The following is a 57,671-nucleotide window of genomic DNA, read 5'->3' as shown; positions in this document are numbered from 1 at the left end:
GCTTTGAAAGCTTCAGCGGTTTCTGCCGCATCATCCAGCGTTCTGGCCTGTTCCAGCGCCTGATACTCACCACGCAGGCGGCGCTTTGCTCCCATCAGTTCAACGCTTTTACTGAAGAAAATCGCCCAGGTGATGACGGACGCCAACAGAAGGCCGATCATCACTGTTTTCACAACGACATCCGCGTGTTGATACATGCCCCAGACAGACAGATCCGTTCTCATCAGATTGCTCGTCCCCGGCGCGGCGCTCGCAGGAAGCGAGAGCGATGAAGCCGGAGTCGAAGCTAATGCCTCCGGCGTCAGCGTATCCGGCGCCACGGCAGCAGGGGCGGACTGAGTGACGGCCGAGTCCGAATTATCGCCGGAAATAGGCGCTGTCGCAGGGGCCGCGAGCGCATTTCCGCTCAGCCCTGCGCTAAACAGCAGAATAGCCAGTACGCCACGGGAAAATGCGCTGAACGCCCCACGTTTTTTTTGCCAGGCTGATGCCACTTGTTGAGTAATGTTACTGACAGCCATGTTCACGCTGTGCCTCCACCGTTTAATCCATCACTGAATGACGCAGAAATCCGTCTGAAATAATATCAGACCCTGAGTGAATTGATAGTCGTTCTCATTATTATTTACACGCCACAGGCTTTGCTCCCATCTTTTTACCTGCACCGCGTTGATACTTGAAAGACGTTCATCTTCACCTGGCTGGCAGCCCCTTGACACTGCGTAATGGCATTAACGCCTCCCCTTTTTCCCGCCAGACGGAAAAGCGCATCCACGCGCCGTTCAAGCCGTGATAACGTATAAAGCCTGGCAAAGATACCTCCCGCTAATCCATGGTCATACAGGCGTTTTGAATAACCCGGCAGGACCTGAACAGAGAAAAGGTGATATTGGTTATGACAAGCAAAAAAACGGCAACGGCGTTAGTCGCCGCTGGACGCAGCAAGAAATTCACGCAAGGTTCCGTAAACCCGATTATCCAACGCGCTTCCTCCCTGGTCTTCGACACCGTTCAGGATAAAAAACACGCCGCCATCAATCGGGCAAAAGGCGCGCTGTTTTATGGCCGCCGCGGTACGCTGACCCACTTCTCCTTACAGGAGGCGATGACCGAACTGGAGGGCGGCGCGGGGTGCGTACTCTATCCCTGCGGCGCGGCGGCGATCGCCAACGCCATTCTATCTTTCGTTTCGGCGGGCGATCATGTGCTGGTAACCGGCTCCGCCTACGAACCCACGCAAAGTTTCTGTAATACTGTTCTACAAAAGCTGAATGTCGGCACCACCTATTTCGATCCGCTGATTGGCGCGGGCATCAGTGAACTCGTTCAGGAAAATACCCGCGTCGTGTTTCTGGAATCCCCAGGCTCCATCACCATGGAAGTTCATGATGTTCCGGCGATTGTGCAAGCGGCGCGGCGCATTAATCCAGAAATCGTCATTATTATGGATAATACCTGGGCCGCAGGCATTCTGTTCAGGGCGCTGGAATTCGGCATAGATATTTCCGTGCAGTCCGGCACCAAATATATTGTAGGCCATTCCGATGCCATGTTGGGTACGGCCGTTGCCAACCAACGCTGTCTGGAACAACTGCGCGAGCACTCCTACCTGATGGGACAAATGGTAGACGCCGATACCGCCTACATTGCCAGCCGCGGCTTGCGTACGCTGGGCGTCCGCCTGAAACAGCATCAGGAAAGCAGCATTCGCATCGCCAAATGGCTGTCAGAGCGCCCCGACGTGGCGGTCGTTAATCATCCCGCCTTGCCAGAATGTAAAGGCCATGAGTTCTATGTCCGGGATTTCTCAGGGTGTAATGGCCTGTTCTCATTCGTGCTGAAAGATCGTCTGAGCAAAACAGAGTTGGCAAACTATCTGGACCATTTCGAGCACTTCAGCATGGCTTATTCATGGGGGGGATTTGAATCGCTGATCCTGGCCAATCAGCCTGATGAGTTGGCGTCCGTCCGTCCGGTTGCGGGTGTTGATTTTACCGGCACCCTAATTCGATTACATATCGGGCTCGAAGACGTTGACGATCTGATTGAGGATCTGGCCGCGGGTTTTAGCCGAATACAGGCAATATGACGCTCATCACGCCCCATCGCCCGATTTCCCTGCGGCAGGCAAGGCAAGCGTGTATGATAGAGCAGATAAACTTTGGCTGGAACTTTGCTATACCTAACTAAGCCAAAATTGAGCGTTTATCAGGAAGGATAGACGCGCGATCCCGGCTTTGAAATCAGCGTAGGTAAATCAGCGTAGGTTAAGTACGATTGTTTTTTTAAGGCTTAGTCACCTGGCAGGAAAGTAATATGAGCGTGGTTCACGAAATTATTCAGGCGCTATGGCAGCAGGATTTCAGCGCGCTGGCCGATCCCAAAGTCATATGGGTGATTTACGGTATTTTGTTCACCACCTTATTGCTGGAAAATGCTTTGCTGCCGGCCGCCTTTCTACCGGGTGACAGCCTGTTATTACTGACGGGCGCCATGATTGCCAAAGGCGTCATGAGTTTCTTCCCCACCATGATTCTGCTGACCGTGGCCGCCAGCCTCGGTTGTTGGTTCAGCTATCTGCAAGGGCGCTGGCTGGGCGATACCCGGCTGGTGAAAAGCTGGCTGTTACAGTTACCCGCCCACTATCACCAACGTGCCTACCATCTTTTTCATCGCCACGGACTGGTCGCTTTGCTGATCGGCCGTTTTCTGGCTTTTATCCGAACGCTGTTACCGACGATGGCCGGTATTTCTGGTCTGAACAACACCCGTTTTCAGATCTTCAACTGGCTAAGCGGCTTCCTTTGGGTCGGGGGGATCGTGACGCTGGGTTACGCCCTGAGCCAGATTCCGCTGGTAAAACGCCATGAAGATCAGGTGATGACCGCGCTGATCATTCTTCCTATGGTTCTGCTGCTGTGCGGATTGATCGGCATGGCCGTGGTGGTATGGCGTAAAAATAGCGTTTAGTCGCCACGGGAAACCACGCCTCCGGCAATCGACAACGCTTGCCGACCGAAATTATGAAGCGGGTATAAAACATGAAAATGTTTTTCTACTAGAATGAAGCGGCATACCCGTTCTAGTAAGCGGTTCGATATCGCATCGGATCGCGGTATAGATGGGCTGTCAACTCCCGTTAACCACCCGATATCATATTGATTAACGGATGAAAAAGGAGAATGATATGACGCAACCCAAAATTAAACTGGCTGACGGCAATATCATGCCGCAGTTGGGCCTCGGCGTCTGGCAGGCAAGCAATAAAGAAACGGTGGATGCCGTCACTGAAGCCTTAAATACAGGTTACCGCGCCATAGACACCGCGGCGATTTACAACAATGAAGAGAGTGTCGGCCGGGCATTGCAGAATTCGGACCTTCCGCGTGACGCATTATTCATTACGACCAAGCTCTGGAACAGCGATCAGAACGATCCGCAACAGGCGCTGGAAGCCAGCCTGCGAAAACTGCGGCTGGATTATGTGGATTTGTACCTGATTCATTGGCCGCTGCCGCAACAGAACACTTATGTGGAGGCCTGGCGAGGGTTGATTAAGTTACAGGAACAGGGGCTGACCAAAAGCATCGGGGTCAGCAACTTCCATGCTCACCATTTACAGCGTCTGAAAGATGAAACCGGTGTTCTGCCTGTGATTAACCAGATTGAATTGCACCCGCTGTTACAACAACGCACGCTGCATATCTGGAACGTAAACCATCACATTCAAACCGAATCCTGGAGCCCGCTGGCACAAGGCGGCGCAGGCGTCTTCGATCAGCCGATCATCCGCAAACTGGCGACCAAGTACGGCAAAACCCCGGCACAAGTGGTGATCCGCTGGCATTTGGATAACGGGCTGGTGGTGATCCCAAAGTCAGTCACGCCTTCACGTATCCGGGAAAATTTTGACGTGTTCGATTTCCGCCTGGATAAAGACGAGCTAAGCGAAATCGCAAAACTGGACAGCGATAAACGCCTCGGTTCCGATCCTGACGCGCCCGGCAACAATTAATTTTTTTCTTCGCCGGCAAACGGAGACCGTTTGCCGGTATGCCTCCTCCCAGATGGTTCAGTTTCAATCCGCCACCTGAAAGTCATACACATCGCTGCGACAATATATTTCACAATATTCCAGCAGATCGCCATGCGCGTTGTAAGAATGCTGCCGGCATAGCAAGACGGGTGAATCCACAGGAATATGCAAATGTTCGGCGATGTTCGCCGGACACGCCAGCGCCTTCAAACGATAGCGCTTTTTATCCGGGTAAATATTCCGGGCCGCCCAATATTGATAGAGCGAATGTTCAAGTTGCTCAGGCTCCGGCAATAACCCCAGCGGAATCCAGTTGTCTTCCAACGACACCGGCGCGCCGTTGATTAAACGAACGCGCCGTAACTTGGTGGTCAGCGTCTCTGGCGGCAAAGACATTTCCGCCGCTATCGACGCGGGCAACGCCTTTTTGCCCCGCTCAAGCCAGAGATTACCGGCTATCCCACCTTGCTGCATCACCAGGGAGGTAAAGCCGGCCTCATCGGAATCCAACGAATAATTCAGATGTTGACTGATCCGAGTTCCCACGCCTTGCTGACGAACAACCAGCCCTTTCTTTTCCAGCAGCGACATAGAACGGGATACGGTGACGCGCGATAAGCCAAGCTGCTGGGCTATCAACCTTTCAGCAGGTAAAAACTGCCCTGACAAGGTCTTACGCCGTCCGATTTCCGTTTCAAGCAGCGAAGCCAGCCGTATATAACGCGGCGCTGAAGATTGTTCGCTCAGTTGCTTTTGTATCCAAACAAGTAATTCCTGCATATTGCAGCCTTTTATCATTTTACGCCGCTTTCAGCATACGTAATTGTTAAGCATAAATAATGAATCGAACAACATTATCAGAAAAAACTTATTAGGATTGAGATTGGCACTCTTAAGGTATTAAATTGGACTTTCACCCAGGGCGTAATTTTCGTACACTTCTGCAAGAAGCGCCAACACCAGGGGTCATCAGAATGACCAAACAAAAAACACCTCACGACGCCATTTTCGGCTGTCTTTGTTCCCAGTCGGTGACGCGATGAGTGTGTATTCGTGAAGTCCGTGATGCGGCTGCCCCCAAACATATTGCCTGCTTTCTCCAGGCATGGGGTCACAGCCGCACCACTTTTCATCAAAATCCTCGATTTTCATCAAAACTCGCGTTTTCCAATGCCTTTTCCTGCGCGATATCCATGATTTCACGCCTCCACTCGCCGATATTGGAAGAACGAAATCGCTATCTATTGCATCGGCTGGTATTGACATAACTTTATGATACGCTGAGTGCCGATATGAATACGGGAAACGATAATCAAGCCGTTATCGGTTGCATGATGAATTTCCCCTTGCCGCCATTCATGGTAAACCAGGGATAAAAAGGAGCATGCCAGCATGGGCGCAACACAGCAAAAAGACGTGCATTCGCCAGAAAAACACACAGCATCCAACGACGTACCATCACAAAGCAAAACCTGGGAAGTAGAAAATACCGGGATTGATTTAGTGCCGGAATCAGCGCGTACCGGCAAGCCGCTGGCGCTATTCTGGATCTGGTGCGCGGCCAATATCGGGATTCTCGGCATTGTGTACGGCGCGATTATCGTGTCGTTCGGCCTCTCTTTTTTTCAGTCCATCCTTGCGGCCGTTGTCGGCACCGCCAGCTTCGCGCTGGTCGGTTGCACCTCCTTTGCCGGGCAAACCGGCCGGACCTCGACGCTAACGCTCTCCCGCACCATTTTCGGCTTCAAAGGCAACATCGCGCCAACGGCGATGAGCTGGTTTACCCTGATGGGCTGGGAGGCCGTGAATCTCATTACCGGCACGCTGACCTTGTCCGCGTTGTTTGAAGCCACAGGACTCAGCGCCAGTACCACGCTGACGGCGGTTTGTCTGCTCTTGTTCGGCGGGCTGACCATCGCCGTCAGTATTTTGGGACAGAATACGCTGATCTTTTTGCAAAGCTGGATCACCCGGATTTTCGGCACGATGACGCTGGTAGTGGTCATCTATATTCTGTTCAATACGCCGTGGCACACCGTGCTGTCGCTGCCGTCAGGCAACTGGCTGACCGGCTTCCTGCCCGCGGTTTCCGTCATTGCCGCCGGAACCGGCGTCGGCTGGACCATCGCCGGCGCCGACTACAGCCGTTATCAAAGCCCGTCGTCCAGCCGCCGCAGCGTATTTTCCGCCGTGGTCGGCGGCGCGGCGTTCCCGTTGATACTGCTGATGCTGGCGGGCATCCTGCTGTCGTCACAACTGCCCGGCCTCACGAGTTCCGCCAATCCGATTGCCCTGATCGGCACCGTGCTGCCCGCCTGGATGTCAGTGCCTTATCTGTTGACCGCAACGGCGGGGATTGTGACGATTGCCGTGCTCAGCCTCTATTCCGCCAGCCTTAACCTGCTGACCATCGGCGTAAAAGTACGCCAGTCTGTCGCCGTCGCGTTTGACGCCGTGCTGGTGGTCGGCGTCGCTATCTATGTGCTGTTTATTTCCGGTGATTTCCTGACGCCGTTTATCTCCTTTCTGATTTTCTGCGGCCTGTTTCTTGGTCCGTGGTGCGCGGTATTTATCCTTGATTATCTTTGGATTCGCCAGCGCCACGGTTATAACGCCGACGCGGTTTTTGGTCTGAATGGCAAAAATCTTGGCGTACGCTGGGTGCCGCTGTTCTGCTGGCTGCTGGGCGCGATTTCCGGTTTGATGGTCACCAAAACCGGCTTCATCGACGGGCCGCTGGCAATCGGTATTTTTGCCAACTCCAGCCTCGGCCTGTTTGTCTCTTTCGCGATTAGCCTGGTCACCTACTGGCTCTACCTGCTGGTTACCCCGAAGGCGAAACAGATATGACAGCCTTTGTACCTGAACGCCCCATTGTCGTTATCGGCGGCGCCTGCGGCGATATGCTGCTGGCGCTGCCGCGTCTCCCCGTCAGCGGGGAAGATGTCGAAGGCAAGGATTTGGGGCAGCAGATTGGGGGCTGCGCCTTTAACGTGGCCCGCGTGCTGTTCCGCCTCAATGTCCCGATCATCAACGGCATGCCCGTCGGCAACGGTTCCTGGGGCAAAGCCGTTGAAGCCGCCATGACGGAGATGAATCTGCCCGTGTTGTTACGCAATACGGAAATGGATAATGGCTGGTGCATTGCCATGACGGAACCGGATGGCGAGCGCACGTTCATCGGTATCACCGGATGCGAAGCGCATTGCAGCCGTGAACTGCTGCAACAGCTGACGCCACCGGAAAATGCGTTGCTCTATGTGAACGGCTACGAGCTGTTTGGCGAGGGGGGACAGGCATTACGCGAATGGATACTGGAACAGCCGCAGAAAAAGCTGGTGGATTTCGGGCCACGTCTTCCGTTCATTCCGCCAGAATTTATTACCGCTCTGTCCGGCACCGATACCATACTGACCTTGAACCGTGATGAGACAAAACAGCTATGCGGGGAAGGCGATCCGGTTTCACAAGCCTGGCTTTACGCGCAGCGCAGCGGGTTAATGCTGATCTGTAGAATGGATAAGGAAGGCGCCTGGATTTGCCCGCCAGACGGCGAACCGACGGCCATCGCCGCCTACCCGGTCAGCGTCGTGGATACCATTGGGGCTGGCGATGCGCACAGCGGCGGCCTGCTGGCAGGACTATCGGCAGGCTGGCCGCTGCCGGACGCCGTCGATCTGGCTAACCGGGTCGCTGCCTGCGTGATTGCCGGCCAGGGCGCGGCAGGCGCGCCGGACTGGGGGACATTGCGTCGCCACTTCCCGGATTCTCGGCTGCCGTAATCAGATCCATTCCGCGCAAGCTGGCATTTTTCAGGCGGGCCATCCTTGCCGCCACCGTTCAAGCCGTCGCCAGCGGCGTTGCAAACCGCGACGGCGATTTTTTACACCTGACGCCAGGATACGGCCATTTCAGGCAGACGGCTGCACGATCAACTGCCCGGCGGAGCCGCGGTCAGCCAATTCCAGCGTCTGGCTGTAATACAGGAACGGAAATGCCAGTGATGAAGGCTGGGTGAAATAAACCAGCAATTCAACATCTTCATCAACCCAGACGGTATCTTTCCAGCCGCTGTCCTCGTTCGCCACAGCCACGCCATTCACGCTGCGCACCAGAAACTTCACGCCTTGTATATGAAATGACTGCGGCACATCGGCATGGATCAGCCAACGTTCGCAACGGCCAAACTGTGTTTGCACATCCATTCGGGTCATATCCCATATGGCGCCATTAATGCCCGGCAGCCTGTCGCCCAGACGAAATTCGCGCGTACGGCTGATGCCGCCTTCAATGATGTTATCCGCCAGCAAGCGCATCGGCAGATTGTCGGTCACCAACGGCAGTAATCCCGTTGGTTTGAGCGTTAAAACCCGGGTTGAAATCAGAATGCCGGAAGGCTCAAACAAACCGCGCAGGCGATCCATGATCCCGGCGGATTCGCCCGCCGTCAGCGTCACCTCACCGCCCTGAGCCATGTCAATCAGGACTTCCCGCCGTTCTCCGGGCGCAAGCGAGATCTGATTCATCGCCATCGGCGCGGGCAGAAACCCCTGATCGCTGGCAATAACATGCATCGCACGCCCATCGCTCAAACGCATCACATAACGGCGGGCATTGGAGGCATTCAGCAACCTTAAACGAACCCAGCCGCGAGACACTTCCACAAACGGATTCTGCACGCCATTCACCAGCAGGGTATCGCCCATGAATCCCCCGTTTGCCGGCGGGTTGTAAATCGGCACGCCAAAATTATCCAGACGTTTGTCCTGAATAATCAACGGAAAATCATCAACGCCGTAGTGATTGGGAAGCGGGAGCGATTTGCTGATGCTGTCTTCAACCAGCCACATCCCCGCCAGCCCGTTATAGATATGCTGCGCCATGCGGTTCGGCGTATTGGCGTGATACCAGCAGGTCGCGGACGGCTGGCGAATCGGCAGAACCGGCGACCAGTCCGCGCCCGGCGAGATGATGCGGGCGGCCCCGCCCATCAGGGAGCCGGGAACCTGTAATCCGCCCACCGTCATCGCCACGGGTTCATTCAGCCGATTGCTGTAAATCAGCTTAACGTCATCCCCGTCATACACCCGTACCGTGGGGCCCAAATACCGGCCGTTGATTCCCCATACCGAGGTTTTTTGGACGCCGCTAAAGGCCCAGCGCGCGCGTTGCATCGTCAGAAACAAGGGTTGCCCCCGGCGCGATTCCAGCAACGGCGGAATCGGTAACGCACCGGGGATTTGATTTGCTTTCACCCCCAATGGCGTCATACCCGCACACAACGCAACCCCCGATGCCTGAATAAACTGACGCCGGCTGAGTGACATAATGACTCCGTAAATCTGTTAAACCGTTTGCAAAGTTTAGCTTCCGTTAACTTATCTGGAAGAAATAGCTATTGGACCTGTATAAGAATTATTTTTTTTCCGCCGCGTCGCGTGCCGCAACTTCCGCGTCCAATTGAGCCAGTTTAGCGGCCATCAGATCGTGGCAATGCGCAGCCAGTTCACGAACCTGCTCTTTGGTGTACGCACGGGTATCAATTGGCGGGAGCATTTCCACGATCACGTGGCCGTTGTTCCAACGATTCAACTTCACTTTGTGGCTGGTAGTCGAAATACAAATCGGCACAATCGGCACTTCCGCAGCGATCGCCGCATGAAACGCGCCGGTTTTAAACGGCAGCAGACCGCGTCCGCGGCTGCGCGTCCCTTCGGGGAACATCCAGATGGAAATGTTGTGCTCTTTAATGTGTTTCACCACCTGAGCGATGGTGCCATGCGCTTTGGTCCGATTTTCACGGTCAATCAGCAGGTTGCCCGTCAGCCAGTACAGCGGGCCAAAGAACGGTATCCACAACAGGTTTTTTTTTCCAACGGTGACCGTACGCGGTTGAACCGCATTTGAGGCGGTGACCATATCGTAATTATTCTGGTGATTCGCGATATAGATACAGTTACCGTAATGCGCGGCCTCTTCAGGGATGCGTAACTCAACCTTTAAACCGAAAACCACCGACAAGCGTCCGAACAGGCGGCCAAATGTCGAGACATGATTGGGATTTCTAGGGCTGAAAAGGCAGTAAATAGAGCCAAAAATACAGATTAGAAGTGAAAATATAATCACCACAATAAAACGAAGAAGGAATAACATAACAACCTCATTAGCCAACCCGACCGCCGCCGCTAGTATAGCGATTTCGCTACAAAAAACACGGTGATCCTTTTTGCAACAGATTGGCGTTCCGGTAATCAGATAATATTCGAAGGGATCGGCGATACCGGGCGAGGACGCCTTACGCATCCTTGTCCCAGTGCGGATAATTTATTCTTCGCCGGCGGCGTCGCCAGCCTGTTTCGGCGCATCCACATCAATACGATCGATGCGTTGCAGGCCGCGCAGCAGTGTCCCCTTACGACCCCGTTCAGACTGGTATTTCTGTAGCTCATTGGCACGCAGCACCAGCTTGCGCTTGCCGAAGTACAGCGTTACCGACGCCTGTGGCGGCAGCGGCAACAGCCAGGACAGGCGATCTTTGCCGCTGGCAAAATCCGCGGCAGAAATCGACACGATTTTGTTGCCTTTACCTTTCGACAACTGCGGCAAGTCGGAAACCGGGAACAGCAACATCCGGCCTGCGGCGGTAATCGCCATCAGCAGGTTGTCGTCTCCGTTGATTTCAATCGGCGTAAGCGCTTTCGCATTATCCGGCAGGGTAATGATCGCCTTGCCCGCGCGATTGCGCGCGACCAGATCGTTAAAGGTGCAGACGAACCCATATCCGGCATCCGAAGCCATCAACAACGGCTGATCGTCCGCCGCCATCAACACCTGCTCAATGGTCGCGCCCGGCGGCGGCGTCAGCTTGCCCGTCAACGGCTCGCCCTGACCACGGGCGGAAGGCAGCGTGAGCGGGTCCAGCGCATAGCTGCGGCCGGTGGAATCGATAAACACCACCGGCTGGTTGCTTTTCCCTTTGGCGGCGGCCCGGAAGCTATCGCCCGCTTTATAACTCAGCCCGGCAGGATCGATATCGTGCCCCTTGGCGCTACGCACCCAGCCCATTTCCGACAGCACAATCGTCACCGGTTCACAAGGCACGAAATCGTGCTCGCTCATGGCTTTCGCTTCGCCGCGCTCATGCAGCGGCGAGCGACGCTCGTCGCCATAGGCTTGCGCATCCGCCTGAATCTCTCTCTTCAACAGGTTGCTGAGTTTACGCTCCGACGCCAGCAACGCCTGAAGTTGATCGCGCTCTTTCGCCAAATCATCCTGCTCGCCCCGGATTTTTATCTCTTCCAGTTTGGCCAAATGGCGTAATTTCAACTCCAGAATCGCTTCGGCCTGCGTTTCACTCAGGCTGAACTGCCGCATCAGCACCGGTTTGGGTTCGTCTTCCGTACGGATGATATGAATCACTTCATCGATATTCAGAAACGCCACCAGCAAACCTTCGAGGATATGCAGACGCTTGAGCACTTTTTCCAGCCGGTAGTTGAGACGGCGGCGCACGGTGTCGCGCCGGAATACCAGCCATTCGCTCAGGATTTCGACCAGCCCTTTCACGCCGGGACGACCATCCAGACCGATCATATTCATATTGACGCGGTAGCTTTTTTCCAAATCGGTGGTGGCGAACAGGTGGTTCATCACCAGATCGAGATCGATTCGGTTGGAGCGCGGCACCAACACCAGACGGGTGGGGTTTTCGTGATCGGATTCATCACGTAAATCTTCAATCATCGGCAGTTTCTTGGCGCGCATCTGGCTGGCAATCTGCTCCAACACTTTGGCGCCAGAAACCTGGTGAGGCAGCGCCGTGATCACTACCTCGCCGTCTTCTTTCTTCCAGATGGCGCGCATGCGAACCGAACCGCGGCCATTCTGGTAGATCTTGCGCACGTCCTCACGCGGCGTAATGATTTCCGCTTCGGTGGGGAAATCCGGCCCCTGAACGTGCTGTAACAAATCTTCCAGCGACGCGTCCGGTTTTTCGATCAGCGCCACCGCTGCGGCGGCGACTTCACGGATATTGTGCGGCGGAATGTCTGTCGCCATACCGACCGCGATACCCGTCGTACCGTTCAGCAGGATGTTGGGCAGACGAGCAGGCAGCATCTTCGGTTCCTGCATCGTGCCATCAAAGTTCGGCACATAGTCGACCGTCCCCTGCCCCAGTTCCCCAAGCAGCACCTCCGCATATTTGGACAGCCGCGATTCGGTGTAACGCATGGCCGCGAACGACTTCGGATCGTCCGGCGCGCCCCAGTTTCCCTGCCCGTCCACCAACGGATAACGGTAGGAGAACGGCTGCGCCATTAATACCATCGCTTCATAGCAGGCGCTGTCGCCGTGCGGATGGTATTTACCCAGCACGTCGCCGACCGTACGCGCGGATTTTTTGAATTTGGCGCTGGCATTCAGGCCCAGCTCCGACATGGCATACACGATACGGCGCTGTACCGGTTTCAGACCATCGCCGATGAACGGCAGCGCCCTGTCCATGATGACGTACATGGAATAGTTCAGATACGCATTTTCAGTAAACGTATGCAGCGCAAGGCTTTCTGCGCCGTCATGAGTCATCTCACTCATTTATTTCACTTTCCTCACATCGCGGCGCGATTAAAACGCTTTCCGACACGCCCAACGGCGGTCTGTTTGGCGGGAATAGTACCTTATCTGATGATGTTCTGTCACAGAGAACCGGGAGCATAGGGTCGAAAGCGCGCCGGTCTTCATTTAATCGCGCCAATATTTTTATTCCCCCCACCATTATGGAAAAAATAATTAATATGCAGGCCAGATCACAGTTATTTATTTTAGTGCGTAATGTGATCGTGCGCTCAATTAATGGACATGAAACGTCATGTTTTAATTATGTCCCATCCGGCGGACACCATTTAGTATTGTCGTGATTCACTATCGCGACTAGATTAATCATTACAGAACCACCTTAAGAAACACAATAAAAAGAACAGAAAGGAAATAAGTTAAAAAAAACTAATCGAACCATAAGCATCAGAAATCTAACATTCATGACAGAAGGGTAATATGATGCAACCACTTACTTCTCGACAGAACCGGTTATTAAAATATCTGTTACAGCACCAGGAGTATGTAACGGTTAATAATATTGCACATTATCTGGATGTGTCGGAAAAGACGGTCTATCGTGATATGCAATTTATTGAAGCCTTCCTTTCTGTGTGGAATATTTATCCAGACAAAAAGGTCGGCGCGGGAATAATGTTAACCGCTGACGACGAGCGGCGTTTAACCCTGCTGGAACAGCAAATTGTGGTGGATGACGGCGATTCCGATGCGCTGACCAACAATGCCCGCCGGGTCAAAATCGCCTCGCAATTGTTAAGCGACACGCCTCGTGAAACGTCAATCAGTAAACTGTCAGAACGCTATTTTATCAGCGGCGCCTCCATCGTTAACGATCTCAAAATCATTGAAAGCTGGCTGCGCCCGCTGGGATTGACACTGGTTCGCAGCCAGAGCGGTACGCATATTGAAGGCAGCGAAAACCGCGTGCGGCAGGCCATGGCATGGTTAATCAATAGCGTCATGCATCACAAAGAACCCGGCCCGCTTAGCCATTCCCGCCTCGATCCCGGCAGCTATAAAGCGCTGATAAACTATTTCGGCGAAGGCGACGTCTCCTTTGTGCAATCACTGTTGCAGGAGATGGAGCGGCAGCTCTCCTATCCGCTCGGCGAACTCTATTACATTAATATTTTCACCCACACCTTAATAATGATGCACCGCATCGCGGTGGGAAAAGCGTTAATAATGAATGAAGAGACAACCCATCAACAGGTGGATAACCGGATCTTTTCCATTGCGAAAAAGATGGTCGACAAAATAGAACACCGCGTTGATAACCGTTTACCTTCCGATGAAGTCTGGTTTATTTATCAATATATTATTTCCTCCGGTATTGTCATGGAAGAACGTGCGGATAATCAGCCTGTTCGCCATCCATTTTCCAACGGAGAATCGCGCCAGATCACACGCGCGCTTATTCAGGCATTTTCCGATTTAATCAATATGGATTTAGGCACCGACAAACTGTTGCATGAAGGACTGCTTATTCACATCAAACCGTTGCTCAACCGATTAAAATATCAGATTCATATTCGTAATCCTTTATTAGAGGATATCAGGCAAGAATTTCAGGATATTTATCAAATGTCCCGTCAGGCAATGAATGAAGTCTGTGAGCAATTTCAATTAAAAACCATTGCCGATGATGAAATCGGCTACCTGACCATTCATTTCCAGGCCGCATTGGAGCGGCAAATCGCCCATAAGCGTATTCTGGTGGTCTGTTCCAGCGGCGTCGGCACCTCGCACCTGTTAAAGAGCCGTATTCTGAGAGCGTTTCCCGACTGGATTATTGTCGGCGTCGTCTCGGCCGGTAATATGGCGGCTTTTTGCCAGCAGGAAGATATTGAACTGATTATTTCCACCATTCATTTAGAAGAGCAGAAAATACCGATTGTTTATGTTTCGGCCTTTTTTAATGACGACGACATCAAACGGGTCACCGAAAAAGTCATCGCCAATAAATTGCATCAGGCCGCGCCTCAGTGTTCCTCAGCCGATCATTAATTTCCTTAAATTTACCGATGAGGTGTGATTAATGGATATCAACAAAATACTCAATCCCAACCGTGTGAAATTAAGCATGTCCGCAACCAATAAAGATGAGGCGATTAATGAATTAACCGAGCTGTTATATGCCGATGGCGCCATTACCAGCAAACAGGCGTTTATTCACGATGTGTGGTTACGCGAGGCCGAAGGCTCCACCGGGTTTGAAAACCATATTGCGATCCCGCATGGAAAATCCTCCGCCGTAAAACAAACCACGCTGGCTATCGGCCGCACCCGACAGGATATTCCCTGGGAAACGCTGGACGGCACTAAAGTCCGCTGCATTATTCTTTTTGCCGTGCGTCTGGAAGATCAGAACACGACACACATTCGCCTGCTGTCTCAGGTGGCCAGCGCGCTGGCCGACGATGAGGTGATCGCTCGACTGTTAAATGAAACCGATCCCCATAAGATTATTCGCCTGTTTAGTCAGTATGCCGAAACCGCCCCCGTAAACCCGACATAAGACGAGGCTCAAAATGAATATTGTTTGTGTTGCCGCCTGCACAGCGGGTATTGCGCATACCTATATCGCGCGCGAGAAATTAATCAAAGGCGCCAACGCCTTAAATTACGCAATTAAAGTGGAAACTCAGGGCACCATCGGTACAGAAAATGAATTAACGCCCGATGAAATTGCCGCGGCCGATGTCGTTATCCTGGCCGTCGATATCAAAATAAAAGGAGAGGAGCGATTCAAAGGTAAACCTATCGTCCGGGTAAAAACGGAAATTGTTATTAAATCTCCAGTCAAGTTTCTGGAAAAAGTCGCGAGTTCTTTAACGCGCGCCTGAATATTAATTTTCGGGGTAACGATGATGAACACCAGAACAAATACAGTTGGACAGGAAATAAAACGCCATCTCCTTACCGGTATTTCCTGGATGATTCCGCTAATTGTCGCCGCCGGTATTTGTATCGCGCTCGGTCAGGTGATTGGCGGCCCCAGCGTGGCGGAAAAAACCGGCAGCCTGGCATGGATGCTGAACCAGATTGGCGGCTGGGGCATGGGTCTGATCGTTCCCTTGATCAGCGCGGCCATTGCTTACTCGATCGCCGACCGCCCCGGTTTCGCGCCCGGCCTGATCGTCGGCTTTATCTGCGGCCAGATTCAGACCGGGTTTATCGGCGGTATCCTCGGCGGCTTTCTGGTCGGCTACACCGTACTGCTTCTGCGCCGCTATATTAAACTTCCCGTTTCCATGCAGGGCTTGATGCCCATCATGATCCTGCCGCTGCTCGGCACCATTATCGCGGGCTTGCTGATGATGACGTTTATCGGCCAGCCTATCGTCTGGCTACAAAAAGCGCTGATCCAACTGCTTGAATCCATGCAGGGCGGCTCGAAATTCCTGATGGGGGCGATTCTGGGGGCGATGGCGACATTTGACTTCGGCGGGCCGGTGAATAAAACCATGTCGCTGTTCGCCGACGGCATGCTGGTAGACGGTATTTACGGCCCGGAAGCCGTCAAATTTGTCGGTTCCATCATCCCACCCTTTGGCATCACGCTCTCTTTCCTGCTGACCCGCCACAAATACACCCGCGCGGAAAAAGAGGCGCTGAAAGCCGCATTCCCCATGGGAATCTGCATGATCACCGAAGGCGTGATCCCGATTGCCGCCCGCGACCTGATCCGGGTGGTAGCCAGTTGCGTCGTCGCCTCGGCCATCGCCGGCGGGCTGATTATGGTCTGGGGAGTGGAAGCGCCGGTGCCGCACGGCGGTATGTTTGTGGTTCCACTGTTTACCAGGCCGCTGATGTTCTGTCTGGCGTTGGGGATCGGTACGGTGATTTGCGGCGTGATGCTCTCGCTGCTCAAGAAACGCGTGACGCAGGCAGATGAAGAGTTTGACGATACCGACGATCACACCGTGCGTGATGAAGATATTAAGTTCACCCTCGAATGAAAGGAGCCGTTATGTATGCCCCGATGAAAGCCCTCATTGATGACGCGTATCAACGGCAGTATGCCGTGCTCGCCATTAACTGCTTCAACCTGGAGACGGCGCGAGCGGCGATCGCCGCCGCCGAACAACAACGCGCCCCGCTGATCCTCAATGTCTACCAGGGACACTGCCGGCATTTTCCGCCGCACCTCGCCGTGCCGCTGGTCAGCGCCCTGGCGCAGCAGGCCGCCGTTCCGGTTGCGTTGAGTCTGGATCATGGCAAAGCGTTCGATCTGATAGGCCAGTCATTCCGCGCCGGTTTTACCGGCCTGATGATCGATGCGTCCAGCCATCCGCTGGAGGAGAACATCCGTCAGACGCGGCAGGTGGTGCAAATGGCCGCCACCGCCGGGGTCTGCGTGGAAGGGGAACTCGGACATATCGCCGATGCGACGGTGTACGATCTTGACGACGCCGCCGTAAAGATGACGCAGGTGGAAGAGGTCACGCCCTTTATTCGTCAGACCGGCATCGATCTGCTCGCGGTATCGGTCGGCACCGCCCACGGGGTTTATCCGCCCGGCGTGACGCCCCGGATCGACTATGAGCGTCTCGATGCCCTGCATCGGGCGTCGCCGCTTCCGCTGGCGCTGCACGGCGGCAGCGGCACCAAAGCCGACGATATCCGCCGGGTAAGTCGTCACGGCGTGGCGAAAATCAATGTCGGCGCGGCAGTCTTTGAGGCGGGAAAAGCCACGTTACAGCAGGCGCTGCAACAGCATCCCGAGACTGAACTGGCGGATTTACTGGCCATGATGGAATCCGCCTGCCGGGAGGTGGTTTGCGACTATCTCAGTTGGTCCGGCGCAGCAAATCAAGCGTAACGGCCGATCGTCGCCCGTTTTCACCGCCCACCGTTTTATGTAAGACATATCAGTGAATCCTCACTGATACGGGGAAACGCTACCTATCGTCCACCATCAGGGGAGACAAAACATGTTGATTTCCATGCACGAAATGCTGAAACCCACCCGCGAACACCGTTTTGCCATCGGCGCGTTTAACGTCGCCGATAGCTGCTTTATCCGCGCCGTGGTGGAAGAGGCTGAATCAACCAACACACCCGCCATTATTTCCATACATCCCAGCGAGCTGGAATTTGTTACCGATACGTTCTTTGCCTATGTCCGCGAACGAACCCTGCGCAGCCCGGTGCCGTTTGTCATTCATCTCGACCACGGCGCTTCCATAGCGCACGTTCAGCGGGCGATTCAGTGCGGGTTTACCTCCGTCATGATTGACGGCTCGCTGCTGCCTTATGAAGAGAATGTGGCGCTGACGGCCGAAGTGGTCAAACTGGCGCACGCCGTCGGCGTTTCCGTTGAGGGGGAACTCGGCACCATTGGCGATACCGGCACCACGATAGAGGGCGGCGTCAGTAAAGTGATTTATACCGATCCTCAACAGGCGGAAGATTTCGTCGACCGGACAGGCGTTGATACGCTGGCGGTGGCAATCGGCACCGCGCACGGCATCTACCCGAAAGACCTGAAACCGGAGCTGCAAATGCATATCCTGCGTGACATCTCGCAACGGGTGTCTATCCCGCTGGTTCTGCACGGCGGCTCCGCCAACCCGGACGCCGAGATTGCCGAAGCCGTAACGCTCGGCGTGGGCAAGATCAACATCTCCAGCGATATGAAATACGCCTATTTTAAAAAAGCGCGTGAAATCCTCAGCCGTGAAACCTGGTGGGACCCCAATGCCATCTACCCGGAACCCATCAAGGCAGCCAAAAAGGTCATCCGCGATAAAATGGCGCTGTTCGGTTCGACGGGGAAAGCCAGTTTGTATTGATTCCACCGCCGGATAGCCCAAGACAGGGAGCTGCGGCTCCCTGAAACCTTGACGGAAACCCCTTACCCCGACTTGATTCTCCCTTCCGGGGCGATAAGGGGTTTCACCAGAAACACTGAAGAGTAATATTAATAATGCTAATTATTTTTAATAGTATATTTACAGCTTTCGTCCTGAAAAAATATTACCCATTACTGATATTGTTATTTTTTACCATTTCAACACATTGAATATTATTAATTTAATTATCAAAACTTGCTTGTTTTCTCTCACACCGCCTTGTTTTTTCAATCGCGACTATACTTCATTTTGCCTAATGATTTTACCTTGTATTGCAAGGCGTTGACAGATTGAAAATAACAGTTTCTAGAGGGGGTTGGTATGAGTATTCCGAATGATTTACAGGTGACAAAAAAAATATCTTGGGGAAGTATCATTGGCGGTGTAGTGACCGTGTTGGCCGTTTCATTATTACTTTCTACGCTCGGCACCGGTTTGGGGTTTGCGATTGTCGATCCGTTGTCTGACGAGCCAGTTAACGGGGTGGGAACTACCGTCCTGATCTGGTCCGCCTTGTCCATCATTGTCAGTCTGGCCGCAGGGGCATTTGTTGCCGGGCGGCTGGCGGCGGTTGATGGCTTGATTCATGGCTTTCTTGTCTGGGCAACGGCGCTGCTCGTGGCCGCTGTTTTAGGCAGCATGCTGCTTGGCGGCGCGTTGAAAGCCACCGGTAATGCGCTCGGATCACTGGCATCATTAACGGGCAGCGTCATTTCTGGTGCGGGTTCCACCCTCGGGGGCGGGATGCAAAGCCTGACCAATCTGGGCGGCAAGGCGTTTGATGGCCTTGATCTCAATACGACGCTACAGCCTGAACAAATGACCAATGAAGTGGCGGAGGCATTGCGCAACAGCGACATTGAGTCATTGCATCCAGACTATATGCAAAAACAGTTGGAAGGTGCGAAAACCGAGATCGGCGAAGCGATAAAAGCCATGGCGGTCAACCCGGATAACAGCGACGCGATTGTACAAAGTTTGCTCGGCAAACTGAAAAAGCGTGGTGAAGCCCTAGCACAAGACGTCGACCGTAATAGCTTGACCAAAGCGCTGTCAGAAAACACGTCCATGACCCAGGAAGAAGTGAATCAAACCGTTGATAATCTGATTGAAGCCAAGAATAAAACCGCCCGGTTGGTCAACCAGCGGCTGAATGATGTCGGAGCCCGCATTGAGCAAGCCAAACAGCAGTATACCGAACTGAAACAAAAAGCCCGCGAACAAGCGGCCGCCGCCGCGTCTGCCGCCGCACAAGCCGGGTTTTGGTCGTTCTTTGCCCTGCTGATCGGCGCCATTGTGAGCGTAATGGCCGGACTATGGGGCGTTAAAACCCATAGCAAATACCGCTCCATTGAGCATTAATGCGTCTATGTTGAAAAGCTAAATCTGTTCGAGATCGCCGCAGTAAACACAGGCTCCAGCAATGGAGCCTGTGTTTTTATGGTCATTCCCTTCGCTATTCACCCGCGCATTACCGGCCGATCACCTCTCGCCTAAAACCTTTTATTAAGAATTATTCATCATCATCACACGTTATTGCGGTCATAAATGATAATGCTTAACATTATGATAATACTTATCATTACCCTACCAGTTATAATGTTATTGCTCATTTTTCCGCCACCGCCATTGATTGCCAGCGCGTCTATCGACACCACTGGCAGGATAGCCCTATAGAAAAGAGTATCATCATGTTAATTAACAATAAGTTAAATAAAATTCTTCTCACCGGGATATTAACGGGCATTGCGTTAAACAACGCCGTCGCCGACACAGTCTCGGTTTCACCGGCCGGTAAGAGTGACAATGGCGCCGCCGATGCGAAAGATCAGGCGGCGTCGACCAGTAAAACCGAGCCAACAGGTGAAGTAATGACCGTTCTCTCGCCTAAAATCGAGAAAGAAGCGGGTTCGTCAGTGACTCTGACTGCTGAAGAAATGCAGAAAAACGGCGCTAATGATTTCGGCACCATTATGCGCTACCAACCGCTGATCGGCGCAACGGGGAGCAGCGGCGGCGCCAACACTGGTAAAAGCGGATATTCCGGGGATCGCGGCGGCTACACCGGCTATAACATCCGCGGGCTGGAAGCCAACCGTGTCTCCATCGACGTGGACGGCATCGCCCAACCCAACGCCACCGGGCGCAGTTATGCCGGTCGCGCTGGCTCCAACACCTTCGGCATCGGTCGAGACTATATCGATCCTTATCTGTATGGCTCGGTGGGTATCGAATCCGGCGCCACCGCCGTATCCAATAGCAACCACGCGCTGGGCGGCTCGGTTTCGTTTCGCCCCAAATCCGCCGACGATTACCTCTCCCCCGAAAAATCGAGCTACTTCGGCTACCAGAGCGGCTATGACTCATCCAATCGTAGCTGGCACAACGGCGTCACCGTTGCTGGCGGCGACGAAACGCTGCGCGGCCTGATCGCGGTCAGCCGCCGCGACGGTCAGGAAACGGAAAACAACAGCGGCACCCTTGATGCCTATCCCGCCAACTGGCACTCCAATGCTGTTCTGGCATCAGGGATCTGGCAGCCCAACAGCGAACACATGTTCACCGGTACGCTGGATTATTACCATAAAACCAACCACACCAACTTTGACTACTGGGGCTCCGGCAGCAGCACGATTTACGGCAAGGCGCAGCAGAGCAGCCAGACCCGCCGTTGGAGCGCCAGCCTGAAAGATCGCTGGACGCCGACCAACAATCCGCTGGTGGACTTAGTGGATACCCGGCTGTTTTATCAACAAACCGAGGCGCACGATAATACATCAGCACCAGCATCAGGCTCAGGTTTCCTCGCTGCCCCGGCTCACCTTATCTACTCTGATTACGATGTGAAAACTTACGGTATTGAAACCCAGATGGCCAAAAGCTGGCGCTTTCATGCATTCAGTTGGGGATTCAACGCCAGCGAGTCCAGGAGCGAGCGTCCATACCGGCAGGATCCCTTGCTGACATCATTTAACGATCTGTCAAAACCCGAGGCCGATAGCCGCAGCTACATGCTGGGCGGTTTTGTGCAGGATAAAATGACCTGGAATCTGAGCGGGCACGACTTTTCCGTGGTGCCGGCCGTGCGCGTGGCTTATCAGAACAGCAAGCCGACCAACTTATCCAATATGACCGGCGACGGCAGCGTTATCGACACCTCTGACGTCGAGACGCTCTATGGCAGTTTCAGCGATACTCAGGTGCTGCCGTCTCTGAGCTTCCTTTACGATATCACTCCGCAACTGACCACTTATCTGCAATACAAACGCGGCGCACAGTTCCCCAACGCCAGCCAGTTGTACGGTTCCTACAACTTGCCGTCAAACTGGATGGGTTCTTCACAATACGCGCTGATTGGCAATTCCGATTTGGATACCGAAACCAGCGACAACGTCGAATGGGGTCTTAAAGGCGAAGCGGTAAAGGGAGTTACGCTTAACACCGCCGTGTTCTACAACAGTTATAAAAATTTTATCGATTATACGCGTTATCAACGCACGGCTAACCCGGATAAATTCACCAACGTACCGAGCAATATCGGAACCATTTATCAGGCGGAGAACCGTGATAAAGCTTATATCTACGGCGGTGAAATTAGCGCCAAATTCGACTTCGGCACCTGGTTTGAACAAGCCGACGGTCTGAGCACCCGTCTGGCTTTCGGTTACGCGGAAGGGCAATCAAAATCACGCTATTCGGGCGACAAATACGTCGATCTCGACAGCGTCCCGCCGATGAGAGCGGTGGTGGGGGTGGCTTATGACGATCCAGATCTGCGTTACGGCGCCGCGCTGACCGCCACCTTTAATAAAGGCAAACAAGCCTCCTCAACCGGCCGGCAGAGTTACAACAACAGCGGCGGCGCGATTGCGGACTCCGCCACCCAGTATATGCGCGTTCCCGGTTATGGCCTGCTGGATTTGAGCGCCTACTACCGCGTCACCAAAAATGTGAAGCTGAGCGGCGGCATTTACAACATCACCGATCGCAAATACTGGGATTACCTGAGCAGCCGCAATCTGGAAAGCTCAACCAACCAGGATCTGTACGATCAGGCGCTGTCAGTCGCACCCGGCCGCACCTTCCAGCTTGGCGTCAATGTGGATTTTTAAGAATAAATAACATGGAAACGCTTTAAAAAGCTCGTTTGAACGAGTCAGGATAAGAGCGCGGCAGCGCGCGCTTATCCCATTTGTTACTGAAATGCCGACAGGCGAACTGGCGTCAGACCTCGATTTCCGCCCGGTCGCCCTTCTCTTGCAGCCAGTTGCGGCGATCTTCGGCACGCTTTTTCGCCAGCAGCATATCCATCATCGCCATGGTCTGATCGATATCGTCGTCATTAATGGTCAACTGCACCAGACGGCGGGTATTTGGATCAAGCGTGGTTTCACGTAACTGCAACGGGTTCATTTCACCCAGACCTTTAAAGCGCTGTACGTTGGGCTTGCCTTTTTTACGTCTGAGCTGCTCCAGAACGCCTGCTTTTTCCTCTTCATCCAGGGCGTAATAAACGTCTTTCCCCAGATCGATACGGTACAGCGGCGGCATCGCCACATAGACATGCCCGCCACGCACCAGCGCGCGAAAATGACGGACAAACAGGGCGCACAGCAGCGTGGCGATGTGTAAACCATCGGAGTCCGCATCCGCCAGAATGCAAATCTTGCCGTAACGAAGCTGGCTGAGATCGTCACTGTCGGGATCGATGCCGATCGCCACTGAAATATCGTGCACCTCCTGAGAGGCCAACACTTCATCGGAAGACACTTCCCAGGTATTCAGGATCTTACCTTTCAGCGGCATGATCGCCTGAAACTCACGCTCCCGCGCCTGTTTCGCCGATCCGCCCGCGGAATCCCCTTCCACCAGAAACAGTTCGGTGCGATTCAGATCCTGCGAGGTGCAATCCGCCAGCTTACCGGGCAACGCCGGGCCGCTGGTCAGTTTTTTACGCACCACCTTTTTGGCGGCCCGCATCCGGCGCTGAGCGCTGGCAATCGCCAACTCTGCCAGTTGTTCCGCTGCCTTTATGTTCTGATTCAGCCACAGACTGAAAGCATCTTTCACCACGCCGGAAACGAACGCGGCGCACTGGCGGGAAGACAGGCGTTCTTTGGTCTGCCCGGCGAACTGCGGTTCCTGCATTTTTACCGACAGCACATAAGCGCAGCGTTCCCAGATATCGTCTGCGCTCAGTTTGACGCCGCGCGGCAGAATATTACGGAATTCGCAAAACTCACGCATGGCATCCAGCAATCCCTGACGCAGTCCGTTAACGTGCGTTCCCCCCATCGGCGTGGGGATCAGGTTAACGTAGCTTTCGGTCAGCAGATCGCCGCCTTCCGGCAGCCACAGCAGCGCCCAGTCCACCGCTTCGGTATCCCCGACGATGGCGCCCAGAAACGGTTTTTCCGGCAGGGTAATCAGGCCGTCCACCGCTTCACACAGGTAATCGTTCAGACCATCCTGATAGCACCAGCGCTGTTCGGTATTGTTGACCTTGTCTTTAAAGATAATTTCTACGCCGGGGCACAACACCGCTTTGGCTTTCAGTAAGTGCGTCAACCGCGATACCGAAAAGCGCGCACTATCGAAAAATTTCTCATCCGGCCAGAAATGGACGCGCGTGCCGGTGTTACGACGACCGCAGGTTCCCGTTACGGTGAGATCCTGCACTTTATCGCCGTTTTCAAACGCCATGTCGTAGACCTGTCCGTCACGTCGTACCGTCACTTCCACCCGTGAAGACAAGGCGTTAACCACAGAAATGCCTACTCCGTGCAAACCGCCGGAAAACTGATAGTTTTTGTTGGAGAACTTACCGCCGGCATGTAACCGGCACAGGATCAACTCAACGGCCGGGACGCCTTCTTCCGGGTGGATATCCACCGGCATACCGCGACCGTCATCAATGACTTCCAGTGACTGATCATCGTGCAGAATCACATCGATACGGCGCGCGTGTCCCGCCAATGCCTCATCGACGCTGTTATCTATGACCTCTTGCCCCAGATGATTGGGACGCGAGGTATCGGTATACATCCCCGGACGACGGCGTACCGGTTCCAGTCCGCTGAGTACTTCAATCGCATCAGCGTTATAACTTGATTGAGTCATGGTTTGAATGAATTCTTTGTTTTAAACGAATTGTTTTAAATGAAATCAGCGGTGATCAGTCTGTCGTAAGACCCAGAAAATTCACTATGGGTGCAAAAAAGCGCTCAAATCCGACAAAGGCATGATTGCCCCCCGACTCCACTGTTTGGCGACAGGCCGTGTAAAAGGCGACCGCCTGGCGATAGTCCAGGACCTCATCGCCGATCTGAAGCAGCAGCCATAGCAAATCTGGCGCTTCCAGCGGCTCGACCTGCATAACCTTCAGCTCGTGAACGTGCCGTGACTCTAGCACATATTGCTCACCCGTGTAGGGGTTCTGATTAGCGCCCAAATAGTCGAGCAGCAGTTCATACGGTCTGACGGCCGGATTCACCACCACCGCGGGCAGGATAAAGCACTGGGACAACCAGGTTGCATAGTAGCCACCGAGAGAGGAGCCAACAATACCGAGCGGACGACCGCAGTGCTCCATCACCAGCGATTCCATCATCTCGGCCGCTTGCGCCGGGTAAGGCGGCAATTGAGGAACCAGCATGCGGATTTCAGGATGCTGGTCTGCCAGCCAGCTTTTCAGCGCGGTGGCTTTCGCCGAGTGAGAGGTGCTGTTGAAACCGTGAAGGTAGAGTAAGGTGGGCATCAATAACCTTCCGAATCCATATCCGGCAGGAAGTCGCTTCCCGACAGACGAAACACCTCGGTTTCCAGTCGGCCGTCCGGCATCAAGTCCAGATAACGCCAGCCCGGTGCGACATCATCAATCGTAAAATTGGTGCAGTGCGGTTTGAATTGCACACAGGTGGACGGCGTTGCCAGCAGACGACGACCATGCCAGTCGAGATCCATTTCCTGATGAATATGTCCGCACAGGATCGTGTTCACCCGCGGGTAGCGGGTCAGTACCGCCGCCAGATTATGCGCATTGCGCAAACTGTGCTGGTCAAGCCAGGTACAGCCGCAAGACGAGGGATGATGGTGGAGTAAAAGCAGGGTAAAGCGATCCGACTGATTTTTCAGGCAACGTTCCAGCCATTCCAGTTGATAATCGCTCAGTTCGCCATGCGGCACGCCGGATACCTGACTATCCAGCAGGACTATCTGCCATTTATCACCGACCAACACATGTTTGGACGGCGCAATGCCCTCCTCGGCCAGCGCATCCACCATCGCGGGCTGGAAATCATGATTGCCAGGCAGCCACACACAGGGGGCGGGTAATTGCCGAATGCCGCGGGAAAAGTGGTGATAGGCCGCCAGAGAATGATCCTGCGCCAAGTCGCCTGTCGCGACGATCAAATCAAACGCCTCCCGCCGGGCTTTTATCGCATCCAATACCGCGTGGTAACTACGATAGGTGTTAATACCGAGCAATGTTTCATGCTCGCCGGCAAAAAGGTGGGTATCTGTTATTTGTAAAATCCTGACTCTGGCCCCACTCGCCACAGGAAGTGTCAACAGGCTTTCCAAATGATGGTGTCCTTGGTTACTTCAATCTGTCTAACAAACCGGAATCGACATTGAACCATACGCCAAACAATATTTTAGCCAATCAGCAAGAAACTGATTAATTTGATGCTTTTCGTCACGTTGATGCAGCTTTTTATTCGGGTAATCATAGCGTGCTTTGAAACGGAAGATCTGCTGACTGGCACACACTTCCGCAACCCGCGCGTCATGATACAGTCTGACCGTCATCATCGGCAGGCTCCAGTAGCTTACCGCGGGCGCGGTCTGCTTAATTTCAACCAATGAGGTATAGCGGGTAGACTCAAGAATCGTTAAGCGATAGACGGCATGATCGACATGATAGACCGCGGTTTCACCGACTTCGTCAATTCGGGGCAGCAAACGCCGCAGTTGCATGAAATTGGTTTCGCATAGTCTCATCATCGCCGGGAAATCCGGGGTATAGCGCTTCATAAATTCAATCCACCCACGCGTTTCTCAGTTTCTCATGGTGCAACGCCAACCATTGCAAGGCAATGACAGAGGCTGCGTTATCAATAATCCCTTGCTCAACCCATTGATAGCTTTGTTCGCGGCTGACAACATGCACGCGAATATCTTCATTTTCTTCCGCCAGACCGTGAATGCCGGCCGCAGTCCGGGTATCCACTTCGCCTACCATAACAGCCAACCGTTCACTGGTGCCACCGGGACTGGCAAGATAATCGACTATCGGCTGGCAGCGCCCTACCGTTAACCCCGCTTCCTCCTGGGCTTCACGCCGGGCGACCTCTTCCAGACTCTCCCCCGGTTCAATCATGCCGGCCACCAGTTCAAACAGCCAGGGGGAAACGCTGGTATCATAGGCGGCGATACGGATCTGCTCGATCAATACCACTTCGTCTCGTACCGGATCATAAGGTAGCAGGACAACCGCATGACCGCGTTCAAAAACTTCGCGGCTGACTTCATCACTCATTTCTCCATTAAACAAACGGTGACGAAAACGATAGCGCACCAGTGAAAAAAAACCGTTGTAAAGCGTTTCGCGTGCAATAATTTCTACATCATCTTTCGTGAAAGTAACCGGACCAGAAACGGAAGCGCCCATGACTAAACTCCTATAACGAGTATTGATGGAATCCGGTATTGTATGATGGAAACCCCTGTCATTATACTCGTCGTTGTTTTTGATAGATTTGTTTTTGACAGATTTGTTTGTGGTAGATTTATGTACACTCAGCCCTTGTTCCAGCGGGGAATGATGATTACGGGCGTTCTGTGACGGTGACGTTTATCCTGTAAGGCAGAACAATTCCGTAGCGTTCAGGCCCGGATCGTCAATAACATCAGCCGGTTCGGTGCGCGTCCACTGAAAGATGGCACGTTCAGCTACCTTATCCTATTGGCTGATTCTGGTAGAATCGACAATTATTTGTCCATAGATAGCGCTAACATAGCGACATTGCTGCACAACAAGGAATGCAAATGAAGAAATTGCTCCCTCTTCTTATCGGCTTGAGTCTGGGCGGTTTTAGTATTACGGTCCAGGCGGAAAATTTGTTACAGGTTTATCAGCAAGCAAAAAACACCAACCCGGATTTACGCAGCAGTGCCGCCGTTCGCGATGCCGCGTTTGAAAAGATCAATGAGGCGCGCGGCCCATTATTGCCACAGTTGGGGCTGGGCGCGGATTATACCTATAACAATGGTTATCGTGATAACAGCGGCGTAAACAGCCATGAGAAAAGCGCATCATTGCAGTTGACTCAAACCCTGTTCGACATGTCTAAATGGCGTGCGCTGACGCTACAGGAAAAACAAGCGGGCATTGAAGATGTGACTTACCAAAGCGAACAGCAGACCCTGATTCTGAACACGGCGACCGCCTACTTCAATGTCCTGCGCGCCATTGATTCGCTATCCTACATCAACGCACAGAAACAGGCGATTTACCGCCAGTTGGATCAGACCACTCAGCGCTTCAACGTCGGTCTGGTCGCCATTACCGATGTACAGAACGCCCGCGCGCAATACGACAGCGTATTGGCCAATGAAGTGCTGGCGCGGAACACGCTGGATAATGCCCTGGAATCTCTGCGTCAGGTAACCGGGAATTTCTACCCGCAGTTGGCCGGACTAAACATAGAACGCTTCTCCACCCAGAAGCCGGGAATGGTCAATAACCTGCTGAAAGAAGCAGAGAGCCGTAACCTGACGCTGTTATCCGCACGCTTGAGTCAGGATCTGGCGCGTGAGCAAATTCGTTCAGCGCAATCTGGACATCTGCCGACGCTGGATCTGACCGCATCTACCAGCGTGAGCAATACGGACTATAACGCCCGTAACGCGTCGCGAGACACGGACGTAGGTCAAAACCAGGTTGGCATCAACTTTACGCTGCCTCTCTACAGCGGTGGCACCACCAGCTCTCAGGTGAAACAGGCCCAGTACAACTTTGTCAGCGCTGGCGAACTGCTGGAAAGCGCTCATCGCTCCGTGATTCAGACCGTGCGCTCATCGTTTAACAACATTTCCGCCTCTATCAGCAGCATCAACGCTTACAAACAGGCGGAAGTATCCGCGCAAAGCTCGCTGGATGCGATGGAAGCCGGTTATCAGGTCGGCACCCGCACGATTGTCGACGTGCTGGACGCCACCACCACGCTGTATGAAGCCAAACAGCAACTTTCCAGCGCGCGCTACGATTACCTGATCAATCAGTTAAACATTAAATCGGCGCTGGGTACGCTGAATGAAAACGACCTTCAGGCGCTGAACGCCGCGTTGGGCCAGTCGGTTTCAACCACGCCGCCGGTCACCGACGACAACCGCGGCGCGCCGCTCGCCAATACCACTACCGCATCGGCGGCGCCGCTTCAGTAATCATTTTGGTTTAGGGGGGGGGGAACGCAGGTGTTTCCCCTTTTTATTGCCGGCCACCGCAAGTGGCGTAGAAAATCATTTCCCGCTTTTTTTACCCCCTTCGTGAGATAAAGCGAAGCGCTGCACAACTAAATGTATAGCAACGTAAAGAGTCGCTCGGTTAGCGTCTTTGGCGCTTTAAATTCCATCTGCCTTCCCCTATTCTTAGCGCACAATATTAGTTATTCGGCAGGATGCCTTTTCTCTGGGATTGACACGATGAAACGTACTAAAGACATTAATCAGGAAACCTTCCGTAAAGGATGGCGAACCTACCGCCTTGCTCCCGTCGCTTTGGCGGTCAGCGCCGTCTTTGTCCTGTCCGGTTGTGAACAGGCTGACGAAACAGTTTCTCTGTATCAGAACGCCGACGACTGTTCCGCCGCCAACCCCTCGATGAGCGAGCAATGTACCACGGCTTACAATAACGCCCTGAAAGAAGCAGAGAAAACGGCGCCTAAATATGCGACCCGCGAAGACTGCGTCGCCGAGTTTGGCGAGGCCCAGTGTACGCAGACTCAGGCGCCGGCACAGTCGGGTATGGCTGCGGAATCCCAACAGAGCGGCAGCTTCTGGATGCCGCTGATGGCCGGTTACATGATGGGCCGAATGATGGGCGGTGGCGCGGGCTATGCGCAGCAACCGCTGTTTACCTCAAAATCGCCGACTAGCCCGGCAAACGGCAAATTCGTCGATGCAACCGGCAAGAACTACGGTAACGCCGCCACTGGCCGCACCATCAACGTACCGAAAACCGCACTGGCACCCAAACCGGCAACAACCTCAACCGTTACACGTGGCGGCTTCGGCGAAACCGTCGCCAAACAGACCAGCATGCAGCGCAGCAGCGCCAGTTCCAGTTCCAGAGCTCCCCGTAGTTTGGGTGGCTAAGGACATATTTGATGAAACGGATAGAAATTCAAGAACGTCCAGACTGGCGCGAAAAGGCGACCGAATTCGGCTTCCACTTTCACACCTTGTACGGGGAACCCTACTGGTGTGAAGAAGCCTATTACCAGTTTACGCTCGCTCAAATCGAAGAGATCGAAGACACAACGGCCGAATTGCATCAGATGTGTTTGCAAGTGGTGGATAAAGTCGTTAACAGCGAACAACTGCTGACGAAATTCCGCATTCCCAAGCATACCTGGGATTTTGTCAGAACGTCGTGGCGTACCCATCAGCCGTCGCTTTATTCCCGCCTCGATTTGGCTTATGACGGTAAGACGCCTGCCAAACTGCTGGAAAATAATGCCGATACGCCGACCTCGCTCTATGAATCCGCGTTTTTCCAATGGCTGTGGCTGGAAGATCAGATGCAGTCAGGGCAACTGCCTTCAACTGCCGATCAGTACAATGGCATTCAGGAAAAGCTGATCGAACGTTTCGAAGATCTGAGGCTGAATCATGGCTTCGGGCTGGTGCATTTTGCCTGCTGCCAAGATACGGAAGAAGACCGCGGTACGGTGCAATATCTCCAGGATTGCGCGCTGGAAGCTGGGTTGCCAGGCGAATTTCTGTACATGGAAGAAATCGGCCTTGGTGAGAAAGGCCAGTTTACCGATCTGGAAAATCAGGTTATCAGCAACCTGTTCAAGCTGTATCCGTGGGAATTCATGCTGCGCGAAATGTTCTCCACCAAGTTGGAAGATGCTGGCGTTCGCTGGCTGGAGCCTGCCTGGAAGATCATTATTTCCAATAAAGCACTGCTGCCGATGCTGTGGGAGATGTTCCCGAATCACCCTAACCTGCTTCCCGCCTATTTTGCCGAAGACGATCACCCTGTAATGGAAAACTACGTTATCAAGCCGTTGTTTTCCCGTGAAGGCGCCAACATCCAAATCGTGGAAAACGGGAAAGAAATCGCCTCGGTGGGAGGACCATACGGTGAAGAAGGCAAAATTATCCAGCAGTATCACCCTCTGCCGAAATTCGGCGACAGCTACACCCTGATCGGCAGTTGGCTGGTCAATGACCAGCCTTGTGGTATCGGCATGCGCGAAGATCGTCAACTGATCACGCAGGACCTGTCCCGCTTTTACCCGCATATCATTCTGGACTGATTTAGAGGCTCTGCATGAAAAGGGCGCGTCGTTAACCCGCGTCCTTTACGCCGACAGGCGTTTACCCCACTTGCACCGACAGCATACTCAGCGATCCCATTTCAATGCCTTCAACCGGAATAGTGATGGCCTCTTTGCCATCCCAACTCCCCAGGGCGTAGAGCAACGGCAGAAAGTGATCCGGTGTCGGATTGGACAACACGGCGCCTTCGTGCTGCATAAAGTCTATCAGCGGATGGTTATCGCCCTGATAGGTCAGGTTATCCCGCACAAACTGATTGAATGACGTCGCCCACGGATAAGCATCCGCATCGCCGTCCCATTTGATCATGCGCAGGTTATGCACGACGTTGCCGCTGGCAACGATCATGAAGCCTTCATCGCGCAATGCGGCCAGCTTGCGCCCCAGCTCATAATGGTAAGCCGCAGGCTGGGTGCCATCCACACTAAGCTGTACCACCGGGATATCCGCATTGGGATACATTTTTATCAATACGCCCCAGGCGCCATGATCCAATCCCCATTGGCTCTGATCGGCGGCGACGGGATACGGTGCCAGCGCCTGCTGGATTCTCGCTGCCAGTTCTGGCGAACCGGGAGCGGGATACTTTGTGTCAAACAGTGCCTGAGGGAAACCACCGAAATCATGGATGGTTCTCGGTTTCTCCATCGCTGTCACGGCCGTACCGCGCGTGTACCAATGGGCTGAAACGGCAACGATGGCTTTTGGCCGCGGCAATGATTCGCCCAGCGCCTGCCATGCTTTGGTATAGGGATTGTTCGCCAACACGTTCATCGGGCTACCATGGCCGAGGAACAGAGCGGGCATCCGGGAAGCGTTGTTCATAAGAATATCCTCAGAAAAAAGATGTCGGCGTTACGCCGTAGCGCACTATGGCAACGACTTTACACCCATTGAACTGCCGAGAAAGCCGGATATCGATGATGAAGAGATTCAATAAATTTGAAGGGATGGAGAAAGTAAAAAAACCACCTTTTTGAAGAGGTGGTTTTTTACAAAAGAGTTGGAGTCGACCGTTAAGCCGGGTTCTGTCGTGGACAGTCATTCATCTAGGCCAGCAATCACTCACTGGCTCAAGCAGCCTACCCGGGTTCAGTACGGGCCGTACCATGCGAACCCCTATTTGGCCTTGCTCCGGGTGGAGTTTACCGTGCCGCGAACTGTTGCCAGCCGCGCGGTGCGCTCTTACCGCACCCTTTCACCCTTACCTGTACCCGCGTAGAGCGGGCCATCGGCGGTTTGCTCTCTGTTGCACTGGTCGTAGGCTTGCGCCTCCCAGGCGTTACCTGGCACCCTGCCCTATGGAGCCCGGACTTTCCTCCCCTCCACCAGCCACACCCCTGATAGGGACGGCGATGAAGCGGCGACTGTCTGGTCAACTCCGGCGCGGATAATAGGACAAATTGTCCTACTTGTCATCCTCTGATTCACCGCTGTCACCCTCTTGATCCAGCGCATAGCGATAAAGCGCGTTTTTCTTCACGCCATGAATTTCCGCCGCCAGCGCCGCGGCTTTTTTCAATGGCAGTTCCGTACGCAACAAACAGAGCGTATGCAAGGCCGCTGCCGGCAACGCGTTTTCATCCGCCTGGTGGCCTTCGACGATTAGCACCATTTCGCCCTTTCGGCGATTTTCATCTTGCTTCACCCAGGCCAGCAGCTCTCCCACCGGCGCCCCCTGGATCGACTCCCAGGTTTTGGTGATTTCCCGCGCCAGTACCACATAGCGCCGCGCGCCCATGACCTCGACCATGTCCTGTAGGCTATCGAGCAGCCGGTGCGTTGATTCGTAAAAAATCAGCGTCCGCGGTTCTTCCAGCCGTTCGCGCAGCGCATCTTTTCGCGCTTTGGTTCTGGCGGGCAGAAAACCTTCATAGCAAAAACGATCGGAGGGCAGTCCCGCCGCCGACAGCGCGGCAATGGCCGCACAAGCGCCCGGCAAGGGGACAACGCGGATACCGGCTTCACGGCAGCGCCTTACCAGATGATAGCCGGGGTCGTTAATCAGCGGCGTCCCCGCGTCGGAAACCAGTGCAATGCTTTGTCCAGACTGCAATTTCGCCAGCAATGTGTCTGCTTTCTGCTGTTCATTGTGATCGTGCAATGCGAACAGCCGCGCATTAATGGCAAAATGTTGTAACAGCAGGCCGGTATGACGGGTATCCTCAGCGGCAATCAAATCAACACGCTGCAACACCGCCAACGCACGCTGAGTGATATCGCCCAGATTGCCGATCGGCGTAGGGACAATGTAGAGGGTTGATGCAGAAATGTCTGCTTGTTGGTCGTGATTCATTGTTTCATCCGGGTTGCCGATTTAATATTGAGCATCTTTATAAAAAACCACTGGATACAGTATGCTTTCCTTTCATTTCGTCCGTACCCAGGCAGGGCGCGTTATCCCTGTTTTGTTAGCGGCATTGTTTCTTGCGGGCTGTCCAAGTCAGGCGCCGCAAAGCCCGCCGCCCGAGGTTAAAGGCAGAGCCGATGCCTCATCTGATTATTATCTGCAACAGATGCAGCAGAGCAGCGATGATAACAAGGCTAGCTGGCAATTACTTGCGATTCGTTCTCTCATACAGGAAGGCAAAGTACCTCAGGCTAGCCAGCTGTTTAACGCATTGCCGGAGAACTTAAGCGATGCGCAAAAACGCGAACATCAATTGCTCCACGCGGAACTGTCCGACGCACAGAACAACCCGGACGCGGCGAATGCGGCCCTGAGCCAGTTGGACGTCAACGCGCTCAGCGAACAGCAGCAACGCCGCTACTATCAGGCGCAGATTAACGCCAGTCAGGGACGCCCCTCTATCACGCTGCTGCGCGCCTATATTGCTCTGGAGCCGATGCTGCAAGGTAACGCGCATCAGTCGAATCTCGATCAGACCTGGCAGGCGCTGACGCAAATGAGTCCGCAGGAATCGGGATCATTATTGATCAATGCCAATGAGAACACGCTGGCCGGCTGGGTGGATCTGCTGAATACTTTTCAGACTAACCGCCAATCCCCGGATCAGTTAAAAGCGGCGATATTGGACTGGCAAACCCGCTATCCACATCATCCAGCCGCGAAAACACTGCCGAAGCAGTTGGATCAGCTCATTAACTCCCAGCAGGCCGCCGTTAACAGCATCGCTCTGCTGCTGCCGCTAAACGGTCAGGCGCAAGTTTTTGCCAACGCCATCCAGCAGGGATTCAATGCCGCGAAAAACGGTCAGGCGACAATGGCCGCCGCCGCGCCCGCCGACCTGCCACTCACGGACGATCAGACAGGAGAACCTGATTCAGATGCCGCCGTCGCGGAGAGCCTGGACACACCGCAACCGCCTGAATACAGCGAGCAGATTACCCCTGAAACCAGCCCTGCTCCGGTTGACCAGCAGGCTTCAGTCAATCAGGTCAGTTCGCTGCCAGTGAAAGTCTACGACACCTCCTCGCAACCGCTGGCAAACATACTGGCGCAAGCACAGCAGGACGGCGCCTCGCTGGTCATCGGGCCGTTGCTGAAAAACGAAGTGGAACAGCTAGCCGACCAACAATCTCCCCTCAACATTCTGGCGCTTAACCAGCCGGAACATGTGCAATACACCCCCAATATTTGCTATTTCGCGTTGTCGCCGGAAGATGAAGCCCGTGATGCCGCGAAATTTATTCAGCAGCAGGGCAAGCAACAACCATTGCTGCTGGTGCCGCGCGGCAATTTGGGCGACCGTATCGTCAACGCTTTTGCTCAGGCATGGACTGAACAAGGTGGCGGCGGCTTGTTGCAGCAACGCTTTGGCAACGTGTCTGAATTAAAACAAGCCATCAATAGCGGCGCCGGATTAAGCCTGAGCGGTCAGCCCGTCAATACTGAGCCTGACCAGACTCAACCGGGGACGACCGTTGCCGGTTTGACCATCCCCGCACAGGTACAGCCAACGGTGAGTTCCTCCACCAGCGCTAATATCGATGCGGTGTACATCATCGCAACACCGGACGAGCTGGCGCTGATCAAACCGATGATCGATATGCGCACCTCATCGCGTTCGCGTCCGGCGCTGTATGCCAGCTCACGCAGTTTCCAGGCGGGTAGCGGCCCTGATTTCCGTCTTGAAATGGAAGGGTTGCAATTCAGCGACATTCCGCTGCTGACAGGCGCAAACCCTGCACTGATGCAACAGGTGAGCAGTCAGTTCAAAAACGACTACTCATTGGTTCGCCTGTATGCGATGGGAATGGATGCCTGGACTCTCGCCAACCATTTTGGTGAAATGCGCCAGATTCCAGGCCAGCAGATCGCCGGCGCCACCGGTATATTGAGCGCCACACAAGATTGCACCATCAATCGTCAACTGACCTGGCTGCAATATCGTCAGGGACAACTGGTGCCAGCATCCTGAACCGGCGCGCGACAGGCGCCCGTTATGAGCAGCAGGCCCGGCGCTATCTTGAACGCGCCGGCTTAACCTTCGCCGCGGCCAATATCACGTTGCGCGGCGGCGAGCTTGATTTAGTGATGCGCGACCAGCAAACCTGGGTATTTGTGGAAGTGCGATATCGACGAAACGCGGACTTCGGCGGCGCGGCGGCCAGCGTTACCTATCGTAAACGGCAACGGCTGCTGCACGCCGCCGCCGTCTGGCTTGCTCAGCATGGCGCCAGCTTTGATACGGTGGACTGTCGTTTCGATGTGCTGGCGATTACCGGCGATCAGTTTACCTGGCTCCCTAACGCCTTTAATGCCCAGGGATGAAACGCGCTTCATGGACTTCAATTAAAGTAGGTTAATTCAACGTGCTGGATAGAATAAAAGTTTGTTTTACCGAGAGCATTCAAACGCAGATCGCTGCCGCAGAAGCCTTGCCCGACGCCATTTCCCGCGGCGCCGTCGCCTTGGTGCAGTGTCTGCTGAACGGCAACAAAATTCTGAGCTGTGGCAACGGAACATCAGCAGCCAACTCGCAGCATTTTGCCGCAAGCATGATCAATCGCTTTGAAGCTGAGCGCCCCAGTTTGCCGGCCATTGCACTTAATGCTGATAACGTGGTCTTAACTGCGATAGCTAACGATCGATTACATGAAGAGGTCTATGCAAAACAGGTCCGGGCGCTGGGACAAGCTGGCGATGTGTTACTGGCGATCTCGACGCGCGGCAATAGCCGCGACATCGTCAAAGCCGTGGAAGCGGCGGTAACCAGAGATATGAACATCGTCGCGCTAACCGGTTATGATGGCGGTGAACTGGCCGGACTGCTTGGTCCACAGGATGTGGAAATTCGCATCCCTTCGCACCGCAGCGCCCGTATTCAGGAAATGCACATGCTGACCGTTAACTGCCTGTGCGATTTAATTGATAACACCCTTTTTCCACACCAGAACGATTGAGGAGCACTACATGAGGATAAGTTCTGCATTTGCCGTGTTGGCTATCGCCCTGCTGCTACAAGGCTGTGTCGGCGCGGTAGTGGTCGGAAGCGCAGCGGTAGCCACAAAAAGCGCCACCGACCCCCGCACGGTGGGGACGCAGGTTGACGACAGTACGTTGGAAGTTCGCGTAGCGAATGCCATCAACAAAGATGAGCAGTTGAAAAAAGGCGCTCGCATTGTTGCTACCGTTTATCAAGGGAAAGTACTGCTGACAGGGCAAGCCCCAACGACAGAACTCTCAAATCGAGCTAAACAGATTGCCCTCGGCGTGGAAGGTGCGGTCGAGGTGTACAACGAAATTCGTCAGGGTAAACCGGTTTCACTCGGAACCGCTTCGATGGATACCTGGATTACCACCAAAGTTCGCTCACAGATCCTGGCGAGCGACACGGTTAAATCATCCAACGTGAAAGTCACTACTGAAAACGGAGAAGTCTTCCTGTTAGGTATAGTGACTCAACGTGAAGGGGCTTCAGCTGCGGAAATTGCCAGTAAAGTCAGCGGGGTGAAACATGTCACCACCGCCTTTACCTACCTGAAATAACCTTTCTCCGCGCGTAAAATCTCAACCGCTGATGTTGTCATCAGCGGTTTTTTGTGGCGACAGAATGCGATATTCAGCGAAAAACGCTGATGGATCACGCCACCTGCTCCCGGCCTTGCATTCCGACCATCCTTTTAGTCCAACAAGCCATTGGCGCGCAAAAACGCCTCGCCGCCCATCTGACGCATCTGGCGTAAAATCCATTGCTGGCGCTGAATCACATAGCCGGAAGGCGCATTCGCCCGAAAACGAATCGGGTTGGGTAATACCGCCGCCAGCAACGCCGCCTCGCTAGCCGTTAACCGACTGGCTGATTTATTGAAATAATGGTTAGCCGCCGCTTCCACCCCAAAAAGGCCGGGACCGAATTCGGCGATATTAAGATAGACCGTTAAAATCCGCCGTTTGGACCAGACCAGTTCCACCGCGGCGGTGATCCCGGCCTCAAGACCTTTGCGCAGCCAGCTGCGACCATCCCACAAAAACAAATTTTTTACCGTCTGTTGAGAGAGTGTCGATGCCCCGCGTACGCGCTGTGTATTCCGCTCGTTATGCTTTAACGCCAGGTTGATGGCATCCAGATCAAACCCCCAGTGTTGCGGGAACTTCTGATCTTCGGCAGCGATCACAGCCAGCGCCATCACTGGCGCGATCTCATCCACTGAGACCCAGTCCGAGCGGGCGACATAGTGAAAATCGCCGCTCAGCCATGCGCTAAGCTGACGATCAACCATAACCGCCGAAAACGGAACCGGCAGAAACGAAAACAGCGCAATCCCCGCCAGCCATAGCCCCAATATCGTCAGACCCCCTCTAACGACCAGACGCTTAAGACGCATCAGCACCCCTGTGCTGCGCCGTCTGAATCTCATTCAATAAAATCCAGTACGCGCAACACCAGCTTATCAATCCCCTTCGCCGCTTCACTGATTGAATTGGCGAGCATATAGGCTGGCGTCGTAACAATTTTGTGCCCGGCGTCAACCACAATATCGTCTACCGGGCAAACCACATGAATCCCGCCCATTTCCTCAATGGCTTCCGCCGTATCGATATTGTTACCAATGGTCACCCGGATAGGCTCACCTAAGAGCGCCGGCAATAGCGCCGGGGCGATACAAATAAAGCCCATTGGTTTATTTTGCTTATACATTTCCTGGGTGAGTAATTTCAAAAATTCATCGACCTGACAGGCTGAGCCTTGCGTGGCAAAGTCGCTTAAATTTTTAGCTGCCCCGAAACCTCCGGGAACGATCAATGCATCGAGCTGGTGCGCATCAGCCGTTGAAAGCGGCTGGATCTTTCCTCTGACAATCCGGGCAGACTCAGCTAAAACGTTTCGATTCTCATTGGTTACCTCGCCTGTCAGATGATTAACGACATGAAGCTGCGGTTTATCCGGCGCAAAGCAAACCGCTTCTGCACCAGCGCGATCCAGCGCCAGCAGCGTCAATACCGCTTCGTGAATCTCCGAACCATCAAAAACACCACACCCGCTCAGGACGATACCGACTCTTTTCATCATTTTTTCCCTCATTTCATCACATCAACTAATTGATTTTTTAATTGACAAACACTAATCTACATCACACATTTTAATGATTCTTGTAACAATGATGTCCATATTTGCTATTTTGTTGCTTGATGAAGATGTGCTTTAGTTGAGACTATAACGTTTTAGCTTAAGCGGTAATACCCGCACTTGCGAGCTCACGAACCCTGATATCTAAATGCAGGTGCATGATTTCCCTGGTGTTGGCGCATAATTCGCGCACCCCGGCTTCGGTCGGGGTCATTTTTTTTTACCCCACCACACCGCTGTTGACTCCCTGTCCCACACAGCCCCCGCTACCCGCTTTTTACTCGCCAGATCCCCGTGACTCTGCCTCGGCGACCCAGTTTCGCAGAACCTGAACATCATGACGCCAGTCGTGTTTGAGCTCGTCAATCCATTCCTGCACATTATCCCACCATGCAGGCAATGTCGGCGTTTGAATCTGCTGCGCCACCTGTTGCAGATGACGAAGTCCCACAGAACCGGCGGCCCCTTTGATCTTATGGCCCTCTTCGGTGATGCCTTTCTGATCGCGCGCCGTCATGTTGGAATCAAGAATCTCCAGATAGCCCGGCATCATCTGTTCAAACATATCCAGACTTTGATGGATTAATTTAGGCCCCACCAGATCCAGATACTGCTCAAGCATCGCAACATCCAGCAGTTTCTCATTCACCAATTCGTCCCCTTTTTTCGCCACATCGGGCGCATTGCCTTGCGCAGACTGATAATCCCAATATTGTTTGATTACCGCGGTTAACGCAGGAACTGACAACGGTTTGCTCAGCACGTCATCCATGCCCGCATCCAGATACTCTTTTTTATCTTTCAGCACGTTGGCGGTTAGCGCCACCAGCGGCGGCAGGCTGCGGTCGGCATAGTGCTGGCGTAGTTGACGGGCGACGTCCAGTCCGGTCATATCCGGCAGTTGAATATCCAGCAGTACCAAATCAAACTCATCGGGATCGAACATGTTCAGCGCATCCTGCCCGGTCATGGCCACTTCCACGCTGTTGCCCAGTCTTTCCAGCACCGAACGGGCCACCACCACGTTTAATTCAATGTCTTCGACCAAGAGAACATGCAGCGCCGGTAACGGCATATCATCATCGGCGTCCGCATTCCCGCGGGTTTCGTCAACGCCTGGCGCCGTCACGGTCAGGGTAAAACAGGAGCCTTTGCCCTGCGCACTGATAACCTGAATATCGCCGCCCATGCTTTGAGCCAGCCGCTTGGAGACGGATAAACCAATTCCCGTACCGGTCGCCGGTTTACCGCCATTCTGATCCTTCACCTGATAGTACATGGCAAAGATTTTTTCCAACTCATCCGGCGGAATCCCCATACCGGAATCTTCGACGTCAAAACGCAGGCGATTGCCTTGCTCATGCCACACCCGCACGACAATTTTTCCCTCCGGCGTAAATTTCACGGCGTTGCTGAGCAGGTTCCACAGAATCTGCCGCAGGCGCGTGCCATCGGTAATGACTTGCTGGGGCAGCGGCTGATGCAGTTCCATAACCAGCTTCAAGCCTTTAGGCTGCGCAAGCAATCCGCCCAGATTCTCCAGATCGACCAGAAAACCGGTGAAATCTATCGGCTGATTGTCCAGTTGCACCTTCCGGCGCTCCTGTTTGTCCATTTCAATGACATCGTTGAAAATATTACCCAGCGTAATGGCACTGACGTGAATCGTTTTCAGATACTTCTGCTGCTCCGGGTCCAGTTGCGTATCCAGCAGGATGCGACTCAACCCGACAATGCCATTAAGCGGCGTACGCAGCTCGTGGCTGATCGTTGAGATAAATGTCGTCTTCTCCCTACTGGCGTTTTCCAATGCGTCTTGGTAGCGCTTACGCTCCGTTATATCGCGTCCAAAGCCCATCAGTCCGTGACGTTTTCCCATACGGTCGTAGAAGGGCACTTTGCGTAATTCAAAACAGGCTTTACGGCCATCGGGATAGACCAGCCATTGTTCATACGTCAGGGAAACATTGTGGCGGAACACTTTCTCGTCCGTTTCCATTACCTTTTCAGCAATATCTGGGGGGTAAACATCCCGCGGCGTCAGGCCAATCAGTTGTTTCTGACTTTTCCCAATCAGCAGTTCCATCGCCCGGTTACAACCAGAAAACTCTTTGTCTTCATTGCGGTAATAAACCAAATCGGGAGACGCATCCAGAAAGGAGCGCAGTAGCGCCGACTGTTGTTCCAGCTCAATCTGCGCCTGTTCACGGCGCCCCATTTCGTCTTTCAGACGGCTCACAACCTTCAGCCTGGCCTCCTCCGACTTGATACGGTCGGCAATTTCCTGATTGAGCTGGACAATATTGCCCTGAAGCTGCGCATTCAACTCCAAATCCCGGTGCCGCATTTCTTCCAGCTTCGCTACCAGCTTTGCCAATCGCTGGCGTGATTCCTCAAGTTGCTCTACCACGACGGAAAGGAAGTAAACCGCCCAGGGTGTAATCAGCAGCCCGAAAAAGACAGAACGAACAACATCGATACTTTCCACCGTTCCGCTGAGCAACAGCGTAACGGCCATCTGCACCACCATCGCCAGCAGCACCAATACCGAAGCCAACAGCAGTGAAAAACGGACAAGCCCCAGTTTTACCATCAAATCAACATAGTACTGAGCCAACAGTCGGATTTGCTTCATAGCGGTTTCCCTTAGTCACGAACCACCAAATCATATCGTAAATTGGCGGCGCGGCGGCGCTGGCATCGAAGACTCACCGCCAGATGCGCCAATGCACGCCAATCAATCATCTAAACCACGGAAGTCGCTCTGGTTCAGTTATCGTACCGATAGGGTCTGCCCAGCGCCGATCCCTGTACGCCGTGCGTTTGCAAGTAGCGATCCAGCCCGACCATGCCGCTCCAGCGGTTTTCGCACCAAAGCGGCGCCAGCAGCGTCGGGCGGCGGGCGCTGGCTGAGACTCGATGGTAAACAATTTCGGGCGGCGTGTGGCGAATCATCTCACCAGCCATCTCAATATATTGCTCCAGCGTCAGGACGGACAATCGCCCCGCACGCCAGGCTTTGGCCATGATACTGCCTTCCACGATGTGCAAAGGATGAAGCTTAATCCCCTCGACGCCGGTTTCAATCACCTGTTCCAGCGTCGATAAACAGCACCGCGCATCCTCTCCCGGCAGACCGACGATCAGATGACAGCATACGTTCAGCCCCCGTTCGCGGGCACGCCTTACCGTCTGCTGATAACACGCAAAGTCATGGCCGCGGTTAATACGGCGTAATGTTTTATCGCTGCCGCTCTGTAGACCCAGTTCCAGCCAGACTTCATAGCCGTGCTGACGATAGCCGGACAACAGATCCAGCACCGCGTCAGGCACGCAGTCAGGACGGGTTCCGACACATATCCCCACCATTTCGGTTTGTCTCAACGCTTCCTGATACAGGCTTTCCAGCGCCTTAACTTCGGCATAGGTGCTGGTGTAAGCCTGAAAATAGGCCAGATAGCGTTTTGCCCGGTTTACTTTCCCCGCCTGCGCTTCCAACTGTCCGGCAATAGAGCGCTGCCGCATCTGCTCATCGGCAAAAGACGCGACGTTACAGAAGGTACAGCCGCCGCGCCCCAACGTTCCATCACGATTTGGACAATTAAAGCCGCCATGCAGTGAGAGCTTATGTATCTTCTCCCCATAACGACGTTGGAGATTTCCACCAAACATATTGATTAATTTTTGTAATTGCATACTATGTCCAGCCCTTTTGAATGAAGAGCAGCCTACTCTGTCAATCATCCGCACGCGATGACGCGGATCAACCCCATCAATTCCATTAAAATGAATGTTTATTCGCTTTTAGTGCAAATAAAATCACATCTTCGCTGATTAATTTTTCTTATCCACTCACTTGACTTCATTAAAAAATGACGAATAAACGTAAAACAGTGGCATAAATCAAAAAATGCATCTTAAGCAGTGTAAGATGCCAAAAAGCAGGAATATAGCAGCATGTAGCGGAGACATTATGAGGCTGATATAGTGATACAGCTCACAGTTCGATCTAATCCAATATCACTCCCACATCCTGTTTTTACCAAAAAAATCATTATGTTTCATAGATATAATTTAAAATTATACCTTATTAACACATTTTCCATTGATATTTGACCTGAACAGGCTTTCTCGCTAATTTGGGGATCCGCTGGAAGCTTTCCTGATGGGTCCGCGACTCGTCATATTTATGCATTAAACGAAGACTCCCTCTAAAAACAAGTCATTTACCACTTGTGAGACCGTCACGAGAGGCCGAAGAAGAGAGCGGCAGGATTAAGAGTCGCTCGACGCCAAGGTGCTTTCTCGCAGTAGGTTGTGAGAGTCACACAGAGCCTGGGGAGGTTCACTAATATGTTGTACGATGCATCCCAAGAGAGAGACAACTGTGGTTTCGGATTGATCGCCCATATAGAAGGTGAACCGAGCCACAAAGTCGTGCGTACCGCGATTCACGCACTTGCCCGTATGCAACACCGTGGCGCGATCCTTGCTGACGGCAAGACCGGCGACGGCTGTGGCTTATTACTTCAAAAACCCGATCGTTTCTTTCGTCTGGTCGCTGAAGAGCGCGGCTGGCGCTTAGCCAAAAATTATGCCGTTGGCATGATGTTTCTCAATCAGGATGAAGATCTGGCGCTGAACACTCGCCGGATTGTAGAAGAAGAGTTGCAAAACGAAACGCTTTCGGTACTTGGCTGGCGTGAAGTGCCGACCAACCCTGATGTACTGGGCGAAATCGCCCTGTCATCCCTGCCGCGCATTGAACAAATCTTTGTCAACGCCCCGGCTGGCTGGTTACAGAGTGATATGGAACGCCGTTTGTTCATGGCGCGTCGGCGTATCGAAAAACGCATTGAAGACAAAGAATTCTACGTTTGCAGTTTTTCCAATCTGGTCACCATCTATAAAGGCTTGTGCATGCCTGCGGATCTGCCGCGGTTCTATCTTGATCTGGCCGACCTGCGTCTGGAATCGTCAATCTGCCTGTTCCACCAGCGTTTCTCTACCAACACGGTGCCGCGCTGGCCGCTGGCGCAGCCATTCCGCTATCTGGCGCACAACGGCGAGATCAACACCATTGCCGGCAACCGTCAATGGGCGCGCGCCCGTGCCTATAAATTCAAAACGCCGCTGATCCCTGATTTGCAAGACGCCGCGCCGTTCGTCAACGAAACCGGCTCCGACTCCAGCTCATTGGATAATATGCTGGAACTGTTCCTCAGCGGCGGGATGGACATCATCCGCGCCATGCGTCTGTTGGTGCCCCCCGCCTGGCAGAACAACCCGGATATGGACCCCGAACTGCGCGCCTTCTTCGACTTCAACTCCATGCATATGGAGCCGTGGGACGGCCCGGCCGGCATCGTGATGTCCGATGGCCGCTATGCCGCCTGCAACCTGGATCGTAACGGTCTGCGCCCGGCGCGCTACGTCATCACCAAAGACAAACTGATTACCTGCGCGTCTGAAGTGGGCATCTGGGATTATCAGCCGGATGAAGTGGTTGAGAAAGGGCGCGTCGGGCCAGGCGAGCTGATGGTGATTGATACCCGCCACGGTCGTATCCTGCATTCGGCCGAAACGGATAACGATCTGAAAAGCCGTCATCCGTATAAGGAATGGATGGAGAAGAACGTCCAGCGTCTGGTGCCGTTTGAAGCGTTGCCGGACGATCGGGTCGGCAACCGCGAATTCGACGACACGCTGCTGGATACCTATCAGAAGCAGTTTGGTTACAGCAGCGAAGAGTTGGATCAGATCATCCGCGTGCTGGGTGAGAACGGTCAGGAAGCCACTGGCTCGATGGGTGACGACACGCCATTCGCCGTCCTTTCCAGCCGTCCGCGTATCATCTACGACTATTTCCGTCAGCAGTTTGCGCAGGTGACCAACCCGCCAATCGATCCGCTGCGTGAAGCGCACGTGATGTCGCTGGCAACCTGTATCGGCCGCGAAATGAACGTGTTTTGTGAAGCGGAAGGTCAGGCTCACCGTTTGAGCTTTAAATCGCCGATCCTGCTTTATTCCGATTTCAACCAGTTGATTTCACAAGATCAGCAGCATTACCGCGCCGATGTGCTGGATCTGACGTTCGAGCCGGAAAAACAGACGCTGCAAGAGACGATTGAGAAACTCTGCAATGATGCCGAGAACAAAGTGCGTGATGGCGCCGTTTTGCTGGTGTTGTCCGACCGTGGTATCTCCGCGCAACGTCTGCCAGTGCCTGCGCCGATGGCCGTTGGCGCCATTCAGCAGCGTCTGGTTGAAAAAAGCCTGCGGTGCGACGCCAACATCATTGTTGAAACAGCCAGCGCGCGCGATCCGCACCACTTTGCGGTGCTGTTAGGTTTCGGCGCCACCGCTATCTATCCTTACCTCGCCTACGAAACGCTGGCGCGGATGGTGGATAACCACACGATCGACAAACCCTGCCGTGCGGTGATGTTGAACTACCGTAACGGCATCAATAAAGGGCTTTACAAGATCATGTCCAAAATGGGCATATCGACCGTCGCCTCGTATCGCTGCGCCAAACTGTTTGAGGCTGTGGGGCTGCATAAAGACGTTTCTACGCAATGTTTCCAGGGCGTGGTCAGCCGTATAGGCGGTGCCAACTTCAGTGATTTTGAGCAGGACCTGCTGAATCTCTCTAAACGCGCCTGGTTGAAACGCAAAACGCTGGAACAAGGCGGTCTGCTGAAGTTTGTTCACGGCGGCGAATACCACGCCTACAACCCGGATGTGGTCACCACGCTGCAAGCGGCGGTTAAAAGCGGCGAATACAGCGATTACGAACAATACGCCAGGCTGGTGAACGCGCGTCCAGTCGCCACCCTGCGCGACCTGCTGGCGTTGAAACCGCAGGAAGGCGCCGCCATTTCCATCGACGACGTCGAGCCGGTAACCGAGATGTTCAAGCGCTTTGATACCGCGGCGATGTCGATTGGCGCGCTCAGCCCGGAAGCCCATGAATCGCTGGCTGAAGCCATGAACGGTCTGGGTGGCTTCTCCAACTCCGGCGAAGGCGGTGAAGATCCGGCGCGTTACGGCACCAACAAGGTTTCCCGCATCAAGCAGGTGGCCTCCGGTCGTTTTGGCGTGACGCCAGCCTATCTGGTCAATGCCGATGTCATTCAAATTAAAGTGGCGCAAGGCGCCAAACCCGGTGAAGGCGGTCAGTTGCCGGGGGATAAGGTAACGCCGTACATCGCCCGACTGCGCTACTCCGTGCCGGGGGTGACGTTGATTTCACCGCCGCCGCACCATGACATCTATTCAATCGAAGATCTGGCGCAACTGATTTTCGATCTGAAACAGATCAATCCGAAGGCCATGATCTCGGTAAAACTGGTTTCCGAACCGGGCGTCGGCACTATCGCGACGGGCGTGGCCAAAGCCTATGCCGACCTGATCACCATTGCCGGTTACGATGGGGGAACAGGGGCCAGTCCGCTGACCTCCGTGAAATATGCCGGCTGTCCGTGGGAATTGGGTCTGGTGGAAACGCAGCAGGCGCTGGTCGCCAATGGGTTGCGCCACAAAATTCGCTTGCAGGTGGACGGCGGCCTGAAAACCGGGCTGGACATCGTCAAAGCCGCGATTCTGGGCGCGGAGAGCTTTGGATTCGGTACCGGCCCGATGGTCGCGCTGGGGTGTAAATACCTGCGTATCTGTCACCTGAACAACTGTGCGACCGGTGTCGCAACGCAAGACGAAAAGCTGCGCCGCGACCACTATCACGGTCTGCCGGAACGCGTCACCAACTATTTCCAGTTCATTGCGCACGAAACCCGGATGCTGATGGCCGAACTGGGCGTAAGCCGCCTGGTGGATTTGATTGGCCGCACCGATCTGCTGATCGATCTGGACGGTTTTACCGCTAAACAGAACAAGCTGGATCTGTCCCCGTTGCTGCATACCGCCAAGCCTCATCCGGGCAAAGCGCTGTACTGTACCGAGAGCAACCCGTCATTCGACAAAGGTTTGCTTAATAAAGAACTGCTGACGCAGGCGCAGCCGCATGTGGATGCCAAACAGAGCAAAACGCTCTATTTCGACATCCGCAATACCGACCGCTCTGTCGGCGCGACCCTGTCGGGCGTGATTGCCGCCAAATACGGCGATCAGGGGCTGGCAAGCGATCCGATCAAAGCCTACTTCTCCGGCACGGCCGGGCAGAGCTTTGGAGTCTGGAACGCAGGCGGCGTCGAATTGACGCTGACCGGCGACGCCAATGACTACGTGGGCAAGGGCATGGCTGGCGGTAGCATTTCCGTTCGTCCCCCCGTCGGCTCTGCGTTCCGCACCCACGAGGCAAGTATCATCGGCAACACCTGTCTGTACGGCGCAACCGGCGGCAAGCTGTTTGCCGCTGGCCGGGCGGGTGAGCGTTTCGCCGTACGTAACTCCGGCGCAATTACCGTGGTGGAAGGCATCGGTGACAATGGCTGCGAATACATGACGGGCGGTATTGTCTGCGTGCTGGGCCGTACCGGTATTAACTTTGGCGCGGGTATGACCGGCGGTTTCGCTTACGTTCTGGACGAGGACGGCGAATTTCGTAAGCGCGTCAACCCTGAACTGGTAGAAGTGCTGGGTGTGGAGCAGTTGGCGATCCATGAAGAGCATTTGCGCGGCCTGATCACCGAGCATGTGCAGCACACCGGTTCACAACGCGGGGAAGAGATCCTCGCCAACTGGCCGGTATGGGCAGCGAGATTTGCTCTGGTGAAACCGAAGTCAAGTGATGTGAAGGCGTTGTTGGGTCACCGTAGCCGTTCCGCAGCCGAGCTGCGGGTACTGGCGCAGTAAGAGGTCATCATGAGTCAAAATGTTTACCAGTTTATCGACTTACAGCGCGTTGATCCGCCCAAGAAGCCGCTGAAAATTCGTAAAATTGAGTTTATTGAAATATACGAGCCGTTCTCGGAAAGTCAGTCAAAAGCACAGGCGGACCGCTGTCTGTCATGTGGTAACCCCTATTGCGAGTGGAAATGTCCGGTTCATAACTACATTCCAAACTGGCTTAAACTGGCGAATGAAGGCCGCATCATCGAGGCGGCTGAACTGTCACACCAGACCAACAGCCTGCCGGAAGTCTGCGGCCGCGTTTGTCCTCAGGATCGCCTGTGTGAAGGTTCCTGTACGCTGAATGACGAATTCGGCGCCGTCACCATCGGTAACATTGAACGTTATATCAATGATAAAGCGATCGAAATGGGCTGGAAGCCTAATGTCTCGAACGTGCAGTCAACCGGTAAGCGCGTCGCTATCGTTGGGGCGGGCCCGGCGGGGCTGGCCTGTGCCGACGTACTGGCGCGCAATGGCGTACAGGCGGTGGTGTTCGATCGTCACCCCGAAATCGGCGGTCTGCTGACCTTCGGTATCCCGTCCTTTAAGCTGGAAAAAGAAGTGATGGTCAAGCGCCGTGAAATTTTCAGCGGCATGGGAATCGAATTCCGTCTGAATACCGAAGTGGGTAAAGACGTTCAAATGAAAGACCTGCTGGATGAATATGATTCGGTGTTCCTCGGCGTGGGGACGTATCAGTCCATGCGTGGCGGGCTGGAAAACGAAGACGCGCCAGGCGTTTACGATGCCTTGCCGTTCCTGATCGCCAACACCAAACAGCTGATGGGTTTCGACGCCTCTGACGAAGAGCCTTATATCACCATGCAGGGCAAACGCGTGGTGGTGCTGGGCGGTGGCGATACGGCGATGGACTGCGTACGTACTTCCGTTCGTCAGGGTGCGGCACACGTAACCTGCGCCTACCGCCGCGATGAAGAAAACATGCCGGGTTCCAGGCGTGAGGTGAAGAATGCGCGTGAAGAAGGCGTTGAATTCAAATTCAACCTGCAACCGCTGAGCGTTGAGATCAACGGAGCAGGAAAGGTTTGCGGCGTCAGAATGGCCCGCACGGAATTAGGGGCGCCTGACGTCAAAGGACGCCGCCGACCTGAAATCGTCGAAGGTTCAGAGCACGTGCTGGAAGCCGATGCCGTCGTTATGGCATTCGGTTTCCGCCCGCACAAGATGGAATGGCTGGCAGAGCATAGCGTTGAACTGGATGACCAGGGACGTATTATTGCGCCGGAAGGCCATGACAACGCCTTCCAGACCAGCAATCCGAAAATCTTTGCTGGCGGCGATGCCGTACGTGGTTCCGATCTGGTCGTTACCGCCATTGCAGAAGGCCGCAAAGCGGCTGATGGTATCCTTAACTTCCTGGAAGTTTAAGTCGTCTCATCAGCCAATTTTCTCAAAAAGGGCAAGCACAGGCTTGCCCTTTTCTATTGTTATGAGCTTATGACGCAATCCACGATTATCAGAATAATATTCCTCGGCAGGTAATCAATTCGCCGTCAAACTCTCAATCATGTTTTGCGTATAAAATTCGATACCCGGTATTTCTCTGGTTAACAGCCCGGATAATTCATTTAATAAAGCGACCAGCTTAACAACGCCTTTTTGCGTACTTTTCTTCTGGGTTTTATGCATAACCATATAAACCACTCGGCTGGGCGGATGACAGTTTTGAGCCAAACGAAACGATGCACATCCGTGCTGCTTTTGAGCAAATAAAGCCGTCGAGCTGGGGACAATTGCCCAGTCGGTTCTGTGTGATAATAAGCTGATGATCAGATGTCCATTATCAAATTGCGCATTGAAACCATGAACACGGCCAAACCCCTGCATATGCCAGCGTTCAAAATCCTCATCCCAGCGGACATAATACTCATCTTTAACCTGAAGCTGCTCAAGCCTAACGTCTTCTTTTCCCGCCAGTATCGAGGTCGGAAGACACAATCCGACCATGGGCTCGCTGTATAATTTAAAGCTCATGGTGTTTTGAGATTTTAAATCCGAAAAGGAGAACCCGACATCAATTAATCGTTTTTCAATCAGGCTAAAAATATCAATTGAGTGGGTTGTCACGATTTTCACATTCATCTTATTTTTGTTATTAATAAGCGCCCGATAAAGCGGTGTAAATATGGCAAAATTTATACTATTAAGACAGCCTATTGTTATATTTATTCTTGATTCATTTGTTTTTACATTTTCTATTTCCAGAAAAAAGTCATACCATTTTTCAGCAATTTCAAGAAAGGAACTGCCTGCCTCTGTCAGCTTTATTTCTCTGATTCCTTTATTTCGTTCAAACAGGTCAAATCCCAACTCATTCTCAAGCACTTGCAATCGCTTTGTCACGGTGGATTGGGCAACAAATAGCGCCTCTGCTGATTTATTAATACTCCCGGCTTTCACAATGGTCAAAAATGTTTTTAGCGAGATAGCATTCATTTTTTCACCTACACATATTCCAAAGGTTGATATTTAATATTTATTATTTTCTCTTTACACAAAAAGCCCTAACAATTAAATATGTCACTACCTTAATCCACCAATAATTAATTACCGCTATCTTTATTCGACAGATCACATATTAATTTAATTTTTTAGATGTACGTCACAATTTTAATTAAGTTAAACCGGAGTATTTATGTCAAACCACGGATTTCAAATTAAAAAAAATTTTAATAGACCACAAAAAAATTTAATAGATGAATTCAAAAAACTACCGGCTGCAAATATTGGCGACGTAATGAATCGCCAGTTTTGCCTGAGCAATAAAATCAAGCCCCTGAATGAATTAAAGCTTGCTGGCCCTGCCCTCACCGTGAATTTGCGTAGTGGGGATAACCTCCTATTTTATAAGGCAATTGAAATGGCATTTCCGGGTGATGTCATTGTCGTTAACGGGCAAGGCGGCGGAAAAAACGCGCTGATGGGTGAGCTCATGCTGCGCTGGGCGATAAAAAAAGAGATCGCGGGGATCATTATCAACGGATTGATTCGCGATCTGGATTTTATTCAACAATCGCCTATTCCGGTATTTGCTTTAGGGGCAACACCGGCGGGTCCATTTAAAGATGGTCCTGGTGAGATTAATTTTCCTATCTCCATTGATGATGTGGTTATCACACCTGGAGATATGATTGTTGCCGACCTTGATGGTGCCGTGGTTATCAGACAGAACGACCTTGAGTCTGTATTAGAAAAAACCAAGATCATTACGGAAAAAGAAGAAAAGATCAAAGCCAAAATAGAAAATGACGAATGGGATATGTCATGGGTAGATGAAAAACTCTTGGAAAAAAACTGTATTTATTTCTGACGGGAAAAATAATGAATATCACTAATAATAAACCAGGCCGTTTCCGCTGGATCATTGCATCACTAATATTTTGCGTTTATACCGTCGCGGCTGCCGACAGAGCAAATATTGGTGTTGTATTACCTTTTATCCGATCTGATTTCCATATGTCCAACACCGAAGCTGGGGCACTGGCCAGTCTTTTCTTGTTGGCCTATGCAATAGCACAAATACCGAGCGGTTTTCTTTACGCCAAATTTGGTGTGAGAAAGATATTTTCAATATCAATGATATTGACCTCGCTGGCAACGTGCTTTGTTGGGTTATCCAGCTCAATTCTGGGATTGAAAGTATCCAGGTTTATATTGGGATTGGCGGAAGGACCATTACCAATCGGGATTACCTCAACCATTAACCGTTGGTTTCCAACCTCTGAAAAAGGGATTGTCACAGCAATATTTTTATCAGCGGCAAAATTCGGCCCGGTACTCGTGCCACCGTTATGCGCCATCATTATCTATCACTATAGTTGGCATTATGTTTTCTACTTCTTTGCCATTCCGGGCATATTTCTTTCTGTCATCTGGTATTTAATCGTCACTAACTCCCCGCGGGAAAGCAGATTTTGCTCACCGGAAGAGTTAAATATCATTGAAGAGAAGATCCCTACCGGAAAGAGCGCAGGGTACACGCAAAAATCGCAACCCCTTTATGTCAACGAAAACGCATTTCGGTTGTTGGACAAAATCATTCGGACCAAAGAAGTTCCGTTGATCAGTACCAAGAAAGAAATTTTTAAATCATGGAATGTACTTGGCAGTATGCTCGGCTATTTTTTCATGATGGGTATCGTGAACGTTTTACTGACCTGGATTCCCACCTATTTGATGAATGAGAAAGGCTTCTCGGTAATGAAAATGGGCATGATGGCCTCCGCTCCCTGGATTGGCGCGGTGATCGGTAATCTGTTAGGCGGATGGTGTTCCGACAGGTTATTAAATAAACGCAGAAAGCCCCTGATGATGGCATCCGCCATCGCAACCGTGGTCATGATGATAACGCTGATCAACGCACCAGATAACCCCATCATACTCGGCGGACTGCTGCTAACCGGGATTCTGTTCAACCTGGGTTTCTCTGCCTACATGGTTTACCCCATGGCGCTCACAACCAAAGACGTGTTTCCTATTGCCGGTTCCATTATCAACACCGGAGGACAGTTGGGTGGCGCGGCATGTCCTTTGATCGCAGGACTGCTGCTGGATAACTTCAGTTGGGGTTATGTATTCGGTTTTATGGCGCTCTGCTCGTTTCTATGCCTGCTGGTGCTATTGACCATCAACGAACCGATACAGACCAAGACATCGGCCTGACGACGTTTACAGCGCATACCAGGGCAGCTCAGGTTGCCCTGGCTACTGGTGCCGTTACGTATTGTAAAAATCGATAATCTGTTGCTCTGTCAGTAAGCGGGTCTTTTCGGCAAAGTTGTAATAACCCGGTTTATTATCGATATAAATCTGGGATACCAGGGTCTTTTCGGTATCATCGGCAAAAAAACCAGCCGGGATCGCATAAATATTCGATCCTTGTAGACGATAGAACAGATGCGTACCACAAATACGGCAAAACGCCCGCTCCGCCCACTCGGAAGACTGCCAGACAGACATATTTTCCTCGCCTATTATCTTGATTGCCGGGTCTTTGCATTCGATAGCCATAAGAGGCCCGCCCCCCCCCCATGTCTGACACATTCCGCAGTGGCAGGCAGTCACATCGGTTACCTGATGCGTGGTGGAAATCGTCACGCCGCCACACAAACAATGACCTTGATGATTCATTTTCCCCTCCTTCACTAACACGGTGAACAGAACAGGCATGCTGCGCCAGATGCAAAAAGGGCACAGTCGCTGTGCCCTTAATGAGTCCGATGCTCTATTTAACGACCCGCAATGATGGCCGTCCCCCTTTGGGGGGCTGCGGCGGATCATCATCAGGATGACCGTCGTCATCCGTCACATCGGTGTCAGGCTTATTATCAACTATCGACATCACGTTGCCGGAATTAGCATCTTCATCTTGAAAGTCTTCGAATTCGCCTGCTGATTCGTAAGCGGGCTCTGGCTCAAACATGGTGCCGGCGCCGTTTTCACGGGCGTATATGGCCAGCACCGCCGCCATGGGAACATAAACCTGACGTGGAACGCCGCCGAACCGAGCGTTAAAACGGACGCTGTCATCAGCTAACTCCAAGCCACCAACGGCACGGGGAGCGATATTCAGCACAATCTGCCCATCACGGGCAAACTCCATTGGCACCATAATGCCAGGCAAAGTCACATCGACCACCAGATGGGGCGTCAGTTGGTTATCCAGTAACCAGTCATAAAATGCCCGCAGCAAATAGGGACGACGTGGAGACAGTTGAGACAACGCCATTCGTTTAACCTCTGGTTTGCAAACGCATTTCACGTTCTGCTTCCGTCAGGGAAGCCAGAAACGCATCACGCTCAAAAACGCGTGTCATATAGCCTTTCAATTCTTTCGCACCAGAACCGCTCAATTCAATCCCTAATTGCGGCAAACGCCACAGCAGCGGCGCCAGGTAGCAATCAACCAGACTGAATTCTTCGCTCATAAAGTAAGGCGTTTCGTTGAAAACTGGCGCTATCGCCAGCAACTCTTCACGCAGTTGCTTGCGAGCGGAGTCCGCTTCCTGTGTACTGCCTTGTGTAATTTTCTTTAATAAAGAATACCAGTCGTTCTCAATGCGGTGCATCATCAGACGGCTGTTACCACGCGCGACCGGATATACCGGCATGAGTGGCGGGTGGGGAAAACGTTCATCCAGATACTCCATGATAATACGCGATTCATAGAGCGTCAGTTCTCGATCAACCAGCGTCGGAACTGAACCATAAGGATTGAGGTCAATAAGATCCTGCGGCAGATTATCCATGTCCACCTGCTCAATCTCGACACTCACACCTTTTTCCGACAGTACAATGCGGACCTGATGGCTAAAAATGTCGGACGGACCAGAAAACAGCGTCATTACCGAACGTTTGTTGGCAGCGACAGCCATGAAAACCTCCAAGTTTATCGAGAAAATACGGCGAATAACCGATCTGCTATGAGCCTGTAAACCCATGCTTTGCATTTTTGTCACTCAGCGTCGAAAAAACACCTGACAAAATTAGTCGTTTTCAGAAAAAAGCCTTAGCGGGTAAACAGGTATAAAATCGGCAAATAGTTTATCAGATTTTGTTCGTTCTGTGGGGATATAAGCACAATTCCATCATTAACAGACTGAAAAAAAACATTATATTTTTGATGGAATTAATTCTTAAGGCGTTAAAAATTCTCGGAAGAAATTTTTAACCTCACGCGGTGACGGCCAGTAGAATGGCGGGCAAGGATAGCCCCAGCCATAAAAAACCCGGTGACCAGCACCGGGTTTTCGCATTGATTCCGCTGAAAAACAGCAAGAAATTAACGCTTGGAGAACTGAGGACGACGGCGTGCTTTACGCAGACCGACTTTCTTACGTTCAACCTGACGAGCATCACGGGTAACGAAACCAGCTTTACGCAGTTCGCTACGCAGGGACTCATCATACTCCATCAGCGCACGGGTGATGCCGTGACGGATCGCCCCAGCCTGACCGGAGATACCACCACCTTTAACGGTGATGTAGAGATCAAATTTACCAACCATGTCGACCAGCTCCAGCGGCTGACGAACTACCATGCGGGCAGTTTCGCGACCAAAGTACTGTTCCAGACTACGCTGATTGATAACGATATTACCACTGCCCGGTTTAATGAATACGCGAGCGGCGGAGCTTTTGCGGCGACCAGTGCCGTAGTATTGATTTTCAGCCATTGCCTATAATCCCGATTAAATGTCCAGAACTTGCGGTTGCTGTGCCGCGTGATTGTGCTCGGTGCCCGCATAAACTTTCAGTTTACGGAACATGGCACGACCCAGCGGGCCCTTCGGCAGCATGCCTTTAACCGCGATTTCAATCACACGCTCAGGACGGCGGGCAATCATCTCTTCAAAGGTCGCTTGTTTGATACCACCGATGTGACCGGTGTGATGGTAATAGATCTTGTCAGAACGCTTGTTGCCGGTAACAGCAACTTTGTCCGCGTTCAGAACGATGATGTAATCACCCGTATCAACGTGCGGGGTGTATTCCGCTTTATGCTTGCCGCGCAGACGACGAGCCAGTTCAGTAGCGAGACGGCCTAAAGTTTTCCCGTTCGCATCAACAACGTACCAGTCGCGTTTTACGGTTTCTGGTTTAGCTGTAAAAGTTTTCATTAAAAGCTTACCCAATAATTAGTTACACGCAGGTGTTCACCCAACGCTCGAAAACAGTTGAGGCTCACACGACCATCAAGTCCAGCAAACCTACCCCTTCGAATAGCCATTGCCGGCACTATAAAGTTTTTTGGGAAAAAAACTTTGTTGTAACGTGGGGTCGCAGGATTATAGAGAAGTCGCTCCCAAAGATCGACCTTTTTCACGCGCAAACCAAGAAAAACCGCCTTTCGCTTACGCTAAATGCGGCTGGCGTAAATATGCTTCGCTTTGCATTTCCTGCAAGCGGGACAAACAGCGTTGAAACTCAAACTTTAGGTGTTCACCCTGGTAGATCTCAAACATAGGAACCTGCGCGGAGATAATCAGCTTCACCCGCCGTTCGTAAAACTCATCCACCAGCGCCAGAAAACGCCGGGCGGTGTTCTCTTCCTGCGTATCCATGACGGTAACGTTGTGCAGCAAGACGCTATGGTAGAGGCGGGAAAGGGCGATGTAGTCATTTTGGCTGCGGGCCTCCTTGCACAGCGTCGTGAAATCCACAGCCAGCACCCCTTCACTTTCACTCAGCGTCTGTAACGGATGATGGTTAATTTCCAGAACCGGCTCCGGTGTTGTCATTTGATGCCCGGACAACCGGGTAAACATGCGCCGCATGGCCGTGTCAGTCTGTACATCCAGCGGCGTCAGATAAAGATGCGCCTGGGTTAACGTCCGTAGACGGTAATCAATGCCCGCATCGACATTGCAAACTTCACAATATTGCTTAATCAGCTCAATTGCCGGCAGAAAACGCGACCGTTGCAAACCATTGCGATAAAGTTCATCCGGTGAAATATTTGACGTCGCCACTAGCGTAATCCCTCTGGCAAACAGCTCACGCAACAGTTCAGCCAGCAGCATCGCATCGGTAATATCCGAGACGAAAAACTCGTCAAAACACAGCACATCGGTTTCGGCTTTGAAACCATCGGCAACCTTTTCCAATGGATTTTCCTGCCCTTGCAGCTGATTCAGTTCCTCATGAACCCGTAGCATAAAACGATGAAAATGCAGCCTTAATTTTCGCTCACCAGGAAGACTTTGAAAAAACATATCCATCAGCCAGGTTTTTCCGCGCCCCACGCCGCCCCACATGTATAATCCCTGCACCGGCACCACAACACGCCTATCGCTCAATCCCAGCCAGGAACGCCATTTTCCCAATCTGCCGGACCTGTCATCCACAGAATATGCAGCTCGCTCGCACAGCGCCTGATGCAGGTTTTCCAACCGCATGACGGTTTGCCGCTGTACGTCATCAGGTTGATATTCCCCGGCGGATAGTGTCTGCTGGTATAGCGTCAATGGTGTCATTTGCTGCATAGTGATCGCAATCCCTGAGAAAAAAAGTTAATGGTGTTTTGTCGCGAGTTGCCGTCGATTTGAATCGTAATCGTAGCAGTTAACTGCCCTGGCGCCCGGGAGACGTCAACATTCCCCGAAGTCATCGCGCCTGAGGATTCCACTCTGACAAGGTTAGCGGTTATAGTGACTATTATTAAGTAAAAAACCCTACGTGGACAACGAAGTCAAAATAGGAGTCATTATGACCTGGGAGTATGCGCTGATTGGTTTAATTGCCGGTATCATTATTGGTGCTATCGCCATGCGTTTTGGCAACCGTAAGCTGCGGCAACAAGAGGTACTGCAAAACGAGCTTGAGAAAAGCAAAGCCGAGCTGGAAGAATATCGTCAGGAGTTGGTCGGACACTTTGCCCGTAGCGCCGAACTGCTGGATAATATGGCTCACGATTACCGTCAGCTTTACCAGCACATGGCGAAAAGCTCCAACAACCTGCTGCCGGATGTCCCCGGTCAGGATAACCCGTTCAAATATCGTCTGACGGAAGCCGAAGCCGATAACGATCAGGCGCCGGTTGATATGCCGCCGCGCGACTATTCGGACAGTGCATCAGGCTTACTGCGAGGCGACCGCCCAACCCGCAAGTAAACGCGACGATGATGATTTTCGTGTGAGGTTTCATCAAGCCTCACGCCTTCTCTTTTTCCCGCTGCAATCGCGCGACGTAGGCTAACGTTACAATCTACTGACGAAACACCAGTGAACTTTACACACCAAACGTCAGTCTGACTCTTCACCCTCTGTTTAAGTTTATATATCATCATTTTATTCATCCGCTGGTTGTGAGAGAGTTAATCAACAATGAAGAAAAAATCTTTATTATTTAGTGCACTGGCAATGAGCATAAGCTTAATCCTATCCACGCCCCCTGTGGCGAATGCCGCGTTGCCTTCCGTGATACAAGGACAACCGATGCCGAGCCTGGCGCCGATGCTCGAAAAAGTCTTGCCCGCGGTCGTCAGCGTACATGTAGAAGGCACACAGGTGCAGCGCCAGCGTATACCGGAAGAGTTTAAATTCTTCTTCGGTCCCAATTTCCCAACCGACAAACAAAGTTCACGTCCGTTTGAAGGGCTGGGCTCTGGCGTCATTATTGATGCGGCCAAAAGCTACGTTCTGACCAATAACCACGTCATCAACAATGCAGATAAAATTC

The 57,671-nt window shown here is 52.8% G+C and carries 49 protein-coding genes and 1 other RNA gene (2 of these 50 running past the window's edge); 26 read left to right on the top strand and 24 right to left on the bottom strand.

All coding sequences use genetic code 11. The annotated features are described in order from the left end of the window. Positions 1-527, bottom strand: the 5' portion of a protein-coding gene (gene exbB / locus EH207_RS01385) for a tol-pal system-associated acyl-CoA thioesterase (RefSeq protein WP_246048919.1). 496 nt of this gene lie to the left of the window's left edge; only the first 527 of its 1,023 coding nucleotides appear in the window; its start codon is at positions 525-527; its stop codon lies beyond the left edge, outside the window. 368 nt (positions 528-895) lie between these two features. On the opposite strand from exbB, the gene metC reads away from it, so the two are divergent. The 3 genes from metC to dkgA all read left to right on the top strand — a co-directional run bounded on the left by metC (position 896) and on the right by dkgA (position 4,015). Then, positions 896-2,089, top strand: a complete 1,194-nt coding sequence (gene metC / locus EH207_RS01380; RefSeq protein ID WP_137712413.1) for a cystathionine beta-lyase — start codon at positions 896-898, stop codon at positions 2,087-2,089. Positions 2,090-2,316: 227 nt separating this feature from the next. Then, positions 2,317-2,970 carry a DedA family protein gene (locus EH207_RS01375; protein ID WP_137712412.1) on the top strand — a complete coding sequence of 218 codons (654 nt, stop codon included), beginning with the start codon at positions 2,317-2,319 and terminating at the stop codon, positions 2,968-2,970. 217 nt (positions 2,971-3,187) lie between these two features. Further along, a complete protein-coding gene (gene dkgA / locus EH207_RS01370; RefSeq protein WP_137712411.1) occupies positions 3,188-4,015 on the top strand; it encodes a 2,5-didehydrogluconate reductase DkgA in 828 nt (275 codons plus the stop codon). Between the two features lie 63 nt (positions 4,016-4,078). Here the strand turns inward: dkgA and EH207_RS01365 are convergent, their stop codons facing one another. Beyond that, a complete protein-coding gene (locus EH207_RS01365) occupies positions 4,079-4,816 on the bottom strand; it encodes a GntR family transcriptional regulator (protein WP_137712410.1) in 738 nt (245 codons plus the stop codon). A gap of 612 nt (positions 4,817-5,428) precedes the next feature. Between EH207_RS01365 and EH207_RS01360 the strand changes: the two genes are divergently transcribed. Both EH207_RS01360 and EH207_RS01355 read left to right on the top strand, forming a co-directional pair. After that, the gene (locus EH207_RS01360; RefSeq protein ID WP_137712409.1) at positions 5,429-6,886 is read left to right on the top strand and encodes a purine-cytosine permease family protein; all 1,458 of its coding nucleotides are present in this window, start codon (positions 5,429-5,431) and stop codon (positions 6,884-6,886) included. Beyond that, positions 6,883-7,818, top strand: coding sequence for a PfkB family carbohydrate kinase (locus EH207_RS01355; protein WP_137712408.1), 936 nt, complete (start codon positions 6,883-6,885; stop codon positions 7,816-7,818). Before EH207_RS01360 ends, EH207_RS01355 begins: the two co-directional genes overlap by 4 nt. A 129-nt stretch (positions 7,819-7,947) precedes the next feature. On the opposite strand, the gene ftsP is transcribed toward EH207_RS01355, so the two are convergent. From ftsP to parC, 3 genes are all read right to left on the bottom strand, one after another. Further along, entirely contained in the window at positions 7,948-9,363 is a 1,416-nt protein-coding gene (gene ftsP / locus EH207_RS01350; protein ID WP_137712407.1) for a cell division protein FtsP, read from the bottom strand. 88 nt (positions 9,364-9,451) lie between these two features. Continuing rightward, positions 9,452-10,189 carry a 1-acylglycerol-3-phosphate O-acyltransferase gene (locus EH207_RS01345; protein WP_137712406.1) on the bottom strand — a complete coding sequence of 246 codons (738 nt, stop codon included), beginning with the start codon at positions 10,187-10,189 and terminating at the stop codon, positions 9,452-9,454. Positions 10,190-10,360: 171 nt separating this feature from the next. Continuing rightward, positions 10,361-12,631, bottom strand: a complete 2,271-nt coding sequence (gene parC / locus EH207_RS01340; RefSeq protein ID WP_137712405.1) for a DNA topoisomerase IV subunit A — start codon at positions 12,629-12,631, stop codon at positions 10,361-10,363. Positions 12,632-13,090: 459 nt separating this feature from the next. On the opposite strand from parC, the gene EH207_RS01335 reads away from it, so the two are divergent. The 8 genes from EH207_RS01335 to EH207_RS01300 all read left to right on the top strand — a co-directional run bounded on the left by EH207_RS01335 (position 13,091) and on the right by EH207_RS01300 (position 22,622). Further along, entirely contained in the window at positions 13,091-14,659 is a 1,569-nt protein-coding gene (locus EH207_RS01335; protein ID WP_137712404.1) for a BglG family transcription antiterminator, read from the top strand. A 31-nt stretch (positions 14,660-14,690) separates the two neighbouring features. Then, a complete protein-coding gene (locus EH207_RS01330; RefSeq protein ID WP_137712403.1) occupies positions 14,691-15,170 on the top strand; it encodes a PTS sugar transporter subunit IIA in 480 nt (159 codons plus the stop codon). A gap of 13 nt (positions 15,171-15,183) precedes the next feature. Then, the gene (locus EH207_RS01325; protein ID WP_137712402.1) at positions 15,184-15,498 is read left to right on the top strand and encodes a PTS fructose transporter subunit IIB; all 315 of its coding nucleotides are present in this window, start codon (positions 15,184-15,186) and stop codon (positions 15,496-15,498) included. Between the two features lie 24 nt (positions 15,499-15,522). After that, the gene (locus tag EH207_RS01320) at positions 15,523-16,614 is read left to right on the top strand and encodes a PTS fructose transporter subunit IIC (RefSeq protein WP_137712401.1); all 1,092 of its coding nucleotides are present in this window, start codon (positions 15,523-15,525) and stop codon (positions 16,612-16,614) included. 11 nt (positions 16,615-16,625) lie between these two features. Further along, positions 16,626-17,477, top strand: a complete 852-nt coding sequence (locus tag EH207_RS01315; RefSeq protein ID WP_137712400.1) for a class II fructose-bisphosphate aldolase — start codon at positions 16,626-16,628, stop codon at positions 17,475-17,477. Positions 17,478-17,589: 112 nt separating this feature from the next. Further along, a complete protein-coding gene (locus EH207_RS01310; RefSeq protein ID WP_137712399.1) occupies positions 17,590-18,450 on the top strand; it encodes a ketose-bisphosphate aldolase in 861 nt (286 codons plus the stop codon). Positions 18,451-18,831: 381 nt separating this feature from the next. Then, positions 18,832-19,872: a CAP-Gly protein gene (locus tag EH207_RS01305; protein WP_137712398.1), complete on the top strand. Its 1,041-nt coding sequence runs from the start codon at positions 18,832-18,834 to the stop codon at positions 19,870-19,872. 329 nt (positions 19,873-20,201) lie between these two features. Beyond that, positions 20,202-22,622 (top strand): TonB-dependent receptor domain-containing protein, encoded by a 2,421-nt coding sequence (locus tag EH207_RS01300; RefSeq protein ID WP_137712397.1) that lies wholly within the window; start codon positions 20,202-20,204, stop codon positions 22,620-22,622. Positions 22,623-22,734: 112 nt separating this feature from the next. Here EH207_RS01300 and parE read toward each other — a convergent pair whose 3' ends face one another. Genes parE through nudF form a run of 5 tightly spaced genes read right to left on the bottom strand, consistent with a single transcriptional unit; the run spans position 22,735 to position 27,184 of the window. Further along, positions 22,735-24,630, bottom strand: a complete 1,896-nt coding sequence (parE, locus tag EH207_RS01295) for a DNA topoisomerase IV subunit B (RefSeq protein ID WP_137712396.1) — start codon at positions 24,628-24,630, stop codon at positions 22,735-22,737. A 55-nt stretch (positions 24,631-24,685) separates the two neighbouring features. Further along, positions 24,686-25,267, bottom strand: coding sequence for an esterase YqiA (gene yqiA / locus EH207_RS01290; RefSeq protein WP_137712395.1), 582 nt, complete (start codon positions 25,265-25,267; stop codon positions 24,686-24,688). After that, entirely contained in the window at positions 25,267-26,094 is an 828-nt protein-coding gene (cpdA, locus tag EH207_RS01285) for a 3',5'-cyclic-AMP phosphodiesterase (protein ID WP_137712394.1), read from the bottom strand. Before cpdA ends, yqiA begins: the two co-directional genes overlap by 1 nt. A 30-nt stretch (positions 26,095-26,124) precedes the next feature. Then, positions 26,125-26,547, bottom strand: a complete 423-nt coding sequence (locus EH207_RS01280; protein WP_137712393.1) for a DUF1249 family protein — start codon at positions 26,545-26,547, stop codon at positions 26,125-26,127. A 4-nt stretch (positions 26,548-26,551) separates the two neighbouring features. Continuing rightward, the gene (gene nudF / locus EH207_RS01275) at positions 26,552-27,184 is read right to left on the bottom strand and encodes an ADP-ribose diphosphatase (protein ID WP_137712392.1); all 633 of its coding nucleotides are present in this window, start codon (positions 27,182-27,184) and stop codon (positions 26,552-26,554) included. Between the two features lie 377 nt (positions 27,185-27,561). Here nudF and tolC point away from each other — a divergent pair, with 377 nt between their 5' ends. The 3 genes from tolC to EH207_RS01260 all read left to right on the top strand — a co-directional run bounded on the left by tolC (position 27,562) and on the right by EH207_RS01260 (position 31,061). Continuing rightward, a complete protein-coding gene (gene tolC / locus EH207_RS01270) occupies positions 27,562-28,959 on the top strand; it encodes an outer membrane channel protein TolC (protein WP_137712391.1) in 1,398 nt (465 codons plus the stop codon). A gap of 258 nt (positions 28,960-29,217) precedes the next feature. Continuing rightward, on the top strand, positions 29,218-29,889 hold the full coding sequence (locus EH207_RS01265) for a DUF1190 family protein (protein ID WP_137712390.1): 672 nt from the start codon (positions 29,218-29,220) through the stop codon (positions 29,887-29,889). An 11-nt stretch (positions 29,890-29,900) separates the two neighbouring features. Further along, complete coding sequence (locus EH207_RS01260) at positions 29,901-31,061, top strand: glutathionylspermidine synthase family protein (RefSeq protein WP_137712389.1); 1,161 nt, start codon at positions 29,901-29,903, stop codon at positions 31,059-31,061. A gap of 61 nt (positions 31,062-31,122) precedes the next feature. Here EH207_RS01260 and ygiD read toward each other — a convergent pair whose 3' ends face one another. The 3 genes from ygiD to rsmI all read right to left on the bottom strand — a co-directional run bounded on the left by ygiD (position 31,123) and on the right by rsmI (position 33,379). Continuing rightward, the gene (gene ygiD / locus EH207_RS01255; RefSeq protein ID WP_137712388.1) at positions 31,123-31,908 is read right to left on the bottom strand and encodes a 4,5-DOPA-extradiol-dioxygenase; all 786 of its coding nucleotides are present in this window, start codon (positions 31,906-31,908) and stop codon (positions 31,123-31,125) included. A gap of 176 nt (positions 31,909-32,084) precedes the next feature. Beyond that, positions 32,085-32,466, bottom strand: an RNA gene (rnpB, locus tag EH207_RS01250) — RNase P RNA component class A. A 25-nt stretch (positions 32,467-32,491) separates the two neighbouring features. After that, complete coding sequence (gene rsmI, locus EH207_RS01245) at positions 32,492-33,379, bottom strand: 16S rRNA (cytidine(1402)-2'-O)-methyltransferase (protein ID WP_137712387.1); 888 nt, start codon at positions 33,377-33,379, stop codon at positions 32,492-32,494. 61 nt (positions 33,380-33,440) lie between these two features. Between rsmI and EH207_RS01240 the strand changes: the two genes are divergently transcribed. From EH207_RS01240 to dolP, 4 genes are read left to right on the top strand one after another with little or no spacing between them, the layout of a single operon-like run. After that, positions 33,441-35,465, top strand: coding sequence for a penicillin-binding protein activator (locus tag EH207_RS01240; RefSeq protein ID WP_137712386.1), 2,025 nt, complete (start codon positions 33,441-33,443; stop codon positions 35,463-35,465). Beyond that, positions 35,462-35,818: a YraN family protein gene (locus EH207_RS01235; RefSeq protein ID WP_175413716.1), complete on the top strand. Its 357-nt coding sequence runs from the start codon at positions 35,462-35,464 to the stop codon at positions 35,816-35,818. Before EH207_RS01240 ends, EH207_RS01235 begins: the two co-directional genes overlap by 4 nt. A 41-nt stretch (positions 35,819-35,859) precedes the next feature. Further along, positions 35,860-36,450, top strand: a complete 591-nt coding sequence (gene diaA, locus EH207_RS01230) for a DnaA initiator-associating protein DiaA (RefSeq protein ID WP_137712385.1) — start codon at positions 35,860-35,862, stop codon at positions 36,448-36,450. A gap of 10 nt (positions 36,451-36,460) precedes the next feature. Continuing rightward, positions 36,461-37,036, top strand: coding sequence for a division/outer membrane stress-associated lipid-binding lipoprotein (dolP, locus tag EH207_RS01225; protein ID WP_137712384.1), 576 nt, complete (start codon positions 36,461-36,463; stop codon positions 37,034-37,036). A gap of 134 nt (positions 37,037-37,170) precedes the next feature. On the opposite strand, the gene mtgA is transcribed toward dolP, so the two are convergent. From mtgA to mnmL, 4 genes are all read right to left on the bottom strand, one after another. Next, the gene (gene mtgA / locus EH207_RS01220) at positions 37,171-37,908 is read right to left on the bottom strand and encodes a monofunctional biosynthetic peptidoglycan transglycosylase (protein WP_137712383.1); all 738 of its coding nucleotides are present in this window, start codon (positions 37,906-37,908) and stop codon (positions 37,171-37,173) included. Beyond that, complete coding sequence (gene elbB, locus EH207_RS01215; protein WP_137715220.1) at positions 37,905-38,558, bottom strand: isoprenoid biosynthesis glyoxalase ElbB; 654 nt, start codon at positions 38,556-38,558, stop codon at positions 37,905-37,907. Before elbB ends, mtgA begins: the two co-directional genes overlap by 4 nt. Positions 38,559-38,895: 337 nt before the next feature. After that, on the bottom strand, positions 38,896-41,253 hold the full coding sequence (gene arcB, locus EH207_RS01210; protein ID WP_137712382.1) for an aerobic respiration two-component sensor histidine kinase ArcB: 2,358 nt from the start codon (positions 41,251-41,253) through the stop codon (positions 38,896-38,898). A gap of 134 nt (positions 41,254-41,387) precedes the next feature. Continuing rightward, a complete protein-coding gene (gene mnmL / locus EH207_RS01205) occupies positions 41,388-42,314 on the bottom strand; it encodes a tRNA modification radical SAM protein MnmL/YtqA (RefSeq protein ID WP_137712381.1) in 927 nt (308 codons plus the stop codon). 657 nt (positions 42,315-42,971) lie between these two features. On the opposite strand from mnmL, the gene gltB reads away from it, so the two are divergent. Beyond that, a complete protein-coding gene (gene gltB, locus EH207_RS01200) occupies positions 42,972-47,432 on the top strand; it encodes a glutamate synthase large subunit (RefSeq protein ID WP_137712380.1) in 4,461 nt (1,486 codons plus the stop codon). 9 nt (positions 47,433-47,441) lie between these two features. Beyond that, on the top strand, positions 47,442-48,860 hold the full coding sequence (locus EH207_RS01195) for a glutamate synthase small subunit (protein ID WP_137712379.1): 1,419 nt from the start codon (positions 47,442-47,444) through the stop codon (positions 48,858-48,860). A 114-nt stretch (positions 48,861-48,974) separates the two neighbouring features. Here EH207_RS01195 and EH207_RS01190 read toward each other — a convergent pair whose 3' ends face one another. After that, a complete protein-coding gene (locus EH207_RS01190; protein ID WP_137712378.1) occupies positions 48,975-49,928 on the bottom strand; it encodes a LysR family transcriptional regulator in 954 nt (317 codons plus the stop codon). A 199-nt stretch (positions 49,929-50,127) separates the two neighbouring features. Between EH207_RS01190 and EH207_RS01185 the strand changes: the two genes are divergently transcribed. Both EH207_RS01185 and EH207_RS01180 read left to right on the top strand, forming a co-directional pair. Next, on the top strand, positions 50,128-50,802 hold the full coding sequence (locus EH207_RS01185) for an RraA family protein (protein WP_137712377.1): 675 nt from the start codon (positions 50,128-50,130) through the stop codon (positions 50,800-50,802). Positions 50,803-50,813: 11 nt separating this feature from the next. Beyond that, on the top strand, positions 50,814-52,154 hold the full coding sequence (locus EH207_RS01180) for an MFS transporter (protein ID WP_137712376.1): 1,341 nt from the start codon (positions 50,814-50,816) through the stop codon (positions 52,152-52,154). A 54-nt stretch (positions 52,155-52,208) separates the two neighbouring features. On the opposite strand, the gene EH207_RS01175 is transcribed toward EH207_RS01180, so the two are convergent. From EH207_RS01175 to zapE, 6 genes are all read right to left on the bottom strand, one after another. Then, positions 52,209-52,622, bottom strand: a complete 414-nt coding sequence (locus tag EH207_RS01175) for a GFA family protein (RefSeq protein ID WP_137712375.1) — start codon at positions 52,620-52,622, stop codon at positions 52,209-52,211. 94 nt (positions 52,623-52,716) lie between these two features. Then, positions 52,717-53,220 carry a ClpXP protease specificity-enhancing factor gene (gene sspB, locus EH207_RS01170; protein ID WP_137712374.1) on the bottom strand — a complete coding sequence of 168 codons (504 nt, stop codon included), beginning with the start codon at positions 53,218-53,220 and terminating at the stop codon, positions 52,717-52,719. A gap of 4 nt (positions 53,221-53,224) precedes the next feature. Further along, positions 53,225-53,866, bottom strand: coding sequence for a stringent starvation protein SspA (gene sspA / locus EH207_RS01165; RefSeq protein ID WP_137712373.1), 642 nt, complete (start codon positions 53,864-53,866; stop codon positions 53,225-53,227). A 407-nt stretch (positions 53,867-54,273) separates the two neighbouring features. After that, positions 54,274-54,666 carry a 30S ribosomal protein S9 gene (rpsI, locus tag EH207_RS01160; RefSeq protein WP_109053781.1) on the bottom strand — a complete coding sequence of 131 codons (393 nt, stop codon included), beginning with the start codon at positions 54,664-54,666 and terminating at the stop codon, positions 54,274-54,276. Between the two features lie 15 nt (positions 54,667-54,681). Then, a complete protein-coding gene (gene rplM, locus EH207_RS01155; RefSeq protein ID WP_137712372.1) occupies positions 54,682-55,110 on the bottom strand; it encodes a 50S ribosomal protein L13 in 429 nt (142 codons plus the stop codon). Between the two features lie 234 nt (positions 55,111-55,344). After that, positions 55,345-56,475 (bottom strand): cell division protein ZapE, encoded by a 1,131-nt coding sequence (gene zapE, locus EH207_RS01150; RefSeq protein WP_137712371.1) that lies wholly within the window; start codon positions 56,473-56,475, stop codon positions 55,345-55,347. Between the two features lie 223 nt (positions 56,476-56,698). Here zapE and zapG point away from each other — a divergent pair, with 223 nt between their 5' ends. Then, positions 56,699-57,103, top strand: a complete 405-nt coding sequence (gene zapG / locus EH207_RS01145) for a Z-ring associated protein ZapG (RefSeq protein ID WP_137712370.1) — start codon at positions 56,699-56,701, stop codon at positions 57,101-57,103. Positions 57,104-57,316: 213 nt separating this feature from the next. Continuing rightward, positions 57,317-57,671: the 5' portion of a serine endoprotease DegQ gene (gene degQ, locus EH207_RS01140; RefSeq protein ID WP_137712369.1), read on the top strand. Its footprint extends 1,016 nt past the window's final position; 355 of the gene's 1,371 nt are visible here — the first part of the coding sequence; its start codon is at positions 57,317-57,319; the stop codon falls past the right edge of the window.

This window comes from Brenneria rubrifaciens, assembly GCF_005484945.1.
Lineage (GTDB): Bacteria > Pseudomonadota > Gammaproteobacteria > Enterobacterales > Enterobacteriaceae > Brenneria > Brenneria rubrifaciens.
The sequence above is the reverse complement of the archived record's forward strand: the minus strand, read 5'-3'. Positions and strand labels throughout refer to the sequence as shown.

What these genes read in the sequence shown, in the direction of transcription:
- rplM (WP_137712372.1), bottom strand. Translation starts at nt 55,110, where the DNA reads ATGAAAACTTTTACAGCTAAACCAGAAACCGTAAAACGCGACTGGTAC.
- gltB (WP_137712380.1), top strand. Translation starts at nt 42,972, where the DNA reads ATGTTGTACGATGCATCCCAAGAGAGAGACAACTGTGGTTTCGGATTG.
- EH207_RS01180 (WP_137712376.1), top strand. Translation starts at nt 50,814, where the DNA reads ATGAATATCACTAATAATAAACCAGGCCGTTTCCGCTGGATCATTGCA.
- EH207_RS01345 (WP_137712406.1), bottom strand. Translation starts at nt 10,189, where the DNA reads ATGTTATTCCTTCTTCGTTTTATTGTGGTGATTATATTTTCACTTCTA.
- EH207_RS01260 (WP_137712389.1), top strand. Translation starts at nt 29,901, where the DNA reads ATGAAACGGATAGAAATTCAAGAACGTCCAGACTGGCGCGAAAAGGCG.
- sspB (WP_137712374.1), bottom strand. Translation starts at nt 53,220, where the DNA reads ATGGCGTTGTCTCAACTGTCTCCACGTCGTCCCTATTTGCTGCGGGCA.
- EH207_RS01335 (WP_137712404.1), top strand. Translation starts at nt 13,091, where the DNA reads ATGATGCAACCACTTACTTCTCGACAGAACCGGTTATTAAAATATCTG.
- ftsP (WP_137712407.1), bottom strand. Translation starts at nt 9,363, where the DNA reads ATGTCACTCAGCCGGCGTCAGTTTATTCAGGCATCGGGGGTTGCGTTG.
- EH207_RS01300 (WP_137712397.1), top strand. Translation starts at nt 20,202, where the DNA reads ATGTTAATTAACAATAAGTTAAATAAAATTCTTCTCACCGGGATATTA.
- EH207_RS01195 (WP_137712379.1), top strand. Translation starts at nt 47,442, where the DNA reads ATGAGTCAAAATGTTTACCAGTTTATCGACTTACAGCGCGTTGATCCG.
- nudF (WP_137712392.1), bottom strand. Translation starts at nt 27,184, where the DNA reads ATGGGCGCTTCCGTTTCTGGTCCGGTTACTTTCACGAAAGATGATGTA.
- mnmL (WP_137712381.1), bottom strand. Translation starts at nt 42,314, where the DNA reads ATGCAATTACAAAAATTAATCAATATGTTTGGTGGAAATCTCCAACGT.
- metC (WP_137712413.1), top strand. Translation starts at nt 896, where the DNA reads ATGACAAGCAAAAAAACGGCAACGGCGTTAGTCGCCGCTGGACGCAGC.
- rpsI (WP_109053781.1), bottom strand. Translation starts at nt 54,666, where the DNA reads ATGGCTGAAAATCAATACTACGGCACTGGTCGCCGCAAAAGCTCCGCC.
- sspA (WP_137712373.1), bottom strand. Translation starts at nt 53,866, where the DNA reads ATGGCTGTCGCTGCCAACAAACGTTCGGTAATGACGCTGTTTTCTGGT.
- EH207_RS01360 (WP_137712409.1), top strand. Translation starts at nt 5,429, where the DNA reads ATGGGCGCAACACAGCAAAAAGACGTGCATTCGCCAGAAAAACACACA.
- EH207_RS01355 (WP_137712408.1), top strand. Translation starts at nt 6,883, where the DNA reads ATGACAGCCTTTGTACCTGAACGCCCCATTGTCGTTATCGGCGGCGCC.
- dkgA (WP_137712411.1), top strand. Translation starts at nt 3,188, where the DNA reads ATGACGCAACCCAAAATTAAACTGGCTGACGGCAATATCATGCCGCAG.
- EH207_RS01175 (WP_137712375.1), bottom strand. Translation starts at nt 52,622, where the DNA reads ATGAATCATCAAGGTCATTGTTTGTGTGGCGGCGTGACGATTTCCACC.
- EH207_RS01240 (WP_137712386.1), top strand. Translation starts at nt 33,441, where the DNA reads ATGCTTTCCTTTCATTTCGTCCGTACCCAGGCAGGGCGCGTTATCCCT.
- EH207_RS01375 (WP_137712412.1), top strand. Translation starts at nt 2,317, where the DNA reads ATGAGCGTGGTTCACGAAATTATTCAGGCGCTATGGCAGCAGGATTTC.
- rsmI (WP_137712387.1), bottom strand. Translation starts at nt 33,379, where the DNA reads ATGAATCACGACCAACAAGCAGACATTTCTGCATCAACCCTCTACATT.
- EH207_RS01265 (WP_137712390.1), top strand. Translation starts at nt 29,218, where the DNA reads ATGAAACGTACTAAAGACATTAATCAGGAAACCTTCCGTAAAGGATGG.
- EH207_RS01320 (WP_137712401.1), top strand. Translation starts at nt 15,523, where the DNA reads ATGAACACCAGAACAAATACAGTTGGACAGGAAATAAAACGCCATCTC.
- EH207_RS01365 (WP_137712410.1), bottom strand. Translation starts at nt 4,816, where the DNA reads ATGCAGGAATTACTTGTTTGGATACAAAAGCAACTGAGCGAACAATCT.
- ygiD (WP_137712388.1), bottom strand. Translation starts at nt 31,908, where the DNA reads ATGAACAACGCTTCCCGGATGCCCGCTCTGTTCCTCGGCCATGGTAGC.
- zapG (WP_137712370.1), top strand. Translation starts at nt 56,699, where the DNA reads ATGACCTGGGAGTATGCGCTGATTGGTTTAATTGCCGGTATCATTATT.
- EH207_RS01280 (WP_137712393.1), bottom strand. Translation starts at nt 26,547, where the DNA reads ATGAAGCGCTATACCCCGGATTTCCCGGCGATGATGAGACTATGCGAA.
- EH207_RS01185 (WP_137712377.1), top strand. Translation starts at nt 50,128, where the DNA reads ATGTCAAACCACGGATTTCAAATTAAAAAAAATTTTAATAGACCACAA.
- zapE (WP_137712371.1), bottom strand. Translation starts at nt 56,475, where the DNA reads ATGCAGCAAATGACACCATTGACGCTATACCAGCAGACACTATCCGCC.
- parE (WP_137712396.1), bottom strand. Translation starts at nt 24,630, where the DNA reads ATGACTCAATCAAGTTATAACGCTGATGCGATTGAAGTACTCAGCGGA.
- yqiA (WP_137712395.1), bottom strand. Translation starts at nt 25,267, where the DNA reads ATGCCCACCTTACTCTACCTTCACGGTTTCAACAGCACCTCTCACTCG.
- EH207_RS01330 (WP_137712403.1), top strand. Translation starts at nt 14,691, where the DNA reads ATGGATATCAACAAAATACTCAATCCCAACCGTGTGAAATTAAGCATG.
- arcB (WP_137712382.1), bottom strand. Translation starts at nt 41,253, where the DNA reads ATGAAGCAAATCCGACTGTTGGCTCAGTACTATGTTGATTTGATGGTA.
- parC (WP_137712405.1), bottom strand. Translation starts at nt 12,631, where the DNA reads ATGAGTGAGATGACTCATGACGGCGCAGAAAGCCTTGCGCTGCATACG.
- elbB (WP_137715220.1), bottom strand. Translation starts at nt 38,558, where the DNA reads ATGAAAAGAGTCGGTATCGTCCTGAGCGGGTGTGGTGTTTTTGATGGT.
- EH207_RS01305 (WP_137712398.1), top strand. Translation starts at nt 18,832, where the DNA reads ATGAGTATTCCGAATGATTTACAGGTGACAAAAAAAATATCTTGGGGA.
- dolP (WP_137712384.1), top strand. Translation starts at nt 36,461, where the DNA reads ATGAGGATAAGTTCTGCATTTGCCGTGTTGGCTATCGCCCTGCTGCTA.
- EH207_RS01190 (WP_137712378.1), bottom strand. Translation starts at nt 49,928, where the DNA reads ATGAATGCTATCTCGCTAAAAACATTTTTGACCATTGTGAAAGCCGGG.
- mtgA (WP_137712383.1), bottom strand. Translation starts at nt 37,908, where the DNA reads ATGAGATTCAGACGGCGCAGCACAGGGGTGCTGATGCGTCTTAAGCGT.
- EH207_RS01315 (WP_137712400.1), top strand. Translation starts at nt 16,626, where the DNA reads ATGTATGCCCCGATGAAAGCCCTCATTGATGACGCGTATCAACGGCAG.
- EH207_RS01310 (WP_137712399.1), top strand. Translation starts at nt 17,590, where the DNA reads ATGTTGATTTCCATGCACGAAATGCTGAAACCCACCCGCGAACACCGT.
- EH207_RS01325 (WP_137712402.1), top strand. Translation starts at nt 15,184, where the DNA reads ATGAATATTGTTTGTGTTGCCGCCTGCACAGCGGGTATTGCGCATACC.
- tolC (WP_137712391.1), top strand. Translation starts at nt 27,562, where the DNA reads ATGAAGAAATTGCTCCCTCTTCTTATCGGCTTGAGTCTGGGCGGTTTT.